Source organism: Streptomyces sp. NRRL S-31, assembly GCF_000718775.1.
Lineage (GTDB): Bacteria > Actinomycetota > Actinomycetes > Streptomycetales > Streptomycetaceae > Streptomyces.
The window spans coordinates 1-56,410 of sequence record NZ_JOCB01000009.1; the positions used below are offsets into that span (position 1 = coordinate 1).

Annotated in this window: 48 protein-coding genes and 6 pseudogenes (1 of these 54 cut by a window edge); 22 read left to right on the plus strand and 32 right to left on the minus strand. The window is 71.7% G+C overall.

Annotation, left to right across the window (positions count from 1 at the left end; translation table 11 throughout):
• Positions 1–100: 100 nt before the first annotated feature.
• The 8 genes and pseudogenes from IF37_RS0105555 to IF37_RS39045 all read right to left on the minus strand — a co-directional run bounded on the left by IF37_RS0105555 (position 101) and on the right by IF37_RS39045 (position 8,230).
• The gene (locus IF37_RS0105555) at positions 101–619 is read right to left on the minus strand and encodes a cupin domain-containing protein (RefSeq protein ID WP_030737022.1); all 519 of its coding nucleotides are present in this window, start codon (positions 617–619) and stop codon (positions 101–103) included.
• Between the two features lie 7 nt (positions 620–626).
• Positions 627–1,841 carry a cytochrome P450 gene (locus IF37_RS0105560; protein ID WP_030737025.1) on the minus strand — a complete coding sequence of 405 codons (1,215 nt, stop codon included), beginning with the start codon at positions 1,839–1,841 and terminating at the stop codon, positions 627–629.
• Positions 1,838–2,902: a type III polyketide synthase gene (locus IF37_RS0105565; protein WP_030737028.1), complete on the minus strand. Its 1,065-nt coding sequence runs from the start codon at positions 2,900–2,902 to the stop codon at positions 1,838–1,840. The genes IF37_RS0105560 and IF37_RS0105565 overlap by 4 nt, the downstream gene beginning before the upstream one ends.
• Before the next feature lie 562 nt (positions 2,903–3,464).
• Positions 3,465–3,698, minus strand: a complete 234-nt coding sequence (locus tag IF37_RS0105570; RefSeq protein ID WP_030737031.1) for a DUF6213 family protein — start codon at positions 3,696–3,698, stop codon at positions 3,465–3,467.
• A gap of 26 nt (positions 3,699–3,724) precedes the next feature.
• Positions 3,725–5,110: an NADP-dependent succinic semialdehyde dehydrogenase gene (locus IF37_RS0105575; RefSeq protein ID WP_030737034.1), complete on the minus strand. Its 1,386-nt coding sequence runs from the start codon at positions 5,108–5,110 to the stop codon at positions 3,725–3,727.
• 76 nt (positions 5,111–5,186) lie between these two features.
• Positions 5,187–5,660 (minus strand): NUDIX domain-containing protein, encoded by a 474-nt coding sequence (locus IF37_RS0105580; RefSeq protein WP_030737037.1) that lies wholly within the window; start codon positions 5,658–5,660, stop codon positions 5,187–5,189.
• Positions 5,657–7,195 (minus strand): ATP-dependent DNA ligase, encoded by a 1,539-nt coding sequence (locus IF37_RS0105585; protein ID WP_030737049.1) that lies wholly within the window; start codon positions 7,193–7,195, stop codon positions 5,657–5,659. Before IF37_RS0105585 ends, IF37_RS0105580 begins: the two co-directional genes overlap by 4 nt.
• Before the next feature lie 76 nt (positions 7,196–7,271).
• Positions 7,272–8,230 (minus strand): annotated as a pseudogene (locus IF37_RS39045) (NAD(P)/FAD-dependent oxidoreductase).
• 65 nt (positions 8,231–8,295) lie between these two features.
• Here IF37_RS39045 and IF37_RS0105595 point away from each other — a divergent pair.
• From IF37_RS0105595 to IF37_RS0105615, 5 genes are all read left to right on the plus strand, one after another.
• On the plus strand, positions 8,296–8,871 hold the full coding sequence (locus IF37_RS0105595) for a helix-turn-helix domain-containing protein (RefSeq protein ID WP_030737052.1): 576 nt from the start codon (positions 8,296–8,298) through the stop codon (positions 8,869–8,871).
• Between the two features lie 87 nt (positions 8,872–8,958).
• The gene (locus IF37_RS0105600) at positions 8,959–9,930 is read left to right on the plus strand and encodes an NADPH:quinone oxidoreductase family protein (RefSeq protein WP_030737057.1); all 972 of its coding nucleotides are present in this window, start codon (positions 8,959–8,961) and stop codon (positions 9,928–9,930) included.
• Positions 9,927–11,108 carry an acyl-CoA dehydrogenase family protein gene (locus tag IF37_RS0105605; RefSeq protein WP_030737060.1) on the plus strand — a complete coding sequence of 394 codons (1,182 nt, stop codon included), beginning with the start codon at positions 9,927–9,929 and terminating at the stop codon, positions 11,106–11,108. Before IF37_RS0105600 ends, IF37_RS0105605 begins: the two co-directional genes overlap by 4 nt.
• The gene (locus IF37_RS0105610; protein ID WP_030737063.1) at positions 11,105–12,178 is read left to right on the plus strand and encodes an acyl-CoA dehydrogenase family protein; all 1,074 of its coding nucleotides are present in this window, start codon (positions 11,105–11,107) and stop codon (positions 12,176–12,178) included. Before IF37_RS0105605 ends, IF37_RS0105610 begins: the two co-directional genes overlap by 4 nt.
• A gap of 237 nt (positions 12,179–12,415) precedes the next feature.
• Entirely contained in the window at positions 12,416–12,610 is a 195-nt protein-coding gene (locus IF37_RS0105615) for a hypothetical protein (protein WP_030737066.1), read from the plus strand.
• A gap of 47 nt (positions 12,611–12,657) precedes the next feature.
• Here IF37_RS0105615 and IF37_RS0105620 read toward each other — a convergent pair whose 3' ends face one another.
• Together IF37_RS0105620 and IF37_RS0105625 are read right to left on the minus strand one after the other, a co-directional pair.
• Positions 12,658–13,896 (minus strand): phosphodiester glycosidase family protein, encoded by a 1,239-nt coding sequence (locus tag IF37_RS0105620; RefSeq protein ID WP_173456737.1) that lies wholly within the window; start codon positions 13,894–13,896, stop codon positions 12,658–12,660.
• A gap of 75 nt (positions 13,897–13,971) precedes the next feature.
• Positions 13,972–14,331: a DUF779 domain-containing protein gene (locus IF37_RS0105625; protein ID WP_030737072.1), complete on the minus strand. Its 360-nt coding sequence runs from the start codon at positions 14,329–14,331 to the stop codon at positions 13,972–13,974.
• 217 nt (positions 14,332–14,548) lie between these two features.
• On the opposite strand from IF37_RS0105625, the gene IF37_RS44810 reads away from it, so the two are divergent.
• A complete protein-coding gene (locus IF37_RS44810; RefSeq protein WP_052844987.1) occupies positions 14,549–15,142 on the plus strand; it encodes a hypothetical protein in 594 nt (197 codons plus the stop codon).
• 44 nt (positions 15,143–15,186) lie between these two features.
• Here IF37_RS44810 and IF37_RS0105635 read toward each other — a convergent pair whose 3' ends face one another.
• Positions 15,187–15,573, minus strand: coding sequence for a hypothetical protein (locus tag IF37_RS0105635; RefSeq protein WP_052844988.1), 387 nt, complete (start codon positions 15,571–15,573; stop codon positions 15,187–15,189).
• A 76-nt stretch (positions 15,574–15,649) separates the two neighbouring features.
• Positions 15,650–16,249 carry an AAA family ATPase gene (locus IF37_RS0105640; protein ID WP_301540311.1) on the minus strand — a complete coding sequence of 200 codons (600 nt, stop codon included), beginning with the start codon at positions 16,247–16,249 and terminating at the stop codon, positions 15,650–15,652.
• 190 nt (positions 16,250–16,439) lie between these two features.
• On the opposite strand from IF37_RS0105640, the gene IF37_RS0105645 reads away from it, so the two are divergent.
• The 3 genes from IF37_RS0105645 to IF37_RS0105655 all read left to right on the plus strand — a co-directional run bounded on the left by IF37_RS0105645 (position 16,440) and on the right by IF37_RS0105655 (position 18,843).
• Positions 16,440–17,222 (plus strand): hypothetical protein, encoded by a 783-nt coding sequence (locus IF37_RS0105645; RefSeq protein ID WP_030737084.1) that lies wholly within the window; start codon positions 16,440–16,442, stop codon positions 17,220–17,222.
• Between the two features lie 166 nt (positions 17,223–17,388).
• The gene (locus IF37_RS0105650; protein ID WP_030737087.1) at positions 17,389–18,123 is read left to right on the plus strand and encodes a D-Ala-D-Ala carboxypeptidase family metallohydrolase; all 735 of its coding nucleotides are present in this window, start codon (positions 17,389–17,391) and stop codon (positions 18,121–18,123) included.
• Positions 18,124–18,324: 201 nt separating this feature from the next.
• A complete protein-coding gene (locus IF37_RS0105655; protein ID WP_030737090.1) occupies positions 18,325–18,843 on the plus strand; it encodes a DUF2231 domain-containing protein in 519 nt (172 codons plus the stop codon).
• Between the two features lie 385 nt (positions 18,844–19,228).
• Here the strand turns inward: IF37_RS0105655 and IF37_RS41610 are convergent.
• Positions 19,229–19,498 (minus strand): annotated as a pseudogene (locus IF37_RS41610) (alpha-galactosidase); the annotation flags it as partial.
• A 584-nt stretch (positions 19,499–20,082) separates the two neighbouring features.
• Between IF37_RS41610 and IF37_RS0105665 the strand changes: the two are divergent.
• From IF37_RS0105665 to IF37_RS44820, 5 genes and pseudogenes are all read left to right on the plus strand, one after another.
• Positions 20,083–21,048, plus strand: a complete 966-nt coding sequence (locus tag IF37_RS0105665; protein WP_030737096.1) for a glycoside hydrolase family 6 protein — start codon at positions 20,083–20,085, stop codon at positions 21,046–21,048.
• A gap of 214 nt (positions 21,049–21,262) precedes the next feature.
• Positions 21,263–22,690: an endo-1,4-beta-xylanase gene (locus IF37_RS0105670; RefSeq protein WP_030737099.1), complete on the plus strand. Its 1,428-nt coding sequence runs from the start codon at positions 21,263–21,265 to the stop codon at positions 22,688–22,690.
• 440 nt (positions 22,691–23,130) lie between these two features.
• Positions 23,131–24,483, plus strand: a complete 1,353-nt coding sequence (locus IF37_RS0105675) for a DEAD/DEAH box helicase (protein WP_253915652.1) — start codon at positions 23,131–23,133, stop codon at positions 24,481–24,483.
• Positions 24,484–24,599: 116 nt separating this feature from the next.
• Positions 24,600–24,770: pseudogene (locus IF37_RS46565) on the plus strand (phosphotransferase); the annotation flags it as partial.
• A gap of 240 nt (positions 24,771–25,010) precedes the next feature.
• Positions 25,011–25,520 carry a GNAT family N-acetyltransferase gene (locus tag IF37_RS44820; RefSeq protein ID WP_173456739.1) on the plus strand — a complete coding sequence of 170 codons (510 nt, stop codon included), beginning with the start codon at positions 25,011–25,013 and terminating at the stop codon, positions 25,518–25,520.
• Between the two features lie 236 nt (positions 25,521–25,756).
• Here IF37_RS44820 and IF37_RS0105685 read toward each other — a convergent pair whose 3' ends face one another.
• From IF37_RS0105685 to xylB, 8 genes are all read right to left on the minus strand, one after another.
• A complete protein-coding gene (locus tag IF37_RS0105685) occupies positions 25,757–27,442 on the minus strand; it encodes a ribonuclease J (RefSeq protein ID WP_030737107.1) in 1,686 nt (561 codons plus the stop codon).
• A 432-nt stretch (positions 27,443–27,874) separates the two neighbouring features.
• On the minus strand, positions 27,875–29,398 hold the full coding sequence (locus IF37_RS0105690) for an aldehyde dehydrogenase family protein (protein ID WP_030737110.1): 1,524 nt from the start codon (positions 29,396–29,398) through the stop codon (positions 27,875–27,877).
• Between the two features lie 54 nt (positions 29,399–29,452).
• Positions 29,453–30,757, minus strand: coding sequence for a GAF domain-containing protein (locus IF37_RS0105695; protein ID WP_030737113.1), 1,305 nt, complete (start codon positions 30,755–30,757; stop codon positions 29,453–29,455).
• Between the two features lie 252 nt (positions 30,758–31,009).
• A complete protein-coding gene (locus IF37_RS0105700; protein ID WP_030737116.1) occupies positions 31,010–31,609 on the minus strand; it encodes an N-acetylmuramoyl-L-alanine amidase in 600 nt (199 codons plus the stop codon).
• Between the two features lie 305 nt (positions 31,610–31,914).
• Positions 31,915–32,928 (minus strand): acetamidase/formamidase family protein, encoded by a 1,014-nt coding sequence (locus IF37_RS0105705; RefSeq protein ID WP_030737119.1) that lies wholly within the window; start codon positions 32,926–32,928, stop codon positions 31,915–31,917.
• A gap of 88 nt (positions 32,929–33,016) precedes the next feature.
• Positions 33,017–34,501: an APC family permease gene (locus IF37_RS0105710; protein WP_030737122.1), complete on the minus strand. Its 1,485-nt coding sequence runs from the start codon at positions 34,499–34,501 to the stop codon at positions 33,017–33,019.
• A 530-nt stretch (positions 34,502–35,031) separates the two neighbouring features.
• Positions 35,032–36,237 (minus strand): ROK family transcriptional regulator, encoded by a 1,206-nt coding sequence (locus tag IF37_RS0105715; RefSeq protein ID WP_030737125.1) that lies wholly within the window; start codon positions 36,235–36,237, stop codon positions 35,032–35,034.
• Between the two features lie 52 nt (positions 36,238–36,289).
• A complete protein-coding gene (gene xylB / locus IF37_RS0105720) occupies positions 36,290–37,735 on the minus strand; it encodes a xylulokinase (RefSeq protein WP_030737127.1) in 1,446 nt (481 codons plus the stop codon).
• 158 nt (positions 37,736–37,893) lie between these two features.
• Between xylB and xylA the strand changes: the two genes are divergently transcribed.
• Complete coding sequence (gene xylA, locus IF37_RS0105725; RefSeq protein WP_030737130.1) at positions 37,894–39,060, plus strand: xylose isomerase; 1,167 nt, start codon at positions 37,894–37,896, stop codon at positions 39,058–39,060.
• Positions 39,061–40,079: 1,019 nt separating this feature from the next.
• On the plus strand, positions 40,080–40,262 hold the full coding sequence (locus IF37_RS0105730; RefSeq protein WP_030737132.1) for a hypothetical protein: 183 nt from the start codon (positions 40,080–40,082) through the stop codon (positions 40,260–40,262).
• A 157-nt stretch (positions 40,263–40,419) separates the two neighbouring features.
• On the opposite strand, the gene IF37_RS0105735 is transcribed toward IF37_RS0105730, so the two are convergent.
• Both IF37_RS0105735 and IF37_RS0105740 read right to left on the minus strand, forming a co-directional pair.
• Entirely contained in the window at positions 40,420–41,271 is an 852-nt protein-coding gene (locus IF37_RS0105735) for a hypothetical protein (RefSeq protein ID WP_030737136.1), read from the minus strand.
• A 143-nt stretch (positions 41,272–41,414) separates the two neighbouring features.
• Complete coding sequence (locus IF37_RS0105740; RefSeq protein WP_030737139.1) at positions 41,415–41,711, minus strand: hypothetical protein; 297 nt, start codon at positions 41,709–41,711, stop codon at positions 41,415–41,417.
• A gap of 97 nt (positions 41,712–41,808) precedes the next feature.
• On the opposite strand from IF37_RS0105740, the gene IF37_RS0105745 reads away from it, so the two are divergent.
• Positions 41,809–42,714: an oxygenase MpaB family protein gene (locus IF37_RS0105745; RefSeq protein WP_030737143.1), complete on the plus strand. Its 906-nt coding sequence runs from the start codon at positions 41,809–41,811 to the stop codon at positions 42,712–42,714.
• Here the strand turns inward: IF37_RS0105745 and IF37_RS0105750 are convergent.
• Positions 42,691–42,903 (minus strand): annotated as a pseudogene (locus IF37_RS0105750) (PadR family transcriptional regulator); the annotation flags it as partial. The gene IF37_RS0105745 and the pseudogene IF37_RS0105750 overlap by 24 nt on opposite strands.
• A gap of 19 nt (positions 42,904–42,922) precedes the next feature.
• Here IF37_RS0105750 and IF37_RS39050 point away from each other — a divergent pair.
• Positions 42,923–43,554, plus strand: a pseudogene (locus tag IF37_RS39050) (alpha/beta hydrolase).
• 13 nt (positions 43,555–43,567) lie between these two features.
• Here IF37_RS39050 and IF37_RS0105760 read toward each other — a convergent pair.
• Together IF37_RS0105760 and IF37_RS0105765 are read right to left on the minus strand one after the other, a co-directional pair.
• Positions 43,568–44,167 carry a class I SAM-dependent methyltransferase gene (locus tag IF37_RS0105760; RefSeq protein ID WP_030737150.1) on the minus strand — a complete coding sequence of 200 codons (600 nt, stop codon included), beginning with the start codon at positions 44,165–44,167 and terminating at the stop codon, positions 43,568–43,570.
• 161 nt (positions 44,168–44,328) lie between these two features.
• Entirely contained in the window at positions 44,329–44,757 is a 429-nt protein-coding gene (locus IF37_RS0105765) for a PPOX class F420-dependent oxidoreductase (RefSeq protein ID WP_030737152.1), read from the minus strand.
• A gap of 91 nt (positions 44,758–44,848) precedes the next feature.
• On the opposite strand from IF37_RS0105765, the gene IF37_RS0105770 reads away from it, so the two are divergent.
• A complete protein-coding gene (locus IF37_RS0105770) occupies positions 44,849–45,262 on the plus strand; it encodes a roadblock/LC7 domain-containing protein (protein WP_030737155.1) in 414 nt (137 codons plus the stop codon).
• Between the two features lie 126 nt (positions 45,263–45,388).
• Positions 45,389–46,435, plus strand: a complete 1,047-nt coding sequence (locus tag IF37_RS39055) for a DUF6397 family protein (protein WP_253915653.1) — start codon at positions 45,389–45,391, stop codon at positions 46,433–46,435.
• 106 nt (positions 46,436–46,541) lie between these two features.
• On the opposite strand, the gene IF37_RS0105780 is transcribed toward IF37_RS39055, so the two are convergent.
• Positions 46,542–47,408, minus strand: a complete 867-nt coding sequence (locus IF37_RS0105780) for an acyl-CoA thioesterase II (protein WP_030737161.1) — start codon at positions 47,406–47,408, stop codon at positions 46,542–46,544.
• A gap of 40 nt (positions 47,409–47,448) precedes the next feature.
• A complete protein-coding gene (locus IF37_RS0105785) occupies positions 47,449–49,962 on the minus strand; it encodes an RNA helicase (protein WP_030737163.1) in 2,514 nt (837 codons plus the stop codon).
• A 145-nt stretch (positions 49,963–50,107) separates the two neighbouring features.
• Here IF37_RS0105785 and IF37_RS0105790 point away from each other — a divergent pair, with 145 nt between their 5' ends.
• Positions 50,108–50,902: a metal-dependent hydrolase gene (locus IF37_RS0105790; RefSeq protein ID WP_030737166.1), complete on the plus strand. Its 795-nt coding sequence runs from the start codon at positions 50,108–50,110 to the stop codon at positions 50,900–50,902.
• A 14-nt stretch (positions 50,903–50,916) separates the two neighbouring features.
• Here the strand turns inward: IF37_RS0105790 and IF37_RS0105795 are convergent, their stop codons facing one another.
• The 4 genes and pseudogenes from IF37_RS0105795 to IF37_RS46335 all read right to left on the minus strand — a co-directional run.
• On the minus strand, positions 50,917–51,180 hold the full coding sequence (locus tag IF37_RS0105795) for a type B 50S ribosomal protein L31 (protein WP_030737169.1): 264 nt from the start codon (positions 51,178–51,180) through the stop codon (positions 50,917–50,919).
• A 51-nt stretch (positions 51,181–51,231) separates the two neighbouring features.
• On the minus strand, positions 51,232–51,702 hold the full coding sequence (locus tag IF37_RS0105800; protein ID WP_030737171.1) for a DUF5709 domain-containing protein: 471 nt from the start codon (positions 51,700–51,702) through the stop codon (positions 51,232–51,234).
• A gap of 384 nt (positions 51,703–52,086) precedes the next feature.
• On the minus strand, positions 52,087–53,904 hold the full coding sequence (locus tag IF37_RS0105805; protein WP_030737174.1) for an ABC transporter ATP-binding protein: 1,818 nt from the start codon (positions 53,902–53,904) through the stop codon (positions 52,087–52,089).
• A pseudogene (locus tag IF37_RS46335) lies at positions 53,901–54,800 on the minus strand (ATP-binding cassette domain-containing protein); the annotation flags it as partial. The pseudogene IF37_RS46335 and the gene IF37_RS0105805, both read right to left, overlap by 4 nt.
• 97 nt (positions 54,801–54,897) lie before the next feature.
• Between IF37_RS46335 and IF37_RS41620 the strand changes: the two are divergent.
• Positions 54,898–56,410 carry the 5' portion of a recombinase family protein gene (locus IF37_RS41620; RefSeq protein ID WP_301540312.1) on the plus strand. The gene runs 38 nt beyond the window's last position, so only the first 1,513 of its 1,551 coding nucleotides appear in the window; the start codon lies at positions 54,898–54,900; its stop codon lies beyond the right edge, outside the window.

Here is a 56,410-nt window from a genome sequence, read left to right on the forward strand (position 1 = left end):
CGTCCGCGTGCGCCGCGCGGGCCTGGGCCGGCACCGTCGTCGCGGTGTCCCGCCGCCGGCCGGCCGGGTGCCGGCCCGGCGGATGCCGCGGCCCGTGCGCTCACCTGTGCCGGAGCGGGGTCAGCTGCTCGATGTCGTACTTGGCCCGCAGCGCCTCGATGGCCTCCTGGTCCGGAGGACCCCCCTCGCGCAGGATCTCCAGCAGCTCCTCGAAGTAGAGTTCGTGGTCCGGCGGCGGGCTCGCCTGGAAGAACATCCTGGCCGGCGTCTCGGTGGGATTGGCGAAGGCGTGCGGACAGCCCGGCGGTACGACGATCACCGTGCCGGGTGTCGCCCGGACCACCCGGCTGCCCGAACTCGACTCCCAGCGCTGCCAGTTGTCGGGCGTGCGGATGCGCGGCTCGAAGGCCAGCACGTCCAGCTCGCCGTCGAGGACGTAGAACAGCTCCTCGCTGCGCGTGTGCACATGGGCGCCCACGTCGAAACCCGGCGGCACCTCCACCTCGAAGGTGGAGGCCATCCGCGAGTGGGTGCCGGTCACCTTGAACGTCACCCGCTGGGCGGGCGTCTCGACCACGCGCCCGTGTCCCGGCGGTACGAGCAGTCCCTCGGTCGTCATCGGCCGCTCACCACGTCACCGGCAGCGCCTGCGGACCCCGGATCAGGGCCCCCTTGCGGAACGGGACCTGATCCGGCGGTACGGCCAGCCTCAGGCCCGGTACCCGGTCCAGCAGGGTGTCCGTCAGGAGTTCCTCCTCCAGCCGGGCCAGCATCCCGCCGGGGCAGTAGTGCGGGCCGAAGCCGAACGCCGCGTGCGGGTTCGGGCTGCGGGAGAAGTCGATCGTCTCCGGGGCGGGGAAGACGTCCGGGTCGCGGTTGGCGGCCAGGTAGGAGACGTAGACCGGGTCGCCCGCGCGGACCCGGACCCCCCGGATCTCCACGTCCTCCAGGGCGATGCGGGACAGACCGACCGCGTTGCGGTGCGGGATGTAGCGCAGCAGCTCGTCGATCGCCCGGGGGCGGATGCCCGGCTCCGCGCGCAGCCGCTCCGCCAGACCGGGGCGGGTCAGCAGCAGGTAGAACATCTGCCCGCTGTTGGCGGTGACCGCCTCGCCGCCGATCTGGAGGAGGACGGCGAGGCCGACGGCCTCCTCCAGCGTGATCTCGCCCCGGCCGACCGCGGCCCCCAGCAGCGAGGTGACGTCCTCGCCGGTGCTGTTCCGGCGCGCGCCGACCAGGTCGGAGAAGTACGCCGCCATCTCCCGTTTGGCCCGCTCGCTCGGCTCCTTGCCGTGCGAGGAGGACAGGATCAGCTCGGTCCAGGCGTGCAGGGCGTGCCGGTCGCCGGCCGGGACGCCCATCAGCTCGCAGATCACCGCGATCGGGAACGGCCCGAGGACCGCCGCCGTGAGATCCGCGGGCGGGCCGCCCCGCAGCAGGTCGTCGACCAGCTCGTCCAGCAGCGTGCGGGCCTTGTCCCGCACCCGTTCCACGCCCTTCGCGGTGAACGCGGCGGCCACCGCGCGGCGCAGCCGGGTGTGGTCGGGCGGATCGAGGAAGCCGACCGCCCCCGGTGCCGGGATGAAGTGCGGGGCCAGCCGGGTGACCTGCCGGTCCATCACCGCCTCCCGGCTGAAGCGGGGGTCGTTGGCCACCCTGCGCACGTCCTCGTACCGGGTGACCAACCAGGCCCAGCCCTCCCCGTTGGGCAGCTGGACCCGGGTGACCGGGCCCTCCGCCATCAGGTCGGCCAGCACCGGGTCGAAGTCCGTCCCGGGGAGGTCGAGCGCCGGCCAGTGCCGGACCGGCGGCAGGGTCTCGGCGAGCGCCTCGGCGGTCACCGGCCGGCTCCGTCCCCGTTGACCCAGCGGCCCACCGTCATCTCGGCGGTGATGCCGGGACCGAACCCGGCGAGCAGCCCGCGCGCCCGCTCCTCGGCGCCGCCCTCGTCGAACAGCCGGCGCAGCGCGTCCAGGACGACGGCGCTGGCGATGTTGCCGTACTCGGTGAGCGTGGCCCGGCTGAACCGGAACGCGTGCGGGTCGACCTCGAGGAACTTGCTGAGGTCGTCGAGAATGCGGGGGCCGCCCGCGTGGATGATGTAGAAGTCCAGGTCGGACGCGTCCCAGCCGTGGGTGCCGGCCAGGTCCTTCAGCGCCGGGGCGAGCGGTTCCATGGTCGCGGGGACCCGCTTGTCCAGCAGGAAGTGGAATCCGGTCGCCCGGACGTCGTACGCGATCCAGTCCTCGGTCTTCGGGATCAGGTAGGAGCCGTTGCGCTCCAGTCGGACGCCCGTGCCGCCGTTCCCGCGCACCACGGCCGCGGCGACGCCGTCACCGAACAGGCCGTTGGAGAGCAGCGAGCCGACGCCGAGGTCGGTGGGCTGGTAGCACAGCGAGCAGAACTCGCAGGCCACGATGAGGGCGTTGGCGTTCGGGTACGCCGAGCAGAAGTCGTGCGCCCGGTTGATCGCCGCGCCGCCGGCCGCGCAGCCGAGCTGGGCGATCGGGAGCTGACGGGTGGTGCTGTCGAAGTCCATCTCGTTGATCAGCCAGGCCGTGAGCGAGGGCATCATGAAGCCCGTGCACGACACGTAGATGATCACGTCGATGTCCCTGGTGAGCAGTTCCGCGTCGTCCAGCGCGCGCTGGATCACCGCGGGGACCCGGGCCTTGGCCTCGGCCTCGTAGAGCTTGTTGCGCTCCTCGAAGCCCGGGTGCTTGAGGGTCTCCTCGATGGGCTGGACGATGTGTCGCGTCTTGACGCCAGTGTTCTCGATCAGTCTCAGGGCCAGCGGCAGTTGTGGGTGGTCCGCGTGGCGGGAGCGCGCCAGGTCCAGCGTCTCCTCCATGGTGATCACATACTCCGGGACCGACACCGTGGGCCTGCACAAAGTCGCCATGAACCGTCCCTGCTTTCCGCGTTCCGGAAGGCCTTCGCCCACCGGTCAGAAGGTGGGTCGCCTCTGTGGGCGCTCCACCCACCGTCACCCGGGAGGGCGACGATCTCGCGTTGGATTACTCCGAACCGGGGACCCGGGGGTCGGGCACGGAGGGCGTTTCGTCCCGCCGGACGAGGGAAAACCCGATCCCCTCGGTTAGGCCCGCACGGGCGGAGGGGACGGCGGCCGGCGACCGGGTGGCGGCGCGGGCGGCGGGGCCGGCCGGCCGGGGCCGGCTGGATCCGGCCGGGTGACGTCTGGTTGCTTTCGCAAGCACCGGCAGACGCGGGGGACGGCCGAAGGCGCGAGGGGCGGCGGGCGGGCGACGGCGGTCGAGGGAGCTTTCGGCGGCGGGGAAGGCCCCCACCGCCCGCGCGGCCTCCGATCCGCCCTCAGCGCCTCGTCCCCCCGCCCCGCCACCCGTCCGGCGTCCCGGCCGCTCCGGCCGTTCGGCACCGCCGCCGGACGGCCGCCGCCGGCCCTTGCCCGCGCTCGGTCCGGAGCCACACGGGGCGCCGGACGTCTACGGCGCCCCGCTGCTGTGCGCGATGCACGCGACGTCGATCCGGTCCGCCAGCTTGGCCAGCTCGATGGTCAGCGCGGCCACGGTGTCCTCGTCGAGCTCCTGCTCGCCCGCCTCGACAAGGTGCAGCCACCGCGCGCCCACGGTCCGCAACAACTTACTCACGTCGGCCGCGGCCACCTGCAAGGCACCGCGGTCGTCGACGATCAGAGGCAGGGTCACTTCGCGGTTCACAAAAGGGGATGGTAGCCGCGCGGGCGTCACGCACCCTGCCAAACCGTGGTGATGTTGCAGAACTCCCGGATTCCGTGCCCGGACAGCTCACGCCCGTACCCCGACCGCTTCACCCCGCCGAACGGGAACGCCGGATGGGAGGCGGTCATCCCGTTCACGTACACCGAACCGGCCTCCAGGTCCCGGGCGAACCGCTCCACCTCGGCATCGTCCCGTGTCCACACGTTGGAACTCAGCCCGAAAGGCGTGTCGTTGGCGATGAGCACGGCCTCGTCCAGGTCGTCCGCCCGGTACAGCGTGGCGACCGGTCCGAACGCCTCCTCGCGGTGGACGCGCATCTCCCGGGTGATGCCGGCGAGGACGGTCGGCGGGTAGTACCAGCCGGGCCCGTCCGGCCGCCGGCCGCCGCACAGCACCTCGGCCCCGGCCCGCCGGGCGTCGTCGACCAGCTCCTCCAGGTCGGCCCGCCCCCGCTCGCTGGCGAGCGGCCCGACGTCCGTCTCCTCGTCCGTCGGGTCGCCCGTCCGCAGCGCCCTCATGCCCGCCACGAACTTCTCCGCGAAGGCGTCGTAGACGTCTGAGTGCACGATGAACCGCTTGGCGGCGATGCAGGACTGCCCGGTGTTCTGCGTCCGCGCGGTCACCGCGACCTCGGCCGCCCGGTCGAGGTCCGCGGACGGCATGACGACGTAGGGGTCGCTGCCGCCCAGCTCCAGCACCGTCTTCTTGATCATTTCGCCGGCGGTGGCGGCGACCGCCCGCCCGGCCGGCTCGCTGCCGGTCAGCGTCGCCGCCTTCACCCGCTCGTCGCGCAGCACGTCGTCCACCGCGGCGGAACCGATCAGCAGCGTCTGGAAACAGCCCTCCGGGAAGCCCGCGCGGTGGAACAGGTCCTCCAGGTACAGGGCGGTCTGGGGCACGTTGGAGGCGTGTTTGAGCAGACCGACGTTGCCGGCCATCAGGGCGGGCGCGGCGAACCGGATCACCTGCCACAGGGGGAAGTTCCAGGGCATCACCGCGAGGACCGGGCCCAGCGGGCGGTACCGCACCCGTACCCGGGAGGCCCCGGAGTCGCGCACGTCCGGCTCGGCGGGCTCCTCGTCGGCCAGCAGCCCCTCCGCGCGCTCCGCGTACCAGCGCATCGCCTTGGCGCACTTCGCCGCCTCCGCACGGGCCTGCCTGATCGGCTTGCCCATCTCGGTGGTCATGACGCGGGCGATCTCCCGCTGGTCCTCGTCCAGCAGATCGGCGGCCTTGTTCATCAGCCGGGCACGGTCGCCGAACGAGCTGGTCCGGTAGGTCCGGAAGGTGGCCTCGGCGAGCTGGAGCCGGCGTTCCAGCTCCTCCTCGCCCATGGGCTCGTACGTCTTGAGCGTCTCGCCGTTCGCCGGGTTCACCGTCGCGATGGGCATGGCTGACCTCCCTGGGAGCGGGCTTGTCTCGACCTTCGCGCGCGGCCGGGTCCGGCGCAACGCGGAAGTCCCCTGCTCAGCCCGAGTGCTCCGCCAGCCGGTCGAGAAACGCGGCCTGCGCCGTGATGATCAGCGCACGGGCCCGGCGCAGACCGAACCACGCCACCCGGTCCAGCTCCGGGAACTCCCGTGTCCGGCCGGAGCGCGGCGGCCACTCCATGGTGAACGTGCCCGGCACGATCGTCTCCGGGTCGAGATCCGCCTCCACCGCCCACGCCGTGACGATCTTGCCGCCTGTCTGCGCGACCTCGCCCAGCGGTACGGCCGCCCCGTCCGGCGGCGCCAGCCCCAGCTCCTCTTGGAACTCCCGCCGGGCCGCCTCCCAGGCCGGCTCCGAGGGGTCGTACTCGCCCTTGGGCACGGTCCACGCGCCCGCGTCCTTCTTGGCGAAGAAGGGTCCGCCCATATGGCCGAGCAATACCTCCAACCCCTCATCCGTGTGCCGGAACAACAGCAGTCCCGCACTGCGTCGCGTCGTCCGCACCGTCACGGCCTGACCTCCGGGTGGGCTGCCAGCAGGGCCTCCACCGTATCGGCCTCCTCCGGCCGCTTGTCCTCGCGGTAGCGGACCACGCGGGCGAAGCGGAGGGTGACCCCGGCCGGGTAGCGGGAGGAGCGCTGGAGGCCGTCGTAGGCGATCTCGACGACCAGTTCGGGCCGCACCCTGATGCCCCAGCCCCGCTCCTCGACCGCCAGCCGCCCCAGCCGTTCGGTCTGCCAGGAGAGCATCGCGTCCGTCATGCCCTTGAAGGTCTTGCCGAGCATGGTGAAGGAGCCGTCCGGGCCGCGGGCACCGAGATGGAGGTTGGACAGCTTCCCCGTGCGCCGTCCATGGCCCCACTCGGCGGCCAGCACCACCAGGTCGAGGGTGTGCACGGGCTTCACCTTCAGCCAGGACGCGCCGCGCCGCCCGGCGCTGTAGGACGCGTCGAGGGCCTTGACCACCACCCCCTCGTGACCGCGGGCCAGGGTGTCGGCGAGGAACCGCTCCGCCTCCGGGATGTCCCCGGAGCCCGAGATCACGGTGCGCCGCACCCGCGCCGGCTCGGGCACCAGCCGGGCCAGCTCCGCGTGCCGCTCGGTGAACGGCAGGTCGAGCAGGTCACGGCCGTCGACCGAGAGGGCGTCGAAGAAGACGGGGGAGACCGGAGTCTCCTCGGCGGCCCTCGCCACGTCGGTGCGCGAGCCGACCCGGCCCGCCGTCTCCTGGAAGGACCGGGGCCGGCCCGTGCCGTCGAAGGAGATCACCTCGCCGTCCAGGATGAACCGCTCGCCCGCCAACCCCAGTGCGGCGGCGGTCACTTCGGGCAGTCGGTCGGTGATGTCGTCCAGTGTGCGGGTGTGCACCCGGACCACGTCGCCGTCCCGGTGGACCTGGACCCGGATGCCGTCCAGCTTCTCCTCCACCGCGCAGGCGCCCAGCTTCTCCACCGCCTCGGCGACCGAGGACGCGCTGTGCGCCAGCATCGGCAGCACCGGGCGGCCCACGGTGAGCCGGAACCGCTCCAGCGCCGCGGGGCCCTCGCCGAGCAGCGCCCGGGCCACCGTCTGGAGCGACCCCGCGAGCATCACGGCCCGCCGCACGTCCGCCGGGTCCGCGCCGGTCGCCCGGGCCAGGCCCTCCACCGCGACCGCGTCCAGCGCGCCCTGGCGCACCTCGCCGGTGAGCAGGCCGAGCAGGAAGCGCTGTTCCTCCTCGGTGGCCGCGCCCATCAGCTCGCCGACGAGCCGGGTCCGCTCCGCCTGCGAGCCGGGCCCGGACACCTTGCCCAGCTCGGTGAGCCGGGCGTCGACCTCCCGCACCGTGAGCCGGGGCTCGGCGGCCGGCTCCACCGGGCGGCCCAGCACCTTCCAGCCGACGCCCAGCCGGCCCTGCGGCAGCCGCCCGGCCAGGTAGGGGATGACGATCGGCACGTCGTCCGGCCCGGCGTCCCGGAACAGCTCGGCGAGCAGCGCGGTCTTGCGGGACCGGGCCGCCGTCGCGGCCACCTCCCGGGACACCTGGGCCAACCGGGTCAGCAGCATGCCATCAGGGTGCACCCGGGAAGCGGGGTTCACACACCCGCGCGGCCCGGTCCGGGCCGGAGCGGGGAGCGGTGCCCTACAGCCCCGCGGCCGCGTCCAGGTCGGCCATCAGCAGCTCCCCGTTGATCGCCGCGCCCGCCCGGTAGCCGCGGCTGGCCGCGTTCACCACCTGCTCGGCGAAGCCGCTCGCGTTGCCCGCCGCCCACAGCCCGGGCACGCTCGTCAGGCCCCGTTCGTCGATCACCGGGCAGTCGCCGAGCGGCGTCCGCCGCAGCTCCGCGCCCAGCGCGACGAGCAGGTCGTTGTCCGGGACGGCACGCGGGGCGGCGTACAGCACCTCGAGTCCGCGGACCGTCCCTCCGCCGGAGGGGGCGCCCCCGGCGAGCCGGACACCGGTGAGCCGGTCGTCGGCGATCACGAGTTCCGCGACCGCGCCGGGCACGACGGCGACCCCGGCGGCGGCCGGCCGGCGCAGGTCCTGGTCCGTCAGCTCCGACTCGCCCACCTCGTGCAGGAAGAGCCGCACGTCCTTCGTCCACCGGGTGACCATCAGCGCCTGGTGCACGCTGAGCGCCGACGTGGCGAGGACACCGGTCGGCAGATCGCGCACCTCCCAGCCGTGGCAGTACGGGCAGTGGACCACGTCCCGGCCGAACCGCTCCGCGAGCCCCGGGACCGGCGGCAGCTCGTCCCGCAGACCGGTGGCGACCACCGGTTGCCGGGCCCGTACGGTACGGCCGCCGGCCAGGGGCACGGTGAAGCCGGCGTCCGCGTCCCGGCTCGCGTCCACCACCCGGTCCCGGACCAGCTCCACCCCGTACCGGGCGATCTCCTCGCGCCCGACGGCCAGGAACGCGGCCGGGGACATGCCGTCCCGGGAGAGATAACCCCGCATGTGCGCGGAGGGCGCGTTGCGCGGCTCGCCCGCGTCGACGACCAGGGTGCGGCGCCGGGCCCGGCCCAGGACCGAAGCGGCGGACAGGCCGGCGGCTCCGCCCCGACGACGACTGCTTCATACCCGCTGTTCTCGGTCATGACGCGACCGTCGTCCGGCGGTCGCGCGATTGACAAACGGATTTGCCGTTCCTGCAATGGTCACCATGACCACCGAAGACGTACTGGCGGGCGTGGGGCCGAGGCTGCGCCGCCTCCGCAAGGAGCGGGAGGTGACCCTGGCCGCGCTGTCCGAGGCCACCGGCATCTCCGTGAGCACGCTCTCCCGGCTGGAGTCCGGCCTGCGCAAGCCCAGCCTGGAACTGCTGCTGCCGATCGCCCAGGCCCACCAGGTGCCGCTGGACCGGCTGGTCGGGGCGGAGCCGGTGGGGGACCCGCGGGTGCGGGCCGAGCCGATCGTCCGGGGCGGACGCACGCACTGGCCGCTGACCCGCCAGCCCGGCGGCCTCCAGGCATTCAAGGTCCTCGAGCCGCAGCGCAGACAGGAGCCGGACCCGCGCACCCACGAGGGGTACGAGTGGCTCTACGTCCTCTCCGGCCGGCTGCGGCTGGTCCTCGGCGAGCACGACGTCGTGCTGTCGGCGGGCGAGGCGGCCGAGTTCGACACGCGCGTGCCGCACTGGTTCGGCTCGACGGGGGAGGGGCCGGTGGAGTTCCTGAGCCTCTTCGGGCCGCAGGGGGAGCGGATGCACGTGCGGGCCCGGCCGACCTCGCGGAGCTGAGACCGGCGGGCTGTTCCCTGATCGGCAAGCGACCGCTTAGTATGCGGTCGGACCCGGTCGGACGAGGCAGTCGCGTGGAGGCCCCGCATGCAGGCATGGCAAGTGCACGAGAACGGCGAGCCGGGCGAGGTGATGCGCCTGACGGAGGTGGAGCGCCCCACGCCCGGTCACGGACAGGTGCTGCTGCGGGTGCGCGCCGCCAACGTCAACTTCCCGGACGCGCTGCTGTGCCGGGGCCAGTACCAGGTGCGCCCGCCGCTGCCTTTCACGCCCGGCGTGGAGATCTGCGGCGAGACCGAGGACGGCCGCCGGGTCATCGCCAACCCGGCGCTGCCGCACGGCGGATTCGCCGAGTACGCCGTCGCCGACGCCCGCGCCCTGCTGCCCGCGCCCGGGTCGCTGGACGACGCCGAGGCCGCCGCGCTGCACATCGGCTACCAGACCGGCTGGTTCGGCCTGCACCGCCGTGCCCGTCTCCAGGCGGGGGAGACCCTGCTCGTGCACGCCGCCGCCGGTGGCGTGGGCAGCGCCGCCGTACAGCTCGGCAAGGCGGCCGGCGCCACCGTGATCGGTGTCGTCGGCGGCCCGGACAAGGCCGCCGTCGCCCGGAAGCTGGGCTGTGACGTGGTGGTCGACCGGCGTGCCGAGGACGTCGTCGCCGCCGTGAAGGAGGCCACCGGCGGCCGGGGCGCCGACGTGATCTACGACCCGGTCGGCGGCGAGGCCTACGCGCAGTCCGCCAAGCTGGTCGCCTTCGAGGGCCGGATCGTCGTCGTCGGCTTCGCCGGCGGCACCGTCCCGAGCCCCGCCCTCAACCACGCCCTGGTGAAGAACTACTCGATCCTCGGCCTGCACTGGGGCCTGTACAACACCAAGAACCCGGAGCTGGTCCGGCACTGCCACGAGCAGCTCACCGAGCTGGCCGACCGGGGCGCGATCAGGCCCCTGGTGAGCGAGCGGGTGCCGTTCGCCGCGGCGGCCGACGCCGTGCAGCGGGTCGCCGACGGGGTGACCACGGGCCGGCTGGCCGTCGTACCGGAGAACGGAGCCACCGCATGACCGACGCCGCGGAACTGCGCAGCCGCACCGCGGAGCTGCTGGCCGCCCACCCGCCCGCCACGACCGACCGCCTGGAGTTCCTCCGGGCCCGGTTCGACGCCGGCCTCGCCTGGGTGCACTACCCGCCGGGCCTCGGCGGACTCGGTGCCCCGCGCTCCCTCCAGGGCGTCGTGGACGCCGCACTGGAGGCCGCCGGCGCCCCCGACAACGACCCCCGGCGCATCGGCATCGGCCTCGGCATGGCCGCGCCGACCATCCTCAAGTACGGCACCGAGGAGCAGAAGCGGCGCTTCCTGCGGCCCCTGTGGACCGGCGAGGAGGTCTGGTGCCAGCTCTTCAGCGAGCCCGGCGCCGGCTCCGACCTGGCCGCGCTCGGCACCCGGGCGGTACGCGAGGACGACCACTGGGTCGTCGACGGCCAGAAGGTGTGGACCTCCAGCGCCCACCTCGCCCGCTGGGCCATCCTCATCGCCCGCACCGACCCGGACGTGCCCAAGCACCAGGGCATCACCTACTTCGTCTGCGACATGACCGACCCGGGCGTCGAGGTCCGGCCGCTGCGCCAGGTCACCGGCGAGGCCGAGTTCAACGAGGTCTTCCTCACCGGCGTCCGCATCCCCGACGACCACCGCCTCGGCGAGGTCGGCGACGGCTGGCGGGTCGCGCAGACCACGCTCAACAACGAACGCGTCGCCATCGGCGGCATGGCCCTGCCCCGCGAGGGCGGCATGATCGGCCCGGTCGCGAAGACCTGGCGCGAACGTCCCGCACTGCGCACCCACGAGCTGCGTCAGCGGCTGCTGAAGCTGTGGGTCGAGGCCGAGGTGGCCCGGTTCACCGGCGAACGCCTGCGCCAGCAGCTCGTCGCCGGCCAGCCCGGACCCGAGGGCGCCGGCATGAAGCTCGCCTTCGCCCGCCTCAACCAGGAGATCAGCGGCCTGGAGGTGGAACTCCGCGGCGAGGAGGGTCTGTTGTACGACGACTGGACCATGCGCCGGCCCGAACTCGTCGACTTCACCGGCCGGGACGCCGGATACCGCTATCTGCGCGCCAAGGGCAACAGCATCGAGGGCGGTACCAGCGAGGTGCTGCTGAACATCGTCGCCGAGCGCGTCCTTGGCCTGCCCGCCGAGCCGCGCACCGACAAGGACGTCGCCTGGAAGGACCTCGCCCGATGACCGATCTGCTGTACTCCGAGGAGGAGGAGGCGCTGCGGGCCGCCGTCCGCGACCTGCTCACGGACCACTGCGCGGCGGCCGACGTCATCACCCGCACCGAGTCGGACGCACCGCACGACCGCGCCCTGTGGAAGTCCCTCACCGAGGGCATGGGCCTGGCCGGCCTCCTGGTGCCCGAGGAGCGGGGCGGCCAGGGCGCCTCCCACCGGGAGACGGCCGTGGTGCTGGAGGAGCTGGGGCGGGCCGTCGCACCCGTGCCGTACCTCACCAGCGCGGTCGTGGCCACCGAGGCGCTGCTCGCCTGCGGCGACGACGAACTGCTGGGACAGCTCGCCTCCGGGCGGACCATCGGCGCCCTGGCGGTCGGCCTGCACAAGGGCCCGGGCGCGGACCTCGGGACCGTACGCGTCGAGAACGGCACCCTGCACGGCGAGCTGACCGGCGTCGCGGACGCGGCCGTGGCCGACGTGCTGCTCGTCCCGGCCGCCGACGGAGGGCTGTACGCCGTCACCGCCGACGCCGCGACGGTCACCCCGCAGACCTCGCTGGACCTGACCCGCCCCGTGGCGACCGTACGGCTGGACGGCGCTCCCGGCCGCCGCCTGGGCGACGCGGAGCCCGCCGTACGACGTGCCCTGCGCGCCGCCGCCGGACTGCTCGCCTCCGAGCAACTCGGCGTAGCCGACTGGGCGTTGACCGAGACGGTGCGCTATCTGAAGGAGCGCAGGCAGTTCGACCGGCCGGTCGGCGGCTTCCAGGCGCTCAAGCACCGGCTCGCCCAGCTGTGGCTGGAGGTGGTGAACCTGCGGGCCGCCGCCCGCGCCGCCGCCGACGCGCTCGCCACGGGTGAGGACACCGACATCACGGTGGCGGTCGCCCAGGCCTACGCCGCCCCCGTCGCCGTGCACGCCACCGAGGAGGCGCTGCAACTGCACGGCGGGACCGGCATGACCTGGGAGCACCCGGTCCACCTGTACCTGAAGCGGGCCAAGGCCGACTCGATCGCCTACGGCATGGCCGGGGCGCACCGCGAGGCGCTGGCCCAACTGGTCGACCTCCAGGCACCCTGAGCACCCCGCGGCACCGCCCCCACCAGCCGTCGCGGAACCCGGGGGAGACGGCTGCCCGCCGCCGGGGCCGACCACCTCGGCACCGACGACCTCGCGGACCTGGGGACCTTCCTCGACGCCCGCCCTCGCGCGGAAGACCACACGTTCGGAGGACGTGTCAGCTACCCGGACGAACCCTCCGCTACGCCACACTTGCGGCCGAACGCCGCACACGGGGCGTGGCGGAGGAGGTTCCCGATGGCCATTTCCATCTCTGTGGTGCTGCTGCTTCTGATCCTTGCGGTGATCTTCATTCGCAACTGCTCGCTGAAGGTCTCCCATGCCCTGGTCTGCATGATGCTGGGCTTCTACCTCTCCCACACGAGCATGGCGCCCACCATCCACAGCGGGCTCACCGCGACCACCGACCTGGTGAGCAGCCTGCGGCCCTGACGCGACCGGAGCCCGGGGGCGGCCGGCGCGTCAGGCGTGCCGGCCGCTCACCCGGTGGTGAAGACGCCGATGCCGTTGGCCACGGGGCGTTCGGCGCCCCCGCTGGGGTGGTTGCGCACGGTCACGGCGGCGGCGCCGGTGTCGCGGGACACCATCTCCGTCGAGCCGCCGCCGTCGAGGTTGAACGCGTCCGAGGCGCCCAGCGACCGCATGGTGTCCGCCTCCTCCGCGACGGTCAGGCCGGTGCGGTACCGCGCGGCCCCGTCCAGCGCCAGGAGCAGCAACTGCCGTCCGCCGCCCTTGACGCCCACGACCGTGCGCACCGCCGACGTACCGTCGTCCAGGCCGGACAGCGGAGCGCCGCCGCGCAGGACCGGGAAGCCGCCGATCGCGAACGCGTACGGCACCCCGGAGGAGGCCGCCGCCAACGTGTACGTGACGTCCACCCGGTCGCCGGCCGACAGCGCGCGCAGCGCCCGCGCCCCCTCCTCCCGGCCCACCAGGACCGTGGTGTCCGCGGGGATCGCGCCGCTGCCCGGGGCGCCCGCGACGGAGACCACCCGGCCGCCGCGCACCTTCACCTCGTAGGTGTCGTCGCTGCACGGCGCCGACCTCCGGGTGTCGGTGCCGCAGACGGCGCGCATCCGGGAGGCGCTGCCCCAGCGCGCGGTGAAGGCACCGACCGAGTTCACCGGCAGCGCGTACTGGTTGAGGCCCTTGAGGGGGAGCTTCCCCGTCGGCGTGCCGACCGAGCCCGTGAGGGTGAGGCGGTCCAGGCGGGCCCGCTTGTCGGTGCCCACGCCGAACACCTCCCGGGTGTCGGTGCCCGGGGGCAGCGCCGGCCCGAACCGCTGACCCTTGGGCACCGCCGCCTTCAGCACCCGCCCGTCCGCCACGGCCGGTCCGACGGCCGCGCCCGTGGCCTCCACGCCCGGGTGCTGGGTCTCGGTGATGTGGAAGAAGTCACCGTTCACCCCGGCGACCGCCCCGGCCGAGTCGGCCAGCCGGGAGACGGTCGCCCGGGCCGCCACCGCACCCGGGTACAGCAGGCCGACGCGGACGTGCGGGTCGGCCAGATCCACCGTGAGCAGGTGGGCGTGGGCCGTCCCGGCCGCCGCTCGCACGTCGAACTGCCGGTAGGTGACGCCCGGCGCGATCCGCCGGCCCGCCGGCGCGGCGCCGGCCGGTGAAGCGCCCGCCAGGGCCGCACCGGCCAGCACACCGAACGCCGTGACGACCGTGAGAACCGTTCTGCCCGCTGCCGAACGCCGGCGACGACCTGCCATCGTGCCCCCTGATGTCTCGTCAACTGCCCTTGTGTGCGTGGGCAGTGCAGCAGACTCGGACGGCCGGCGGGCCGACTAGGCGTCGACGACGCGAGAACGGGTGAGAAAACGCACCCCCTCGGGTGCCTCCAGCGAGAAACCGCTGCCCCGCCCCGGGACGACGTCCACGATCAGCCGGGTGTGGCTCCACGCCTGGTACTGGCTGCGGGACATCCAGAACGTGACGGCCTCCGGTACGCCCTCCACCGCCAGCTCGGCCAGCAGCACGTCCGAGCCGCCGGTGCGGAACTCGCCGTCGGGGTAGCACATGGGGGCACTGCCGTCGCAGCAGCCGCCGGACTGGTGGAACATCAGCGGACCGTGCTCGCCGCGCAGCCGGCGCACCAGTTCAGCGGCGCGCGGGGTGAGTTCGACGCGGGGGATCTCCTCTTCCATGTCACCGTCCCGGACCGTGGGCCTCGTGTCCCCGCCAGTCTCACGGATGCTCAGGGAAGCGTCCAGAAGGCGTCGTTCCCCGTTTCCGGCGCCTCGGTGGCCGGGTACGCCGGCGCGCCGGCACGGCCCTCGGCCTCCCGGACGCACGCCGTGCCGGCGGACCTCGGCCCGATGCCCCGGCCCGGGGCCGTCCACGTCCGGGTGCGAAGATGCGCTCATGCATCCGTGGTTCGACCAGCCCGAGCCGCGCTCCGTCGCGGCGGGCGAACATCCCTGGTGGGACGAGGCGCTGGCACTGGTCAACCGTGACCTGGCCGCGACCCTGCCCGAACAGCGTCCGCTGCGCCTGATCGCCTGGCCGGCCGGCGCCGAGGACGAGGACGAAGCGGAACGGGTCTACGTCGCGCTCGACAACGGCGACGCGCACGGCGACTCCCTGGGCCCGGCCCCCTCCTCGCCGACCGCGGCCCTGCGGGCGGTCGCCGAGGCCGCCCAGGACACCGTGATGGAGTGCCTGTGGCAGGCGTGGCCGGTGTGCACCCTGCACAACCTCGGGATGCACCTGGGCGAGGGCGAGGGCGAGGGCGAGGGCGAGGGCGAGGGCGAGGGCGAGGGCGAGGGCGAGGGCGAGGGCGAGGGCGCCGGAGGTGTGGTGTGGTGGTGCGCCGGCTCCGGGCGTCCGGACGACCCGGAACACCCGCGCGCCGCCGTCGGTGAGCTGGACACCGTGCACCGCCCCCGCCGCCCGAACCGCAAGCGCCGCGAGCCCCGCGAGAGCCGCGAGCGTCGTGAGGAGCGCAGGCCGCGCTGACCTCCTCGGGCGGGAGTGCCGAGAGGGGCCTCGGGAGAGCGGGCTCAGCCGGTGGCGAAGAGGTGCCGCGTCGGTACCGCGTACACCCCGGAGGCCACCACCAGCCCGGCCCGCAGGGTGAGGTCGACACCGCCGAGGGCGGCGGCCACCGGGCCGGTGTACACGGAGCCGACGCACAGCGCGGAGGCCGTCACACCCGCGTCCGGCGCCGGTGCGCCGGACCGGTTGACGCCGCCGGTGCAGCAGAACGGCCCGCCGGGCCTCTCGTCGGCGAGGGCGGGGCCGTCGTGGCGGTTGCGGCGCGGCACGATGTCCGTGGCGTAGACGGCCGTACCGGGGCCGAGCGGCAGCATGGTCAGCTGGAGCACGTCGCCGACGGCCGCCGGGAAGTCGGAGACGAGCAGCGCGTACAGGGTGAGCGAGACGGACACGGCGCCGTCCGGGTGTCCCCGGTCAGGAGGAGGCACGGCGACCGGACGACGGACCGGTCACCACTTGGCCGGGTCCCTATCGGTCCCCAGCCGCCGGGCGTCGGTCCCGCCGCTCCGCCGGTGAGCCGGCCCGGTCCGCGATGCGAGCCGTGGTGAGACCGGCGAGGACGCTGTCCACGGTCTGGGCAGGTGTCTGGTGCGTCGTGTCCAGCCACAGCCCACGGCGCGCGGTGGCACCGCGCAGGGTGTCGTCGAGGAGGTCGACCGTCCAGGGACCGCCGTAGCCGTCCTTGCGACGACCGGCCTCGCGCCGTGCCACCTCTTCCCGCGCGGGGGCGAGAACCACCAGGTACAGCGGTCTGGTCGTCATGGAGTCGAGGTAGGCGTCGAGGTGCTCGCCGAGGATGACGTCCTGGACCACCACGGTCCACCCCGCCCGTGCGTACAGGTCCGCGACCGCGGCCGAAGCCCGGTGGCGCAGACGCAGTTGCGCACGCGCCTCGGCGGTCGGCTCAGGCGTGAACTCCTCGCGACCGGACACGATCATCCGCCGGAAGGCGTCACCACGCAGGTGCATGGCGCGAGGGAGTCTTTCGGCCAGCCGTTGGGCGACGGTGGACTTCCCGGACGCCATGACGCCGGTGACGACCACCACCGCCGAATCGAGCTCCCGCACTGGCGGCTCCCGTCCTGGTCCGGGCTTCGCCTCGCTCGCCCACCGATCACCCATCGTGCCACGCCGGACCCTCTGCGGGGCCGGTCGAGCCGGGGCACCTGTGAGGGGGATCACGCGCAGTCCGTGACATCCCTTTGGCTGGTTCTCGAGTCAGATCAGCGAACGGATTTGCTTAAGGAGTAGTAAAAAGATGACCAATCGCACTCTTCTGGCCACGGCAGCCTTGTGCGTGACGGCCGTGGTGACGCTCACCGCGTGCGGGGACGACAAGAAGGCCGACAGCAAGGACGCGGGTGACTCCGCCTCGTCGTCGCACACGAAGGCGGCGGACCCGTTCGAGGGACTGACCCCGGCCCAGATCTCCGAGAAGGCCCGGGTCTCCATGACGAAGCTGGAGTCGTTCAAGGTCAAGGGCAACATGACCTCCGACGGTGAGCACATCACCTTCGACTTCGCCGTCGCCCGGAAGGGGTACTGCCAGGGAACCCTCACCACCGGGGGCGCGTCCGCCGACATCCGCCAGGTCAACGGCGCCGTCTACATGAAGGGTGACGAGAAGTTCTGGCAGAAGACCGGCAGTGACGAGGGCTCGTCGGCCGAGGAGACGGATGCCCTCATCGAACTCCTCAAGGGGCGCTGGTTCAAGATGCCGTCGGCGCAGGCCGACGCCGACAGCAAGTTCCCCTTCTGCGACATCGGCAAGATGTTCGAGAAGGACGAGAAGGAAGGCCCGCTCACCAGGGGTGCGGACACCGAGGTCAACGGCACGCCCGCCGTGACCCTCAAGGGCAAGGACGGCGCCCAGAAGCAGACCCTCTTCGTGTCCGCCAAGGACGAGCCCTACGCGCTCCGGATGACCGCCGAGGGCGGCAAGGAGCCCGGCTCGTTCGAGTTCTCGGCCTTCAACGAGCCCGTGACCGTCACGCCCCCGCCGCCTGGCGAGGTCATGGACCCCGAGAAGCTCAAGGGCTGACACCCCGGCAGGCGGCACAGCCGGAGCCGGAGGAGGGCGCTTGACCGGCCGGGCATCCGCCCGGTGAGGCGCCCTCTCCGGCACCTGCGGGATGAGCCGGTCGTGCTTGACGGTCCGGACACGTTCCGGCACCGTCGAATGCCCCATCCCCTCCCTGGGAGGCGCCATGCTCAGACGTGCGCTCCGCACCCTCCTCTCGCTTGTCATGCTCACTTCGTTCGCTGGTCTCGGTGTCACGCTCACCACCGGCACCGCCCACGCGGACGACTGCTACACCTTCCCGCGCACGCTGAGTCAGGGCAGCAGCGGCGAGGACGTGCGGCAGTTGCAGATCCGGGTGGCCGGCTACCCCGGGTACGGGGCCGTCCTGGCGATCGACGGACAGTTCGGGCCCGGCACCAAGGACGCCGTCACCAGATTCCAGCGTGCGTACGGGCTCGCAGCGGACGGCATCGCGGGTCCGGCGACCTTCAGCAAGATCTACGCCTTGCAGGACGGTGACTGCACGCCGGCCCACTTCACCTACGCGGAGATGAACCGCTGCAACTCCGACTGGTCCGGCGGGGCCGTCTCCGCCGCGACGGCCCGCGCCAACGCGCTACAGCAGATGTGGAAGCTGGAGGCGCTGCGGCACGCGCTCGGCGACCGGCCCCTGACCACCAGCAGCGGTTTCCGTTCCTACTCCTGCAACAACGCCGTCGGCGGGGCCGCCACCAGCAACCACCTGTACGGGCGCGGCATCGACCTGGTGGGCTCGCCGACCTACTGCGAGATCGTCACACAAGCCCGCAACCACGGCTTCAACGAGATCCTCGGCCCGGGTTACCCGGGCCACAGCACCCATGCCCACCTGGGCAGCCAGAGCTCCCGCTTCTGGTCCGCCTCCTCCTGCGGCATCTGAGCCGCTCCGGGCGGGGGCGCCGGGGCCGAGTCGGACAGCGGCCGCACCTGATGTGGGCGGGAGGGGCCGGCCCGGCCGGGCCGTGCCGGTCCCTCACGTCGCGCGGCTGAGGTGGGCGCTCAGAGGAAGCTGAGAACTTCCTGTGCCAGGCTGGCGCGCCTTCGACACACCGTGCGTGACCAACCTGCTGGAGGAACTCCCATGGGCCTGATCAACGGCCTGCCCGCACACATTCTGCTCGTGCATTTCGTCGTCGTGCTCGTTCCCCTGACCGCGCTGGCACTCGCGGTCTGCTCGGTCAGGCCGAGCGCGGCGCAGCGCATGGGCGTGGTGCTGCCGCTGCTGGCTTTGATCACGCTCGTGAGCGTTCCGCTGGCCACGGGGGCCGGGGAGTGGCTTGAGGAGCACGTCGACAGCGACGCGCTGGTGCGCCGGCACGCCGCCCTCGGTGACGGCCTGCTGCCCTGGGCCGGGGGCCTGTTCGTCCTGGCGCTCTTCGTGTGGTGGGCAGCCCGCCGCACCGCCTCGTCCGGGTCCGGTACCCCGCGCGGCACACGCCGGTCCGCGGTTGCGCTGCGTGTCACGGTTGCGGTTCTGTCGCTCGTCGTTGCCGTGGGAGCTGCCGTGGACGTCTACCGCATAGGCGATTCGGGTGCGAAGGCCGCGTGGCACGACGGCTTCTCCAAGACAGCCGTGAACGGTGACGGGGACGCCGGCTGAGCCACGTTGGGCGGTGCCGGCCGGCAGTGGACGCATGCCGGTACCCACTGCCGCAGCGCATCGAGCGCCTCCTCGCGGGTGGCCGGGCGGTACCGGCCCGCCCCTGGCCCCCGCCCAGCGGTCGCCGGTTTGCGCGGTGTCGCGGTCGGTGCGGTTGAGGCAGTGCTGGATCAGGCAGTCCACGGCGGCCGGCCGCCGTGCTTGGCCCCGCTGTTGTTCCGTCTCGCGTCGTCCCTCGTCGGCGATCCACCGGTCGATGAGGGCCGACTGCCGCACGGTCTGCTCTGCGACGACGCGCCGGGCGAAGCGCAGCGCGTCCGGACGCGAGATGTCCGTTGAGGAGGCAGGGGCCGGCGCGTGAGGCCCGCAGTTCGCCCGTCGTCGTGTCCCGCTGAGGGTCAACCAGCAGTCGTCGACGACGACATACCGGTAGCCGGCGTCCCGCATGCCGGAGGACACCATCGCGTCGGCGGCCTGGCGCACCTGGGTCTCGGTGATCCCGCACCCGAAGCTGTTCCAGCTGTTCCAGCCCAGCGGCGGGGTGAGCGCCGGACTGCCCGGTGCGGCCGAGGCGGTGGACTGGGTTGAGACCGTCGCGGAGGCGACCACTGGCCGTGAGGAGGCGGAGCAGCCGTCCGCCTGATCGTCTGGGCAGCAGAGACTCCTTCGGCACGCAAGGACGTGGAGGGGAAGTTCGAAATTTCGAGGACCATTCGGAAACTCTGTGCCCGACGGATCCTAGAGGTGCGACTGAACATGTCAACACTCTGCGGAGTCGACTCCGCCGCGCGCGGCGATGCCGCGAAGACGGCTCGAGTCCTCGAATGTTTCGAGAAGCCAAGCGAATCCTGCGACAGGGGTTGACGGTGCGCGTGGGCCTCCTATCATCCAAATTGCTCGACAGGCTGCCCTGTATTCGAGACATCTCGAACGTGCGAGCCGTTCCACACTCCGCAAAGTCGAGGAGCCCCCCACGTGGAATTGTCATGTCTTCATCAATAACGCTGCTCGCCGGGCACACCCGTCCCGCGGTCGTACGACCTGGTGGACTGGAAGAAGGCCGGCCTCTCGTACCCGTGCTCGGTTCCGGTGCCAAGCGCGACCTGAACGGCGCCCGTGGCCAGCGCTCCGGTGAAAGTACTTCCAGGAGCGGCTGTCCCACCGCACTTCCCTCAGCGCGTCACATGCTCGGGACGAGAGCGTGCGACGCATCCCTCACCAGGAGAACGAGGTTCAGCCATGCGCCGCAGACTCCGTGCCCTGGCCGCAGCGCTCTTCGCCCTGCCGCTGGCGTTCGCCGCCGCACCGTCCGCCCACGCCGCCGACCCGACCACCATGACCAATGGGTTCTACGTGGACCCCGACTCCAGCGCGAAGAGGTGGGTGGCCGCCAACCCCGGTGACGGCCGGGCCGCCGCGATCAACGCCTCGATCGCCAACACGCCGATGGCCCGCTGGTTCGGCTCCTGGAGCGGCACCATCGGCACCGCCACGGGTGCCTACGTCGGGGCGGCGGACTACCAGGACAAACTGCCCGTCCTCGTCGCCTACAACATCTACAACCGCGACTACTGCGGCGGCCACTCCGCCGGCGGAGCCGCTTCGCCATCCGCTTACGCCAACTGGATCGCCCAGTTCGCCGGCGGGATCGCAGGCCGCCCGGCCGTCGTCATCCTCGAGCCGGACTCCCTGGGGGACTACGGCTGCATGACCCAGGCGCAGATCGACGAACGCGAGGCCATGCTCACCGGCGCCCTCGCCGAGTTCAACCGCCAGGCCCCCAACACCTGGGTCTACTTGGACGCCGGCAACCCGCGCTGGGCCGACGCGGCGACCATGGCCCGGCGCCTCCACGAGGCCGGCCTCCGTCAGGCCCACGGCTTCTCGCTCAACGTCTCCAACTACTTCACCACCGCCGAGAACACCGCCTACGGCAACGCCGTCAACAGCGAACTCAGCGCCCGCTACGGCTACACCAAGCCGTTCGTCGTGGATACCAGCCGCAACGGCAACGGCTCCAATGGACAGTGGTGCAACCCCTCGGGCCGCCGCATCGGCACGCCCACCCGGACGGGCGGAGGTGCCGAGATGCTGTTGTGGATCAAGACCCCGGGCGAGTCGGACGGCAACTGCGGCGTGGGAGCCGGCTCCACGGCCGGACAGTTCCTTCCCGAGGTCGCCTACAAAATGGTCTACGGCTACTGAGCCAGGACTCCCGCCGCCCGCCAGGCAGCCCGCGGCACCGCGCGGCCGCCGTCGTCGGTGAACCTCTGTGAACCTCTCCCACTCCAGCCGGGTGATCGCCTGCTGCCCGGGTTCCGGCCCGCACCGTCCGTCGGCCGAATGGGAGCGGACGACTCGTTTCCCCGCGCTCCAATCCTTCCGTGATTTCCGTGATGTCTACCCTGGAGGCACAGTCATGGGCTTGTATGCCCTTCCCGGACCCGTGGTCCGGAAGATCCGCGGCCTGCTGCTGGCGCTGGTCGTCGGCGTCCTCGGTGCGGCCGCCGCACTGGTCGCCCCGCCGGCCGCACACGCCGCCGAGAGCACGCTCGGCGCCGCGGCGGCGCAGAGCGGCCGCTACTTCGGCACCGCCATCGCCTCGGGCAGGCTGGGCGACTCGGCGTACACGACGATCGCGGGCCGTGAGTTCAACATGGTGACGGCCGAGAACGAGATGAAGATCGACGCCACCGAACCGCAGCGGGGCCAGTTCACCTTCTCCGCCGCCGACCGCGTCTACAACTGGGCGGTCCAGAACGGCAAGCAGGTGCGCGGTCACACCCTGGCCTGGCACTCCCAGCAGCCCGGCTGGATGCAGAGCCTCAGCGGCAGCGCACTGCGCCAGGCGATGATCGACCACATCAACGGCGTGATGGGCCACTACAAGGGCAAGATCGCCCAGTGGGACGTCGTGAACGAGGCATTCGCCGACGGCAGCTCGGGAGCCCGGCGGGACTCCAACCTGCAACGCACCGGCAACGACTGGATCGAGGTCGCCTTCCGGACCGCACGCGCCGCCGACCCGGCGGCCAAGCTCTGCTACAACGACTACAACGTCGAGGACTGGACCTGGGCCAAGACCCAGGCGATGTACGCCATGGTCCGGGACTTCAAGCAGCGCGGTGTGCCGATCGACTGCGTCGGCTTCCAGTCGCACTTCAACAGCGGCAGCCCCTACAACAGCAACTTCCGCACCACCCTTCAGAACTTCGCCGCCCTCGGCGTCGACGTGGCCATCACCGAACTCGACATCCAGGGCGCCTCGGCCACGACCTACGCCAACGTGGTCAACGACTGCCTGGCCGTCTCGCGCTGCCTGGGCATCACCGTCTGGGGGGTGCGCGACACCGACTCCTGGCGATCGGGGGACACGCCGCTGCTGTTCAACGGCGACGGCAGCAAGAAGCCTGCCTACACCTCGGTCCTCAACGCACTCAACGGCGGTACCTCCACGCCCCCTTCGGGTGGCGGGCAGATCAAGGGCGTCGGTTCGGGCCGTTGCCTGGACGTGTCGGGCGCCGGTACCGCCGACGGCACCCAGCTCCAGCTGTGGGACTGCCACAGCGGCACCAACCAGCAGTGGACGTACACCGCCGCCGGTGAACTCCAGGTCTACGGCAACAAGTGCCTCGACGCCGCCGGCACCGGCAACGGCGCCGCGGTCCAGATTTACAGCTGCTGGGGCGGCGACAACCAGAAATGGCGCATCAACTCCGACGGTTCCATCGTCGGCGTCCAGTCCGGCCTCTGCCTCGACGCCGTCGGAGGCGGCACCGACAACGGCACCCTGATCCAGCTCTACTCCTGCTCGAACGGCAGCAACCAGCGCTGGACCCGCACCTGACAAGACCTGCCACGAAGTGAAGGGGCGCTTCACTGACGGCCTGCGATACGGCCTGCCTCGCCCCCTCAGGAAGACATCGCTGGTAGTCCCGGGTCGCCGCTGTGATGGCGGCGACCCTCGCGATCGGCACGCTCGCCGCGGCGCAGCTCCTGCCGGATACCCGGTGCGACGGGCCGCGTCCAACACAGGAAGGTCCGGCTGTCGTTCCTCGGCCGAGCGGTGGGCACGGGAGGCCCGGACGGCGTGTCCCGTGCTAACGTTGCGCTTTTGCCATGTCGCTGTGTCGGTGCTCCGCTGGATGTCTCTGCTCGGCGGCCACGTCCCTGCCGCGCCTTCCTCGGTACGGTCCCTTCGGAGGAAGGCTCTCTGTGAGCGAATCAACACGTGCCGATGCCCGGCCGCAGGACGCTGTGTCCGAGGCGTCGGGCGCCCCTTCGGCAATGCCCACGGCGGCGTCCTTCGCCCAGCTGGGGTTGCCGGCCGAGGTTCTGCGGGCGCTCGACGAGCAGGGGGTGACTGTGCCCTTTCCCATCCAGGCGGCGGCGCTGCCGAACACGCTCGCGGGACGGGACGTCCTGGGCCGGGGCCGCACAGGATCCGGCAAGACGCTCGCCTTCGGCCTGGGGATGCTCGCCCGGACGGCCGGACAGCGCGCGCAGCCGAAAGAGCCGCTGGCGCTCGTACTGGTGCCCACCAGGGAGCTGGCACAGCAGATCGGTGAGGCGCTCACCCCGTACGTCGAGGCGCTGCGGCTGCGGCTCGCGACCGTGGTGGGCGGCGTATCCATCGGACGGCAGGCCGCCGTGCTGCGGGATGGCGCCGAAATCGTCGTCGCCACGCCCGGTCGGCTGCACGACCTCGTCGAGCGCAAGGACTGCCGACTGGGACGGGTGCGCATCGCGGTCCTGGACGAGGCCGACCAGATGTGTGACATGGGGTTCCTGCCGCAGGTCACCGGGATCCTGGACCAGGTGCGCCCCGACGGGCAGAGGATGCTGTTCTCCGCCACCCTCGACGGCGACGTCGACCAGCTGGTGCAGCGCTACCTGCGCGACCCGGTCGTCCACTCGGTGGACCCTTCGTCCAGCGCCGTCTCCGCGATCGAGCACCACGTCTTCGTCGTGCACGGCCCGGACCGGTACGTCGTGACCACGGAGATCGCCGCTCGGGACGGCCGCGTCCTGCTGTTCCTGGACACCAAGCACGGTGTCGACCAGCTCACGCGGCATCTGCGGGCCAGCGGCGTGGCCGCCGCCGCCCTGCACAGCGGGAAGTCCCAGCCGCAGCGCACCCGGACCCTGGCCCAGTTCAAGAACGGGCAGATCACCGCACTGGTGGCGACGAACGTCGCCGCACGCGGCCTGCACGTCGACGACCTCGATCTCGTGGTCAACGTCGACCCGGCCACCGATCCGAAGGACTATCTGCACCGCGCGGGCCGCACGGCCCGGGCCGGCCGCTCCGGCACCGTCGTGACACTCGTCCTGTCGGGACAGCGCCGCGAGACGAGCCAGGTCATGGCGGACGCCGACGTCGCTCCCAAGGTCACCAAAGTGCGGTCCGGCGAGGCGGAGCTGAGCCGGATCACCGGCGCCAAGGCCCCCTCCGGAAATCCTCTCGACGGCGGGCCGGCCGTACCGCGCCCCAAGAACCACAACGTCCCGTTCGGCGGCCTGGGCAGCACCAAGGACGCGAAGAGCGGTTCCGGTGGCAGGTCGTCGTCCCGCAAGAGCAATGAGGCCCGCAAGCTCGCGGAGGCCCGCAAGGCGGCCCGGGTGCGACGCGGCGGCTGAGACCGGCTTCCCGGACGGCCGGGCGGTGTCTTCGCCCACGCTGCCGGGCCGTCGCGGTCAAAGTGGCCCGCTCCGAACCGGCGGCCGACCCGCACCTCCGTGAACGGTTCCGCCCCATGAAGGCAGAGCAACTGAGGTCTCCCGGGGCAGCGCCGGCCGAGGCGCTCCACACCGTCCACGCCTGCGGGCTCGTACACCGGGATCTGAAGCCGGGCAACATCATCACGGCCGACGACGGCCCACGCGTCCTCGATTTCGGCATCGCGCGCCGGACGGACTCGGACCCGAACAGCACACTCGCTCTCGCCACCCCCGACCGGCCGCGCGTCGCACCGCCGATCCCGAATCGGGCCTCCCGCCGATCCCGGCCGCGTCGACGAACCTCTCCGGCACACCCCGACCGGACCCTCGTAGTGACGTGGCGGATTGGGGCCTGGGCGAGCGATTCCCGGGAGCCGTGCGGGAGCGCCTGCCCGAGCGGCCGACCCGTCGTACGAAGGCATTCCCCGGTGCGAAATACTCTCCCGATGAGTTCACGCCCTTTTCCGAGCAGTCAGCCGATCACCATACGGAGGGCCGTCGAGCGGGATGCCAGACGGCTCACGCGGCTCGTGCGTGGCTCAGGTGCCTACGAGGGTAAGTACGCAGCCGCAGTCGCGGGCTACCGGGTCGGTCCTGATTACATCGAGGCCCACCGCGTCTTTGTGGCCGTCGACGCCGACGAGCATGGAGGCCGGGTCCTCGGGTTCTACTCGCTCGTCCTCGCTCCACCGGAGCTCGACCTGTTGTTCGTCGCCGACGAAGCGCAGGGACGGGGTATCGGACGGCTGCTCGTGGCACACATGCAGTCCGAGGCCCGTGCCGCCGGGCTCGACCGTCTCAAGGTCGTGTCGCATCTTCCCGCCGAGGGCTTCTACCACCGCGTTGGTGCGGTGCGGACCGGGACCGCGTTCGCGAACCCGCCCGCCGTGCCGTGGGACCGTCCCGAATTCGAGTTTCGCATTCCTTCCTCGGCTCCGGCACTCCCGGAGGGTTGAGCTCGTCCACCAGCCTCTTCCGCTCAGGTGGCCGAAAACCCGCAACATGCGCATCGCGACCGAGGAAACCTCGGCCCGGTGGTCACAGTCACCACGTTCTCCTCGGAGAACGAGGCCGTCGAGATGTGGAGTGCGTTGCCACCCCGGCCCGCATGGGGTGGCTGCTTACTCCCGTGCCCGGCGTCGATGCCGGCCAGGCCCCGGCCGGAACCGGGACCGTGCTGCCGGGCTGTGGTTCAGGCGTCGATGATGACGGGGATGATGAGGGGCTTGCGGCGGTGGGTGCGGAACGCCCAGTTCGCGACGGCGCGGGCGACGAGTTGTTCGAGTTGGCGCGCGTCCCCGACACCTTCCTCGGCCGCGGTGGCCAGGGTCTTCTCGATGACGGGGATGACCGGCTCGAAGGTGGTGTCGTCATGGACGAAGCCCCGGGCCAGGAAGTCGGGGGCCTCGGTGAGGGCGCCGGTGTCCGCGTCGACGATCGCCACCACCGTGACCACGCCTTCGGCGGCGAGGGTGAGGCGGTCCTTGAGGGACGCCTCGGTGGCGCCGCCGACTTCCATGCCGTCCACGTAGACGTTGCCGGCGGGGACCTTGCCGGTGATGGACGCGCGCCCGTCGACCAGGTCGACGACGACGCCGTCCTCGGCGATGACGACCTGGTCGGGGTCGACACCGGTACGGATGGCGAGGTCGCCGTTGGCCCGCAGGTGGCGCCATTCGCCGTGCACGGGCATGACGTTGCGGGGCTTGACGATGTTGTAGCAGTAGACGAGTTCGCCCGCGCTGGCGTGCCCGGAGACGTGCACCTTGGCGTTGCCCTTGTGGACCACGTGGGCGCCCCATCGGGTGAGTCCGTTGATCACCCGGTAGATGGCGTTCTCGTTGCCGGGGATGAGGGAGCTGGCGAGCAGGACGGTGTCGCCCTTGCCGATACGGATCATGTGGTCGCGGTTGGCCATCCGTGACAACGCGGCCATGGGTTCGCCCTGGGAGCCGGTGCACACCAGAGTGATCTTGTGGTCCGGGAGCTTCTCCAGCTCCTTCGTGCTCACGACCAGACCGGAGGGGACCTTCAGATAGCCCAGGTCCCGGGCGATGCCCATGTTGCGGACCATCGACCGGCCGACGAAGGCGACCTTGCGGCCGTGCTGGTGGGCGGCGTCCAGGACCTGCTGGATGCGGTGCACGTGGCTGGCGAAGCTGGAGACGATGACCCGGCGCGGCGCGGTGCGCATCACCTGCTCGATCGCCGGGTTCAGCTCACGCTCGGACGTGGTGAAGCCGGGTACTTCGGCGTTGGTGGAGTCGGTGAGGAACAGGTCCACGCCCTCCTCGCCGAGGCGGGCGAAGGCGCGCAGATCGGTGATGCGGTCGTCGAGAGGGAACTGGTCCATCTTGAAGTCGCCGGTGTGCAGCACCATCCCGGCCCGGGTGCGGATCGCGACCGCGAGACTGTCGGGGATGGAGTGGTTGACCGCCACGAACTCGCAGTCGAAGGGCCCGAAGCTCCGCCGGTCGCCCTCGCGTACCCGCACCGTGCGCGGCCGGATGCCGTGTTCCTTGAGCTTGGCCTCCAGGAAGGCCAGCGTCAGCTTGGAACCGACGACGGGAATGTCGGACCGCTCGCGCAGCAGGTACGGCACGCCGCCGATGTGGTCCTCGTGGCCGTGGGTGAGGACCACGGCCACGATGTCGTCCAGGCGGTTCCGGATCGAGGTGAAGTCCGGCAGGATCACGTCCACGCCGGGCTGGGTCTCCTCGGGGAACAGCACGCCGCAGTCGACGATGAGCAGCTTGCCCGCGTGCTCGAAGACGGTCATGTTGCGGCCGACCTCACCCAGGCCGCCCAGGGCGATGACCCGCAGCCCTCCTTCGGGAAGGGGCGGGGCGGCTTTCAGCTCGGGGTGTGGATGACTCATACCCTGACGGTACCCGGAGAGCGGGTCGGAGTGATCCATTGCCTGTGCGATCTCCCTTTCCCGACGGAGCGGGATACCCGCGGCGGGTACCTCGGCGCGATCGGATCACGCCGGCGGCCGGCACCGGCAGGGTGAAAGCCGTACCACCTCCCCTGGCCGAACCGTTCGCCCGGTGCCGGAGAGGATCTCGTGCACCCTGTCGTGTTTTCCGGCGTGCGCCACCTCCCGGTGGGCCTCGGCACTGGACCACTCGAAGTGGTCGAGACGCGGGTGCCGTCGGCGCTCAGAAGCAAGTGGGCCGAGAGCGCCCCGAGGCAGCTTCCCACGCCACCCGGACGTCGTGCGGGTGGCGTGGGACTGCGGCGCAACCGCAGCGATACGCGAAGCCCCCGCCCGTGATCACACACCAGGTCAGGCGCCCTTCGCAGCTGTCTAGAAGAAGCCCAGCTTCTTCGGCGAGTACGACACCAGCAGGTTCTTCGTCTGCTGATAGTGATCCAGCATCATCCTGTGCGTCTCGCGCCCGATACCGGACTGCTTGTAGCCGCCGAACGCGGCGTGCGCGGGGTAGGCGTGGTAGCAGTTGGTCCACACCCGGCCCGCCTGGATCGCGCGGCCGGCGCGGTACGCGGTGTTCATGTCCCGGGTCCACACGCCGGCGCCCAGACCGTACAGCGTGTCGTTGGCGATCTTGATCGCGTCGTCGAAGTCGTCGAAGGAGGCCACCGAGACGACCGGACCGAAGATCTCCTCCTGGAAGATCCGCATGCGGTTGTCGCCCTCGAAGATGGTCGGCTGGACGTAGTAACCGCCCTTCAGCTCGCCCGCGTACTCGACGCGCTCGCCGCCCGTGAGGACCTTCGCGCCTTCCTGGCGGCCGATGTCCAGGTAGGAGAGGATCTTCTCCAGCTGGTCGTTGGAGGCCTGCGCGCCGATCATGGTGTCGGTGTCCAGCGGGTGGCCCGGCTTGATGAGCCGGGTGCGTTCGACCGCCGCCTCCAGGAACTCCGCGTAATGGCCGCGCTGGATCAGTGCCCGGGACGGGCACGTGCAGACCTCGCCCTGGTTGAGCGCGAACATGGTGAAGCCTTCGAGCGCCTTGTCGCGGAAGTCGTCGTCGTGCGCCCACACGTCGTCGAAGAAGATGTTCGGCGACTTCCCGCCCAGCTCCAGGGTGACCGGCTTGATGTTCTCCGAGGCGTACTGCATGATCAGCCGCCCGGTCGTGGTCTCCCCGGTGAACGCGACCTTCGCCACCCGTGGGCTCGACGCGAGCGGCTTGCCCGCCTCCACACCGAAGCCGTTGACGATGTTCAGCACGCCCGGCGGCAGCAGGTCCGCGATCAGGCTCAGCCAGTAGTGGATGGAGGCCGGGGTCTGCTCGGCCGGCTTGAGCACGACAGCGTTCCCCGCGGCCAGCGCAGGCGCGAGCTTCCAGGCCGCCATGAGGATCGGGAAGTTCCACGGGATGATCTGCGCGACTACACCGAGCGGCTCGTGGAAGTGGTACGCCACCGTGTCGTCGTCGATCTCGCCCAGCGAACCCTCCTGCGCCCGGATCGCCCCCGCGAAGTACCGGAAGTGGTCGATCGCCAGTGGGATGTCCGCCGCCAGCGTCTCCCGCACCGGCTTGCCGTTCTCCCAGCTCTCGGCCACCGCCAGCGGCTCCAGATGCGCCTCCATCCGTTCGGCGATCTTCAGCAGGATTCCGGAGCGCTCCGTCACCGATGTGCGGGCCCACCCGGGCGCCGCCTCGTGCGCGGCGTCCAGCGCCCGCTCTACGTCCTCCGAGGTACCGCGCGCGACCTCGGTGAACGGCTGCCCGTTGACCGGCGACGGGTTCTCGAAGTACCGCCCACGCGCCGGCGGCACATAGGCGCCACCGATGAAGTGGTCGTATCGCGCCTGGTAGGAGACGATCGAGCCCTCGGCGCCCGGCGCCGCGTAACGAGTCATCTGGTCTGCCTCCCGTGCAGCGCTGCCCGCCGTTGGACAGCTCTTCGAACGAGACTAGGCAAGCGGACGTTGCGAGTACGTTGCGCCGTGAACCCGTGCCGCTGCCCGGTGGGCCGGTGCCGCCAGTTCCGTCTCCAGCGCGGCGAGCCTGGCGCGTACGGGTGCCGTGGGGCGTACCGCGGAGAGCGCCCGCCACACCTCCAGATCGTCCTCGCCCCACGGCGCGTGCGCCCAGTCCGCCAGCAGGTCCGGGTCGCCGTGCGTGATCAGCGCGGTGCGCAGCCCGCCGGCGAGCCGCTCCCTCAGCCGGACGATCGCCGGGGCCTGAGAGCCGGGCAGCAGGGGCCCGGTGTACCCTTCCGTCGCCGCGGTGAGCGCACCCGTCTCCAGCCGTCGCTCGACGACGGTGGCGTCCGACTCCACCACGGTCGTCAGCCGGTACGGCCGTGAGGCCAGCAACCCCGGCCCCAACAGCCTGCGCAGTCGAGCGAGTTCCGCGCGTAGCGTCACCGGAGTGACCGACTCTTCCGCGTAGAGCGCGCAGAGCAGTTCGTCACCGCTCAGCCCCTCGGGATGCCGGGACAGCAGCACCAGGATCTCGCTGTGCCGACGGCTCAGTCTGATCCGCCGACCGTCCAGGGAGAGTTCGGCCTCGTCCCGGCCGAGAGCGTTCAGCGAGGGCACCTCTTCGGGGCGGGGCGGGGGAAGCAGGGCGAGCTGTGCCTCGGCAGCACGTGCCACCGCCCGCACGAATCCCAGGCTGTGCGGATGCGCGAGCCCGTCCCCGCCGGTGATGTCCACCGCTCCCAGGATGCGCCCGGTGCGTGGATCGTGCACGGGGGCGGCGGCACAGGTCCACGGCTGCACCTGCCGTATGAAATGCTCGGCGGCGAACACCTGCACGGGCCGGTCCACGGCGACGGCGGTGCCCGGTGCGTTGGTGCCGACCGCACTCTCCGACCAGCGTGCCCCGGGCACGAAGTTCATCCGGTCGGCGCGACGCCGGGTCGCCGCGTGTCCCTCCACCCACAGCAGCCTGCCGTGCGCGTCGCACACTGCCAGCAGATGCTCGCCGTCGGCCGCGAACGTGCCCAGGAGCTCCCGGAACAACGGCATCACCCGGGCCAGTGGATGCTCCGCGCGGTAGGCACCGAGGTCACCGTCGGTGAGTTCCACGCTGGCGGTGCCGTCCGGCCCCACCCCCGCCCGCGCACTGCGCCGCCACGAGTCCGCCACCACCGACCGCACCGGGCGTGGCACCGTGCCCGCCACGGTGAACGTCTCGTGCGCCCGGCGCAGCACCCGGACGTGCTCGGCGGGGTCCGCCCCTGGTTTGAGGGCAACCCATGGATCGGTCAACTCGGCCTCCCCGGACGGTGAATCGGCGGTGGTGCGATGCGGTGCCGTGCGGTGCGAAGACAGTGGTGCGGTGCGGAAGCGGTGGTGCGGGGCGATAGGGCGGCGGTGGTCGGAGGAAGTACCGAAGGCGGTGATGCGGGTGGGGCGGAGCGGGTGGTGATGCGGTCGGCCCGGCAGTGCCGTGTCGGCTGGGGTCATCGTCGTCCCGGGGACGCGCGCGGGCAACCGCTGTGGTGCCGCTCCGCCCGGCGGTCAGTAGAAGTTGACCAATCTGAGGTAGCGCACCCAGTCCCAGCCCGGCCCCGGGTCGGTGTGGTCGGTGCCCGGCACCTGGGAATGGCCGATGATGTGCTCCCTGTCCCGGGGAATGCCGTACTTGGCGCAGACTGCCGCCGTCAGCCTCGCCGACTGCTCGTAGAGGGCGTTGGTGAAGTATTCGGGCCGGTCCACCCAGCCCTCGTGCTCGATGCCGATACTGCGTGTGTTGTAGCTCCAGTTGCCCGCGTGCCAGGCGATGTCGGTTTCGTGCACGCACTGGGCGACGTGCCCGTCCGCCGAGCGGACCAGATAGTGCGCGGAGACCTTCTTCTGCGGATTGCTGAAGATCGCCAGCGTGTCGCTGTACGTCTCCTGCGTGACGTGGATGATCACCCGGTCGACGGTGTAGTCGCCGGGACGGTCGGCCGCCGTGTAGTTCGAGGTGCTCGCCGGCTGCCACTCGGCGGGCGGGTAGTCGACGGCCAGGGGCTGCGCGCCGGCACGGGCGTCCGGAAGCAGCGCGAACGGGACGACGGCGAGTGCCGCGCCCTTCAGCAGCCGTCGCCGGCTGAACGGGTGCTCGACTCGCTCCATGTCGATGTCCATGGCGGAATGCCTTTCAGGGGGCAGGGATTTCGGGGAGTTCGGAATGCTTGGTGATGCTGGGGAATGCCTGGGAACGGCCCGTTCGCTTCGGGGGTGGTGACGTGAGCGCTGCGGTCGGTGAGTGCGGGACGCGGGAAGGTGCTCCGAAAGCCCCGGGGACGGAGGAGAAGCGGGCGGCAGCTCGGAGTACGCGAATGGCTCTTCGGTGCCCGGCGGTCCGGGTTCGGGGCTCTGGGGGCGCAAAGATTCCGAGCTGAGGGGATGAGGGGCTGAAGGGCTGAAGGACAGCGGCGTCAGTGGCGCAGGGCCCGGGAGGTCTCGCTCAGCCGTGCGTGCACGCCGTGGTACGTCTCGCGCGCGGGCAGCCATTCCTTGCGGAGTTTGGCCACGCACGTGTAGTTGGTGTCGCACACGTTCGCCAGTGGCGCTTCGACCGTCTGGGTCGCGAACTGGTACGCGTCCAGCTCGCTGAATCCGTAGTCGCGCACCAGCCACCGCACCATGTCGAGCTGCGATATCCGGAACGCGTCCTCCAGCGGGCGGGCCGAGCCGGTCGAGATGATGTGGGTGTCCGACTCCAGCCGGGGCCACGGCGTGACGACACCCTTGAGGAGGTCCACGACCACCACCGTGTTCATGGCGCATTCCACGGCCACACCGCAGGTCTCGCCCTCGCCTTGCCGCGCGTGCCCGTCACCGAGGCTCAGCAGGGCACCCTCCACATTGACGCCCAGGTAGCAGGTGACGCCGGCGCGCATCTCGGGGGTGTCCATGTTCCCGCCGTGTGCGTCGGGCACCAGGGCCGAGCGGACCTCCAGGTTGGCGGGTGCCACGCCGACCGTCCCGTGCATCGGGTCCATCGGCAATTCCGCCCGGATGTCGCTGTCCCGTGCCTGGAAGAGGGCGGTCCGCCGCGCCCGGTCGAGCTGCCAGATCCAGACCCGCTCCGGCAGCGGTGGTTGCAGTGTGGCGGTGGTGTGCGTGGAGGTGAGCGCGCCGAAGAGCGGGACCGCGGTGGATGCCGCCCAGTCGCGGGCCGGTTCGATCGACACGAAGTGCACGGCCACGGTGTCACCGGGCTCCGCGCCCTCGATGTGGAAGGGTCCGGTCTGCGGATTGAGGAAAGGGAACTCGCAGACCTCGGACACGAGGTCCTTCTCGGAGCGGACCCGGCCGGCGAAACAGTCCTCCGTGTACAGGTCGAGAACCGTGCCGGGTGCGATGCGCGCCAGGGGCGCCGCCCCGCCGAACGTCCAGGCGTACTGATCCGGTTCCGGACGCACCGTGAGGATACGGGGGTCGGTCATGGTCGTGTGGCTCCCTTCTGAGGGCGATCGTCACGTCAGGGGGATCGGGCAGGCGAGGCACTTCGGGCCTCTGGCGTGACGGGGCTGGTCAGGGGACCACGGACCCGTCCCGCGAGCCGGTGCCGGGGTCGTAGGCGTCGAGGTGCACCCGTGCGGTCTCGGCTATCCGGTCGGGGTGTCGGCGCATCAGTACGAGCAGCACCACCACACCCACCGCCAGCCAGGCGCCGACGACCGGTCCGGCGTAGGACACCGGAGGCGTCAACCCCGTCACGAAGTCGAAAACCGGCAGGCCGGCAGCGGTCAGCAGGGCCGGGATGAACGCGGCGCTGCCGAGCACCGGGAACAGCAGGTGCCGTACCGGCTTCAGGGACGCGCGACCGGACCGCAGGAAGTACCCGGCGCAGGAGAGGTTCACGATGATGTACACACCGACGGCGACCGTGACGATCACCGTGGCGAGCAGCAGGTAAGCGGTCACCGGGTCGTAGGCGAGGCCGAGGCCCAGCACCGCGCCGATCGCCACGGCGGTCTGCGCGGCGATGCCCGCCACGGGGGAGCGGTGCCGCGGGTGGAGCGTGGCGAGCACGCCGGGCAGGACCCGGACGCGGGCCAGGGCGAAGGCGGTGCGGGTGGAGACGTTCGCGCAGGCATTGGCGTTCGCGATCGCGGAGTTCACCACCGCGAGGAACACCAGTACCCAGAAGAGGCCGAACGAGGCCCGAGCGACGCCTTCCCAGGACGCCTCACCCGAAGCGCCGAACCTCGCGAAGCGGTCGGGGCCGAAGTAGACGGTGATCGCATACGTCGTGAGCACGTAGAACAGGCCGATGCCCAGGGCGGCTCCGAGGACCGCGCGGTGCATCGTCCGCCGGGGGTCTCGGGTCTCCTCGGCGAGCGGCGCCGCCGCCTCGAACCCGGCGAACGCCAGCACCGTGTACACGGACCCGGCGAACACCCCCGCCGTCCCCGCGTACCCGTCGGCGGTGTGGGAGGTGCCGAACACCGACAGGGTGTTCGCACGGCCGGCTCCGCCGATGAGCAGGACCGCGAACACCAGCAGAACGAGAACCTCGAAGATGCCGAGGACGGTGCCGAAGCGGGCCGAGGCGCGGACGCCCCGGTAACCGGCGACCGCGATCACCACGGCTCCCGCCAGCGCCCACGGCCACCACAGGCCCGCCGGATACGCGGACCACTCCGCGTGCAGCGTGCCCGCCACGGTGAAGCCCAGTTGGAGCAGGAGCAGCGGTGGCACCAGCATCTCCACGAAGACGTAGGCCCAGCCGACGAGGAAGCCGACGGCCGGGTGCAGACCGCGCGCCGTGTAGGTCGCCACCGAGCCCGCCGCGGGCAGTTCCCGGGCCAGCTCGGCCACGCAGCAGGCGGTGAACAGGCAGGCGACCAGGGCGATCAGCACCGACAGCGGCAGGCTGCCGCCCGCGAAGGCGGCACCGGACGGGATCGACGCGGCCACCGCGGCGGCCGGCGCCATCGCCGTGATGCTCTGGAACAGGACCTCGCGCAATCCGATCGCGTCACGCCGCAGCGCCCCGGCCGTCTCTCCGTGCATGTGTCCCTCCCCGGTGCTGTCGGTCCCTCGCCGTCCGCGCCTCGGCATGCCGCCCGTTCCGCGGTGCCGACCGGAGGTGACGGTCCGTCGGCTTCGGCTCGCGTGAATCACGGTACGGCGCTGGCTGGTTGGGCAGAAGGGTGCGCCACGGTTCCGTGGACAACCCGTGGCCTGTGGACAACTCGGCCACTCGATCGGGGGATGTCGGGCTGCCCGGAAGGCGGAATCCACCGCTCATCACGGGGGCGCGGTCATGGCTGAACGTTTCACCGGCCATCGCGCCGAGGTACCGCGATCGGTGTGCGGCCCTGCGCCGTAGGCACTCTGGTGCGCCGGTGTGCCATCGGGAGCCGGCATGCCCTCAGTCCTTCACCGGCCCCGGTCGCTCACCCGGCCGTGCGGGCTCGCAGCCAGTGCGGTCGGCCACGGCAGGTGGCACGTCGGCGGTCGGCCAAGGCAGGCGGCACGTCGGTGGTGGGCGCAGCAATTCGCCGGCCGGTCCCGTGTCCGTCCCCGAGGGACGCGTGGTGTCAGACCCGGTCCGACACCACCGCCGGATCGTCCAGCACCGCGCGGACGACCGAGTGCGCGGCACCCAGCAACGGGCCTTGGGGACCGAGCGAGGACACCGTCACCGGGCAGGCCGGGCCCGTCGTACGGCCCGTCAGTTCCGCCTCCAGCGTCGGCAGCAACCAGGGCGAGAGACCGGCCAGCGCCCCGCCCAGGACCACTGTCTCGGGGTCGAGCAGGTTCACCGCACCGGTCAGGGCGATGCCCAGCGCCGTACCGGCGTCCCGCAGAGCGGCCCGGACCCCCTCGTCGCCCGTCTGGGCGCGCTCCGCGAGCAGGCCCACCAGGTCCTCCCGCGGCTCCAGCCCGGCCGCGCGGAGGACGGCCTCCTCGCCCGCGTACTGCTCCAGGCAGCCACGGCTGCCGCAGGGACAGGGAGGGCCGTCGGGCCACACCGGCACATGGCCCAGTTCACCGGCGAAACCCCGGTTGCCGCGCAGCAGCCGGCCGTCCACGACGACCGCGGCGCCGATGCCGATCTCGGCCGACACGTGGAGGAAGTCCCCGGGTGTGCCCGCACCGAGCCACAGCTCGGCCAGAGCGCCGAAGTTGGCCTCGTTGTCGACGGTCAGCGGCCAGTCGGGCAGCAGAGCGCCGAGGTCGGTGTCGTGCCAGTCGAGGTTCGGGGCCCGGACGACCGTTCGTCCGTCCCTGGCCACCAGTCCGGGCACGGCGACCGCGAGCCCGGCGGGCCACAGCTCTGCCCGCTCCGCCTCCGCGACGACCTGGCGGATCAGCCGCGTCAGCTCCGCGATGACGGGCCGGGCCGCCCGGCCCCGGTTGGCACCGTGCCGTACGGCCCGCGCACGGACCTCGCCGCGCAGGTCGACCGCGCACACCGCGAGGTGGTCGACGCCGATCTCCGCGCCGATCCCGGCCGGGCCCCGGCCGCTCACCGCGAGCGCCGATCCGGGCCGGCCCACCCGGCCGGGCCGCTCGGGTCCCAGTTCCTCCAGCAGTCTCCACCGGATCAGCTCGTCCACCAGCGTGGACACCGCTGCCCTGGTCAGTCCGATCCGCGAGGCGACCGCCGCCCGTGACAGCGAACCCTCCGCGCTGACGGCGTGCATCACCCGGGCGAGATTGCGCCGGCGCATGCCCTGCTGGGTGTCCGGCAGGGAACGCCCGGTGCCCGATGAGCGCGCCTCGTGCGGCGGTGCGGTCATGGCTGCGTCAATCCTCGGTGTCTGCCGCCCGGCTCGGGGGCGGGCGGCCTGGTCACTGGCTCACGGCCTCCCGCTCCAGCAGCGGGGCCGCGTCGGAGAGTACCCCGGTGATCCGGTCCAGCGTCGACCCGTCCCGTTCCACGGCCTCCAGCACCGGGCCCGCGGCCGTGTTCCAGCGACGGGCCACCGCTGCGGGATCCTCGCCGGTCAGCAGCCCGGCGGCCTGTGCCGCCGCGCCCAGGGCGACAAGCTCCCCGGCCTCCGGGACCTGGACGGGCCGCCCGGAGAGCCGGCGCACGGTCTCCTGCCAGGCCGTTCCCCGGGCCCCGCCGCCGATCAGGAGCAGCGGGGTGCTGCGGTCCGCGTCCGCGTCGAGGACCAGGTCGAGGGCGCCCAGCAGCGCGTGCACGGCGCCGTCGTACGCGGCCTGGAGCAGCTGGCCCGCGGTGGTGTCGTGGCGCAGCCCGTGCAGAATTCCGGAAGCGTGCGGCAGGTTCGGGGTGCGCTCGCCGTCCAGATACGGCAGCAGGGTCACCGAGCCGCCCGATTCCACCGCCTCGCGGTCCAGCCCCAGCAGGGCCGCGACCCGGTCCACCGCCAGGGTGCAGTTCAGGGTGCAGGCCAGCGGCAGCCAGTCCCCGCGCGCGTCGGCGAAGCCCGCCACCGTGCCGGTGGGGTCGGCGGGACGGCGCTCGGAGACGGCGTAGACCGTGCCGGAGGTGCCGAGGCTCAGCACCGGAGTGCCGGGCCGCAGGCCGAGGCCCAGTGCCGCCGCCGCGTTGTCGCCGGTTCCGGCAGCCACCAGAGTGCCCCGGGAGAAGGGGAGGCCGTGGCCGTCGCGCACGGTGCCGACCACCTCGCCGGGGCGTGCCACCCGGGGCAGCAGCGCCGGGTCGAGGCCGAGGTGCGCGAGGGTCTCCTCGTCGTACACCTCGGTGGCGGACGCCCACCAGCCGGTGCCGGAGGCGTCGCCGCGGTCGGTCGTGCCCTGCCCGGTCAGGCGCTCGGTGAGGTAGTCGTGGGGGAGGCGGACCGCCCTGGTCGCGCGGACCGCCTCCGGCTCGTGCTCGGCGAGCCACGCCCACTTGGCGGCCGTGAAGGACGCGCCGGGGACGCTGCCGGTGCGTTCCGCCCAGGCCTTCGGCCCGCCCAGTTCCTCCACGAGACGGCCGGCCTGCGGCGCGGAGCGGACGTCGTTCCACAGCAGTGCCGGGCGTACCGGCTCGCCGTGCTCGTCCAGCGTGACCAGGCCGTGCTGCTGGCCGCCGATCGACACGGCCGCCGCCTCGTGCGCCGCCTCACCGCACTGGTCCAGCGCCGTGCACAGCGCCTCCCACCACTGGCGCGGGTCGCTTTCCCGGCCCGCTCCGGTGGTGACGGTGTGCGGCGCCTGGCCGCTGGCCACTACTTGGCCGGTCGCCGCGTCGACGACCAGTGCCTTCGTGGACTGGGTGGACGTGTCCACCCCGACGACGAGCGGACCCTCGGCTGCTGACATCGGGCTCTCCCTCTTCCGCGGCTCCGCGGGATGTCCGGTGGGTTGTTCGAAGACACACCGTGTGGTGGAAGACATCTTGTCTCTTCCCAGCGGTGCTTCGGCATACTAATTTGTAAACCGCCATGACGAAATAGTCGTACGCAGCAAGGAGCCGCGGCATGAACTACCAGCCCACCCCCGAGGACAGGTTCACCTTCGGCCTGTGGACCGTCGGCTGGCAGGGGAGGGACCCGTTCGGCGACGCCACCCGCCGCGCCCTCGACCCGGTCGAGACGGTGCGGCGCCTGGCGGAACTCGGCGCCCACGGAGTGACCTTCCACGACGACGACCTGATCCCCTTCGGCTCCTCGGATGCCGAGCGGGAGTCGCACATCAAGCGGTTCCGCCAGGCCCTGGACGCCACCGGCATGACCGTCCCGATGGCCACCACGAACCTCTTCACCCACCCCGTCTTCAAGGACGGCGCGTTCACCGCCAACGACCGCGACGTGCGCCGTTACGCCCTGCGCAAGACGATCCGCAACATCGACCTGGCGGCCGAACTGGGCGCGAAGACGTACGTCGCCTGGGGCGGTCGCGAGGGCTCCGAGTCCGGAGCCGCCAAGGACGTGCGCGCCGCCCTGGACCGCATGAAGGAGGCGTTCGACCTCCTCGGCGAGTACGTCACCTCCCAGGGCTACGACCTCCGCTTCGCGATCGAGCCCAAGCCGAACGAGCCCCGCGGCGACATCCTGCTGCCCACCGTCGGCCACGCGCTGGCCTTCATCGAGCGCCTGGAGCGGCCCGAGCTGTACGGCGTCAACCCGGAGGTCGGCCACGAGCAGATGGCCGGCCTGAACTTCCCGCACGGCATCGCGCAGGCGCTGTGGGCGGGCAAGCTCTTCCACATCGACCTCAACGGCCAGTCCGGCATCAAGTACGACCAGGACCTGAGGTTCGGCGCCGGTGACCTGCGGGCCGCCTTCTGGCTCGTCGACCTCCTGGAGAGCGCCGGTTACGAAGGGCCGCGCCACTTCGACTTCAAGCCGCCGCGGACCGAGGACCTCGACGGCGTGTGGGAGTCGGCCGCGGGCTGCATGCGCAACTACCTCATCCTGAAGGAGCGTGCCGCCGCCTTCCGCGCCGACCCGGAGGTGCGTGAGGCGCTGCGCGCCTCACGGCTGGACCAGCTGGCCCAGCCGACGGCGGCCGACGGCCTCCAGGACTTGCTCGCCGACCGTACGGCGTTCGAGGAGTTCGACGTGGAGGCGGCCGCCGCGCGCGGCATGGCCTTCGAGCGGCTCGACCAGCTGGCGATGGACCACCTGCTGGGGGCGCGCAGCTGACCGCCACGCGCGCGTAGCGGCGATCGCCTCCTCCTGGAGGAGCGGTCGTGGGATGTCACGGGCCGCCCGCGTCCTCGCGGGCGGCCCGTTCCCGCGCCCTCCCATGCCCTCCCGCGCCCTCCCTCGGCAGACCGGGGGCGCAGCGGCTCGGGCGCCGCGAACGCCGGGCCGCCGGTCGCCGGCGGGGCGGCGGGGGAACGTGGGAGCACGTCGGCGACTGCGTCGAGGAAGTGTCGCGCAGCAGCCGTCCGGGGCGGCCAGCAGCAGCGGCCCGTCCGTCGCGAGCGGCACGGCGTGCGCCTTCGGTGGCATCGAGGCGGCCACTTCCCGCAGCGGCTCCGCGTCACCCGTGGACAATGGCCTTACCCGCCAGGTGTCGTGATCGCCGGGGGGACAGCCCAGGCAGGAGCAGGCCGCGCGCCAGGAAGCCCGACGCCAGTTCGTACGCGGTACGCCAGAAGGCGGCGGCCCGGTGTTCCTCCGGCAGCCCGCGCGCGTGCGAGCAGCGGAGGGGCGCTGCCGACCGGCAGCAGGAGGACGGGCGTCGATGCGCTCGACACCGCCGTCCGCAGAGGGTAGCGCCGGCTCCAGATCCGCCAGGGAGCCCTTCGCGAGCAAGGGCGGAGCCTCGCCGTCCGGTTGCCGGAACCCGATCCGGCCTGCCCGTGCAGGATCGGGACGGCAGGGACACGACGCAGCAGTGGGCCAGTTCGCGTGGGTCGGAGGGTGGTGCTGTGGGGATGGTCTGCACAGCTTCGCCTTCGCCTCACTCCTCAAGTTTGACTACCCGGCGGAGTCGCCGAAGGTACAGCAGGGTGAGGCGATACCCGGCATGCTGATTCCGGCGGGATGCCGCGCCGAGGGTCGTTGCCGCCTGGGTGCCAGGCGAGCCGTCCGCACCGGGCAGGCCCTAAGGGGTACGCCTCAGGGATGTCTCGGGGGCAGGGCACGGAACCGCCGGGAGTGGGGAGCCGTTCTCAGATCAGAGAGCGGCAGCGGCCGCGAAGGAGGCGACGCCCATGTCCAAGAACGCGAAGATCGCCGCAGGAGGCGCGGCGGTCGGGCTGATCCTGCTGATATGGCTGCCCTGGTGGGTGGCGTTCCTGATCGTGGTGGGAGTGCCGGTGGCCGCGTATCTAGCCCTGGACCCCTCCCAGCGGCGCAGACTGCGCCGGGTCACGCGCAAGGAGTTGGGCCGCTGAGGCGACGGCGCGCGGCAGGCGGTCCGCGGAAGCCGGCCGCGGGCCGAGGGGGACCGGGCCGCTCCGGCCGGCCGGAGCGGCCGGAGGCCGTACCGGCGCACGAGGTGCGGCTCCCCGGGAGGGCGCAGGCCAGCAGACGCCGTCCCGGCACCCCGTCTCACAGCGGCCGTACGGCCATCTTGTCGAGCGCCTCCAGCAGCCCCGGCAGTTCGGGGCCCCGGCCCACCGGCAGGATCTCGCCGGGCTCTTCGTCCAGCAGCACGAACGCGATGTCGTCGGTGCGGGCCACGATCGACCAGCCGGGGCCGTCGGCACGCAGCGTACGGGCCTGTCCGGGGGCGAACGACGAGCGCACCCGGCCGAGCGGCGGCGGAACGGCGACATAGGCACGCGCCTCCGCGAGCACCCGGCGGACACCGGCGTGACCGCCGCCGGTGGCGGGCTCCGCGCCGGCCTCGCCGACGTTCGCGGACTCCGCTGCCTCCGCCCGCTCGCCGGGCGCGGGGAATTCGGCGTCGTTGATCTGTCCCCGCCAGGCGGCCCACTGGAGCGCGATCTCGTCGGCCCCGAGACGGCGCTGGGCCGGTCCCCAGGAAGCGGTGTCCGGCGGCGTCAGCGCCGGCCGTCCCGCCGTCTCGGCAGGCGGGTCGTGCGGCGCGGGCACGCCGGGGGCGGCGACGGCGACGGCCAGAGGCCACCCGGGCAGGGCGGTCACGACCGCGCGTTCGTCCGGCGACAGGTCGTACTCCATGCCGCAGTCCCAGGACGCGATCGCCACGGCGACCAGTGAGACGTCGTCGATGACGACCGTCCAGCGGGCGCCGTCCCCGTCCTGGCCCAGCACCAGGCCGTACCCGTCGGGGAGTGGCGGGAGATCCAGCGCCGCGCACGCCTCCGGGTAGTCGTCGCCCAGCACGCTCGGGAACTGCGCCGGCGTCAGCAGTACCGCCGTCAGCACATACAGCGCATCGTCCGTGGCGGCGACGGCCGCATCATTCGTCCCGGCCATCCCTGCCTCCCAGTGGTTCGTCCATCGGCGCGCACCCTAGTGCGAGCGGAAGCCGCTTGTCACGAGTCCGTGCTTCACGCGCGGTTGCCGGTATCCGCCTGGACAGGGGCGAAACGGCCGCCCGTGGAGAAGGAGGTTTCCGTTCAGGACGTGGAGAGTCCGAGAAGGTCGCGGGTCACCGCGTCAGGCGACTCGTCACGCTCCCGGGCCAGCGCGACGACCGCCCGGCAGGCCAGCTCGCTCACCCCGAAGGACAGCGCCTCCGGAGACACCCAGGCCGCCGCCTCCTCGATCCGGTCCTGGTCGTCCTCCGCGCGGGCCGCCACGTAGACCGCGGCCGCTTCGAACAGGTTGTGCGCGCGCTTCACCCGGGCTCCCGTCGGCGGCGCGGGCGCGGAGGTGCGGAGCCTGCCGGCGTACCTGCGGATCTTGTCGAACACGCGGACCATCCCTTCCTGGACGGGGTTGGTGTCGATCGCCCATCTGCTGCTTGACAACGTAGAGTTGGAGCCCCGGTGGCAGAAGGGGGACGACACGGTGAAGCGGTTCGACAACCTCGCGCGGATCCGTCGGCTTGACCCGGTGGCGGACGCACCGGAGATCTACCGGATCAGTGCGTCCCTGGAGTTCCCCTGGGACTACACGCGCGCCTTGGAACTGGCCCTGTACCGCACCTACGCGGTGCCGAGCATCGGGAGGCTGCTCGCGCGGACGGCGGAGCTGACCGAGCACACGCAGAAGCGGTACGACGACACGGTGCTGCTCCTCGACGCCATCGTGGAACATGGCTTCGCCGAGGAGCGGGGGCGCACGGCGATCCGACGCATCAACCGGATGCACCGCAGCTACGACATCAGCGACGACGACATGCGGTACGTGCTCAGTACCTTCGTGGTGGTGCCCACGCGCTGGATCGACGCCTACGGCTGGCGGCGGCTGTCCCGGCACGAGATCGTGGCCGCCACCGAGTACTACCGCACCCTCGGCCGACACATGGGCATCCCGGAGATCCCCCGCACCTATGAGGAGTTCGAGGCCCTCCTCGACGCCTACGAAGAGGCGCACTTCGGCTGGGACGAGGGTGCCCGGCGTGTCTCCGACGCCACGCTCGATCTGATGGCGTCCTGGTATCCCCGGCCCATGGCTCCCTTGCTGCGCTCGGCGACACTCGCCCTCCTGGACGAGCCCCTGTTGCGCGCGTTCCGCTACCCGAAGCCCAAAGCGGCCACCAAGGCGCTGGTGCGCCGCGCCGTACGAGCGCGCGGCCGGCTGGTCCGGCTCCTGCCGCCCCGTCGCAGCCCGCACTTCGCGCGCCAGAACCGGGAGGTCAAGGGCTACCCGGGCGGTTACCGCGTGGCCGACCTGGGGACCCATCCGGTTCCGGGGCTGCGCGGCTGCCCGGTGCGGCACCTGGACGTCTCAGCGGCCGACCCCGTCGAGTGACGCCAGGGTCTCCCGCAGCCAGGACAGTTCCGCCCGGCTCATGGCGCGCGCGATGCCGAGGGCACCCCGCCGGAACGGGTCGTCCAGTTCCTCGGCGCTCAGCGGTCGGTCGCCGTCGTAGAAGAAGCTAGTCGGCTCCTCCAGGAAGGCCAGCCGGCGCCGCAGCACGGCCGCCTGCGCGGCGGGGTCGGCCAAGTCCCACGCGCACATCGCGGCCCGCCCGGAGCTCGCGGGTCGGCGGAGCCCGTTCGTGGACCTGCCCGGGCACGGAACGAGCGACCGGCCGCAGGGATTCGGATACACGTTGGACGACCGTGCCGACGCGCTCGCGGTCGCGTTGGACGCTGCCGGAGCCGCGGGCGCCGAACTGATCGCGCACAGCACGGGTGGTGCCGTGGCCATTGTCCTCGCTCACCGGCGGCCCGATCTCGTCTCCCGGCTGGTGCTGACGGAGGCCCGCCTGGACGCCTTCCCACCGACGACCACAGCCGGCAGCGCAATCACCGCGCATGGGGAGGGCGAGTTCGTCGAGAAGCAGTACGCGCGCGTGCTGGACGCCGTTGGACCACTATGGGCGGCCACCATGCGGCGGCCGACCCGCGCGCCCTGCATCGCAGTGCCGTCGGCCTCCGCCGGGGGTCGAGCCCGGTGATGCGTACGCTCCTGGAGGGACTGCCTGTGGACCGTGTCTTCCTCCAGGGCGAGCACAGCGGTGAACTCGCGGGCCGACGGCGCCTGGTAGCCGCCAGGGTGCGCGTGCTGACGGTGCCCGGCGCCGAGCACGACGTCATGTACGACAACCCCGACGCCTTCGCGGCAGCAGCCGCCGGAGCCGACTGATCCACGGCGTTCGTCAGTTCTCGCGCACCGCCAGAGCGAGGAAACGCGCGTCCTCGTCCACGTACGACGTCATGCGCCAGCCCGAACGGGTCAAGAGCGGCCGGAGGTTGGCCTCGGCCCGCAGGTCGTCGGGCGTGATCCGACGGCCCTGACGCGCGGCCAGGGCCGCACGCCCGATCGGATGGAAGAGGGCGAGTACGCCGCCCAGCCGCACGACGCGGGCCAGTTCTCGCAGGTTGTCCTCCGGACGCGGCAGGTGGGCGATGAGACCGGCCGCGAACACGGCGTCCAGACAGCCCGGGCGCAGCGGCAGCGCGACGACGTCCGCGAGGAGCAGCCGTCCGTCGCGGTGCCGGCCGGCCCGCACGGCCTCCTGGAGCATCGCCGGGGTCAGGTCCGCGCCCAGTACCACCCCTGACGGGCCCACGGCGGCCCGCAGCGGCGGCAGGGCCCGCCCCGTGCCGCAGCCCGCGTCCAGTACACGGTCCCCCTCGCGCAGCCCGAGGCGGGTCACGGCATCCGCGTACGCCGGGCCGTCGTCAGGGAACCGGCTGTCCCAGTCGGCGGCCCGGGCGGTGAAGAACTCCTGGACGTGCGTGTGATCGTCGCTCATGCACCGCATGATTCCCCACGCGAGGAGGGATGTGTACGCGCGCGAGTTCGAACGGGAGCGCGATCATTCCGTCGCGGACCTGGCACCAGCACGACATCCCGGCGGAACGCCGGGCGGACGCACCCGCCCGGCTCACGGACGCGCTGGGCCGAGCGCGGCACTCAGGCCGCGAGGTCCCGCACGGCCACCACCTTGTCGATCCGCACGCGCACGAGGAGTTCACCCGGTACGCCGTTGCGCGCGCCGTATTCCTCGGCCCGCTCCTCTCCCATGTAGCGGGCTGCGATCCGGGTCGCCCACAGACGCACCTCGGCCAGGTCCTCCGACACCTGGGCGCGGCCGTTCAGCACCACGAAGTGGTAGGGCGGACGGTCGTCGTCCACGCACAGGGCGACTCGGCCGTCACGCGCCAGATTGCGCCCCTTCACGGTGTCCTTGCCGGTGTTGAACACCAACTCGTCCCCGTCCAGGAGGAACCAGATCGGCGCCACGTGCGGGCTGCCGTCGGCACGAACCGTGGACAGCTTGCCGGTGCGAGTGCCGTCCGAGACGAACGCCCGCCATTCCTCATCGGTCATCTTCTCTGCCATGCCCCCATCCTGCTTGCCCGCACGCCGGTCGTGGGGAAGGCTGGCGGGGAGTTCCTCCAGCCAGGGGGAGACGTCGCACGGGGAGAGGGACATGGCGCAGAACCAGGGCCTCGGCTGGCTCTTGGACGATTTGACCGAACGAGTGGACCACGTCCGCCACGCGCTGGTCCTGTCGAACGACGGGTTGGTCACGGCTGCCAGTACGGGACTGCGCCGCGAGGACGCCGAGCACCTGGCCGCCGTGGCGTCCGGGCTGCACAGCCTGGCCAAGGGATCCGGACGTCACTTCGGCGCGGGCCGGGTCCGCCAGACGATGATCGAGTACGACGACGCCGTGCTGTTCGTGATGGCGGCCGGTACCGGCAGTTGTCTGTGCCTGCTGAGTGGCGCGGAGGCCGACATCGGTCAGATCGCCTATGAGATGACCCTGCTCGTCAACCGGGTCGGCGAACACCTCGGTGTCGACGTCAGGCAACCCGAACGAAGCCGGGAAGCGGACGCCTGACCTGCGTCTTTGCCTACCCCGGTTGAGTTATCCACAGGCCCGCCATGACATGTGACGAACCGGCTACGGTGGGTGCACGGCGAACGCACAGGGCGTGAGCCAAGAGCTCCACGGGGGAGTACGACCATGTCGGCCAACACCTTTGACCCACCCCGCCGCGACACCTGCGCGCCGAGCCGTGCCGCTCGTGAGCTGGGGCTCAAACGGGCTGAGCTGGACCTCGCCGTCCAACTCGGCCGCATCCGGACCGTGCCCGACGAGGGAGGCGGAGGGGGCCGTCGAGTGGAACACCTGGAGATCGACCGTCTCCGCGCACAGGACGGCTTCCCCGAGTCGCTCAAGGAGAGGGTGTGGGCCGTGGGCACGGCGGAGGGCGCCGCCCTCCTGGACATCCCGGTCGGCAGGTTCACCCGGCTCGCCCGTCTGGGCCTGCTCGTGCCCGTCGCCTTCTATCTCAACCGCTACCGCACGGTGGTCTGGCTCTATCTGGCAGAGGAACTGCGCCAGTTCGTCTCGGTCCCGGAGAACGCGCGACTGCTGAAGGGGCGCACCCCCGAGACGCTGCGGGGGCAACTGGCGGCCGGAGTGGACCTGCGGGCGCGCAACTGGCGCGGACGGCACATGGGATTCCTGCTGCGGCAGGCCGAGGACCCGTGGGCCCGCGCCGGAGCCGTGGCGGCTTTCCTGGCGCCCGTCGAGATCGCCGACGTCGTCAAGGACCCGTACGAACGCGCACACCTGAACCGGTTCCGGCCCGCGCCACCGGGGCACGGAGTCCCCGGTTCAGCCTCCGCACAGTTCGCCGAGCGGCTCATGACGGCGCGGGACGCGGACGAGATCGGCTGGCTGCGCAGCGACCTGGCGCGCTTGATCGAAGAGGCCCGCAGCACCGCACCCGCCCCTCGCCCTGGCGTCCGGCGCGTCGAGCCGCCGTTCCGCATGGTCGCACAGCCCATTCCCCCGATGGCCCGAACGGTCACCGGCCCCCGGGAAGAGCCGACAAGCCTCCCGGAACGGGCAGCGCGGGCCTCGGAGTCGGCGGTGCGGCCGACGACGTCACCGGTCGTCCGGAGCCACGGTCCGGCACGGCGCGCCCCCTCGCGGTCGGCGCGCGGTCTGCGGGCCTGGTTGCGGCGGAGAGGCCCGCGGCCCGCGGAGCCCGCGCGCGTGTGAGCGCTCGGTCGGGTTCGCGGCGGCAGACCCCTGGCGTCAGGCCCTCGGCGTCTGGCTGGTGAGGCCGGACCCTCGATTGCCGGGTGGCGAGGCGTCCGACCGGGGACTACAGGGCCCGGAACAGGCCCTCCTGGACGACCGAGACGAGTAGCCGTCCGTGCAGGTCGTAGATGCGCCCACGGGCCAGCCCACGCCCACCGGTGATGATCGGGGACTCCTGGTCGTACAGAAACCACTCGTCCGCGCGAAAGGGCCGGTGGAACCACATGGCGTGGTCCAGCGAGGCCATGTCGAAGTTGCGCGGACCCCACAGGGGCTCCACCGGGATGCGGACCGCGTCCAGGAGGGTCATGTCACTGGCGTAGGTCAGCGCGCACGTGTGCACCAGGGGGTCGTCCCCGAGCGGTCCGACCGCGCGCATCCACACGGCACTGCGCGGCTCGGCACCCTCGATCTCCTCGGCGGTCCAGCGCAATCGGTCGACGTAACGGATGTCGAAGGGCTGGCGGCGTGCCATCCGTTCCAACTGCTCCGGCACCGAACCCAGTTGCTTGCGGATCTCCTCGGAGACCGTCGGCAGTGAATCCGGGTCCGCCACCTCGCGGGCCGGCGGCAGCTGGTGCTCGAAAGGTCCTTCCTCAGGCTTGTGAAAGGAGGCGGTCAGATTGAAGATCGTGCGGCCCTGCTGCACGGCCGTGACCCGGCGCGTCGTGAAGGAGCGCCCGTCACGGACCCGTTCCACCTGGTACACGATCGGCACGCCCGGCCGGCCCGGCCGCAGGAAGTACGCGTGCAGCGAGTGCACGGGGCGCTCGCCGTCCGTGGTGCGGCCCGCGGCGACCAGCGCCTGTCCCGCCACCTGGCCACCGAAGACCCGCTGGAGGGACTCCTGCGGGCTGCGGCCACGGAAGATGTTGACCTCGATCTGTTCCAGGTCGAGCAGGTCGACCAGCCTCTCGGCCGGGTTCGTCATCGGCGGGATTCTCCTTGGCTCGCCACTGGTCGTGAACGGCTCACAGCTGTCCGACGTCGGTGACGCGGACGACCGCACGGCCCTCGGTGTCGGAGGCCGCCAGGTCGACCTCCGCGCTGATGCCCCAGTCGTGGTCGCCGTTCGGGTCGTCGAAGATCTGGCGGACGCGCCAGAGGCCGTTCTCCGGCTCCTCCTTGATGACCAGCAGCTTGGGGCCGCGGGCGTCGGGGCCGGTGCCGAGGTCCTCGTACTCGTCCCAGTACCTGTCCATCGCCTCGCCCCACGCGTCGGCGTCCCAGCCGGACTCGGCGTCCAGCTCGCCCAGTTCCTCGACCTGGTCCAGGGCGGCCAGCTCCACGCGGCGGAACATGGCGTTGCGCACGAGGACACGGAAGGCTCGGGCGTTGGTCGTGACCGGCTTCACCTCGTCCGCCTTCTCCTGGGCCTGCTCGGCGGTCATCTCCTCCGGGTTGGCGAGCTGCTCCCACTCGTCCAGCAGACTGGAGTCCACCTGGCGCACCATCTCGCCCAGCCACTCGATCAGGTCCTGGAGGTCCTCGGACTTCAGGTCGTCCGGGATGGTGTGGTCCAGGGTCTTGTAGGCGCTGGCGAGGTAGCGCAGCACGATGCCCTCGGTGCGGGCCAGCTCGTAGAAGGACACCAGCTCTGTGAAGGACAGCGCCCGCTCGTACATGTCCCGGACCACCGACTTCGGCGACAGCGGGTGGTCGCCGACCCACGGGTGGCTCTTGCGGTAGGTGTCGTAGGCGTGGAAGAGCAGCTCTTCCAGGGGCTTCGGGTACGTGATGTCCTGGAGGCGCTCCATGCGCTCCTCGTACTCGACCCCGTCCGCCTTCATCGCGGCCACGGCCTCGCCGCGCGCCTTGTTCTGCTGGGCGACGAGGATCTGCCGCGGGTCGTCCAGGGTGGACTCGACGACGGAGACCATGTCGAGGGCGTAGGACGGCGACTCCGGATCGAGGAGTTCGAACGAGGCCAGGGCGAACGTGGACAGCGGCTGGTTCAGGGCGAAGTCCTGCTGGAGGTCGACTGTGAGCCGGACGATACGGCCCTCGGCGTCCGGCTTGTCGAGTTTCTCCACGATCCCGCCGTCCAGCAGCGAACGGTAGATCGCGATGGCCCGGCGGATGTGCCTCAGCTGCTGCTTGCGCGGCTCGTGGTTGTCCTCCAGGAGGTGGCGCATCGCCTCGAACGCGTTGCCGGGGCGGGCGATCACCGACAGCAGCATCGTGTGCGTCACCCGGAAACGCGACGTCAGCGGCTCCGGCTCCGACTCGATCAGCTTCTGGAAGGTGTTCTCCGTCCAGCCGACGAAGCCCTCCGGCGCCTTCTTGCGCACCACCTTGCGACGCTTCTTGGGATCGTCGCCCGCCTTCGCCAGTGCCTTCTCGTTCTCGATGACGTGCTCCGGCGCCTGCGCGACCACGAGCCCCGCGGTGTCGAAACCGGCCCGTCCGGCCCGCCCCGCGATCTGGTGGAACTCACGGGCCCGCAGCGTACGCACCCGGCTGCCGTCGTACTTGGTGAGCGCCGTGAACATCACCGTGCGGATGGGCACGTTGACGCCCACGCCGAGCGTGTCCGTGCCGCAGATGACCTTCAGCAGCCCGGCCTGCGCCAGCTTCTCCACCAGGCGCCGGTACTTGGGCAGCATGCCGGCGTGGTGCACGCCGATGCCGTGCCGTACGTAACGGGAGAGGTTACGGCCGAACTTGGTGGTGAAGCGGAAGTTGCCGATCAGCTCGGCGATCCGGTCCTTCTCCTCGCGCGAACTCATGTTGATGCTCATCAGCGCCTGCGCCCGCTCCACGGCCTGCGCCTGCGTGAAGTGCACGATGTACACGGGGGCCTGCTTGGTCTCCAGCAGGTCGGTGAGCGTCTCGGTGAGCGGGGTCAGCTTGTACTCGTAGGACAGCGGCACCGGGCGGGTCGCCGAGCGGACCACCGAGGTCGGGCGGCCGGTGCGGCGAGTGAGATCCTTCTCGAAGAAGGACACATCGCCCAGAGTGGCCGACATCAGGATGAACTGCGCCTGGGGGAGCTCCAGCAGCGGGATCTGCCAGGCCCAGCCCCGGTCGCCCTCGGCATAGAAATGGAACTCGTCCATGACGACCTGTCCGACGTCCGCGTCTTTGCCGTCCCGCAGCGCGATCGACGCCAGCACCTCGGCGGTGCAGCAGATGACGGGCGCGTCGGCGTTCACGGAAGCGTCACCGGTGAGCATGCCGACGTTCTCGGTGCCGAAGAGCTTGCACAGCTCGAAGAACTTCTCCGACACCAGGGCCTTGATCGGAGCCGTGTAGAAGGTGACCTCGTCCCGGGCCAGCGCGGCGAAGTGCGCGCCTGCCGCGATCATGCTCTTGCCGGAACCGGTGGGCGTCGAGACGATCACGTTCGCGCCGGAGACCACCTCGATCAGCGCCTCCTCCTGGTGGGGATAGAGGGTGAGACCGCGCTCCTGCGCCCAGGACTCGAAGGCTTCGTAGAGGGCGTCGGGGTCGGCGGTCGGCGGCAGCTGATCGATGAGGGTCACGCCCCCATCTTGCCTGGCCCGCCGCCCGAGCGGGGAATCGGCTGCGGATACGAAGATCATGACGGCTACGCTGTGTCGCCGGCGCGACGTCGGCGCACCAGGTCAACTGGACAGCGGCACACGAGGAATGGGGCGGGAAGCGGCCATGATGGGACCAGCACACTCACTGTCGGGGGCCGCGGCCTGGCTGGGCGTCGGAGCGGCCGCGGCGGCAGCGGGGCATCCGATGCCCTGGCCGGTCCTCCTCTGCGGCGCCCTGATCTGCGCCGGCGCCGCACTCGCCCCGGACCTCGACCACAAGGCCGCCACCATCTCGCGGGCCTTCGGGCCGATCTCCCGCTGGATCTGCGAGATCGTGGACAAACTGTCGTACGCCGTCTACAAGGCGACCCGGAAGCAGGGCGACCCACGTCGCTCCGGCGGGCACCGCACGCTGACGCACACCTGGGTGTGGGCGGTCCTGATCGGCGCGGGTTGTTCCGCCGCCGCGATCACCGGGGGCCGCTGGGCGGTGCTGGGGATCCTCTTCGTGCACATGGTGCTCGCGATCGAAGGTCTGCTGTGGCGGGCGGCACGCGGTTCCAGCAGCGACGTCCTGGTCTGGCTGCTGGCGGCGACCAGCGCGTGGATCATCGCGGGAGTGCTGGACAAGCCGGGCCATGGGTCGGACTGGCTGTTCAGCGCGCCCGGGCAGGAGTATCTGTGGCTGGGGCTGCCGATCGTGCTGGGCGCGCTGGTGCACGACATCGGCGACGCGCTGACCGTGTCCGGTTGCCCGATCCTGTGGCCGATCCCGGTGGGCCGCAAGCGCTGGTACCCGCTGGGGCCGCCGAAGGCGATGCGGTTCCGGGCGGGCAGCTGGGTCGAGCTGAAGGTGCTGATGCCGGTGTTCATGCTGCTCGGCGGGGTGGGCTGCGCCGCGGCCCTCAACGTGATCTGACGGAGCCCTCCGGATCAGCCCGGCTCGCCGGCGTCCGCCCCGCCGTACCGGCGCTCGAAGCGGGCGATGCGGCCCTCGGTGTCGACCGTGCGGGCCTTGCCCGTGTAGAAGGGGTGGCTCTCCGAGGAGATCTCCACATCGATCACCGGGTAGGTCTGGCCGTCGTCCCACTCGATGGTCTGCTCGCTCCGCGCGGTGGACCTGGTCAGGAAGGCGTACCCGGCGGCACGGTCGCGGAAGACCACGGGGTGGTAGTCGGGGTGCTTGTCCTGCTGCATGGCGGCTCCTCGGGCCGGGGGATCGGAACAGCGGCATCCGGATGGCCCGGCTCAGCCGGGCAGGGAATCCTCGTCGACGACGTGCATCGCGGCCTCCTCGGCGGAGGCGGCGGCCCCGTCGATACCGACGTCGGTGGCGACGAGAGCGGCCTCCTCGTCCTCGTGCGCCCCCTCGTCGGGGGCCACCAGCCGGCCGGAGCGGAAGTTGCCGACCTCGTTGTCCAGAAGCTCGCCGTCCGTGCTGTCGCAGTCGCCGATACCGTCGCCGTCGGGCGGGGAGAGATCGGGCTGCTCCTCGGCGAGCCGCTGGTCGAGAGTCTCGCCCGCCTGCCGTTCGGCCGCCGTCACGCCGATGTGTTCCACCGCCCACGGTCGCTCCGGAGGGGACCAGCCGCGATCGAGCGGTTCGGCGACGCCGTCGAAGTCCAGTGTGTCCTCGACGTCGAGCACCCCCGTGTCCTCCGGGATCTCCGAGGGATCGGGCTGGTAGACGTCGTCCCCCCAGCCGTCGGCGCTGTCCACGACTACCTCCAGGTGGTGAGGGCGGCCGGGTGCCGCCCCAGCGGGCGGCGGGCCGTCGGCACGCGCACACGAGTCGCGCACCGTGAACCACCTGGTCCCCGGACGCGCCCCGAGCCGCTGCCGCTTTCCAGCCTTCCACCCTCGATCGGCACCGCGCAACGCCACGGGCCCGGGCGCGGGCGCGGAATGCCGCGACGAGCCCCGTCGGAACGCGCCGGGCACCGGCCGGTGGCAGACGGGCGGCCCCGCGCCTCGTTTCCCCGGGGCCCGGCGGCGGGTGCGCCTGCCGGACCGGTACCGGAACCCGCAGCCGGACGCGTGGGCGCCCGCGACCGGACGGTGCCGGCCACCGCGGGCGCGGCCACCGGCGCCCCCGGCCGACGGTCACCCGTGCCAGGACCGCCACAGTGCCGCGTAGGCCCCCTGTGCCGCGACCAGCTCGTCGTGGCTGCCCAGCTCGCTGATCCGGCCGTTCTCCACGACGGCGATCACGTCGGCGTCATGGGCGGTGTGCAGCCGGTGGGCGATGGCCACCACGGTGCGGCCGTCGAGCACACGTGCCAGGGAGCGCTCCAGATGGCGGGCCGCGCGCGGGTCGAGCAGCGAGGTCGCCTCGTCCAGCACCAGCGTGTGGGGATCGGCCAGCACCAGCCGGGCCAGCGCGATCTGCTGCGCCTGCGCCGGCGTCAGCGCGAGGCCGCCGGAGCCCACCTCGGTGTCCAGGCCGTCGTCCAGCGCCCGCGCCCACCCGTCCGCGTCGACCGCGCCCAGGGCCGCCCACAGCTCGGCGTCGTGACTGCCGACGGTGCTCTCCCCGTCCGGGTGCGACCGAGGACGGGGGAGGGCCAGCAGCAGGTTGTCGCGCAGCGAGCCCACGAAGACGTGGTGCTCCTGGTTGACGAGGGCGACGTGCGAGCGGACGCGTTCGGCGGGCATCCGGGACAGCTCCGCGCCGCCCAGCGTGATCCGGCCGTCCCGGGGCGCGTAGATTCCGGCGAGCAGCCGCCCCAGCGTGGACTTGCCCGCTCCGGAGGGGCCGACCAGGGCGAGCCGGGTGCCCGGAGCGACCTCCAGGGACACCCTGCGCAGCACGTCGACACCCTCGCGGTAGCCGAAGTGCACCCGGTCGGCGTGCACGACCCGGCCGTCGGGCGCCAGCGCCGCGTCCCCGGCGTCCGGCTCGATGTCCCGCACACCGACCAGGCGGGCCAGCGACACCTGGGCGACCTGTACCTCGTCGTACCAGCGCAGGATGAGGTTCACCGGATCGACGAGCATCTGGGCGATGAGCGCCCCGGTGGTCAGCTGACCCACCCCGATCCAGCCCCGCAGCACCAACACCCCGCCGACCATCAGGACCGAGCCGAGCACGAGGAGGTGGACGGTGTTGATGACCGGGAAGAGCACCGAGCGCAGCCACAATGTGTAGCGTTCCCATGCCGTCCATTCCGCGATCCGCCGCTCCGACAGGGCCACACGGCGCTCACCGAGGCGGTGCGCCTCGATGGTGTGGCCGGCGTCCACGGTCTCGGCGAGCGCTGCGGCGACGGCGGCGTACCCGGCGGCCTCCGAGCGGTAGCCGGACGGTGCCCGCTTGAAGTACCAGCGACAGCCGATCACCAGCACGGGCGAGGCGAGCAGTACGGCGGCGGCCAGCGGCGGGGCCGTCACGACCAGCCCGCCGAGCAGCAGCAGCGCCCACACGGCACCGATGGCCAGCTGCGGCACCGCCTCGCGCATGGCGTTGGCCAGCCGGTCGATGTCCGTGGTGATGCGGGAGAGCAGGTCGCCGGTGCCCGCTCGTTCCAGCACGCCCGGCGGCAGCCCGACGGATCGCACGAGGAAGTCCTCGCGCAGGTCGGCCAGCATCCGCTCACCGAGCACCGCGCCCCGCAGCCGCACCTGTCGTACGAACACGGCCTGCACGGTGAGCGCGAGGACGAACAGCCCGGCGGTCAGGCCCACGTGCAGCTCCGCCGCCCGGTCCGTCACCCGCTCGACCAGGCCGCCGAGCAGGTACGGACCCGCCATGGAGGCGACCACGGCCACCGTGTTGACGGTGATGAGCAGCAGGAAGGCCCGGCGGTGCCGGCGGAACAGCTCGGTGACGTAGGCACGCACGGTCGAGGCGGCGCCGACGGGCAGGGTGGTGGCGGTCGTCGGGGCCGCCGGGTCGTATGCCGGCGGCGCAACGCCGATCATGCGTTCTCCTCGATCTCGTCCAGCTCCTGGAGCGCGTCCAGCAGGATGCCTTCACCGGCGGCGGTCAGTTCCTCGTCGGTCTCACGGGTCACCACGGCCCGGTACCGCGGCTCGCGCTCGACCAGCTCGCGGTGCGTGCCGACGGCGACGACATCGCCCTCGTGCACCAGGGCGACCCGGTCCGCCCGGTCGAGGAGCAGCGGCGAGGAGGTGAACACCACCGTGGTCCGTCCCGACCGCAGCCGGCGCAGCCCGTCCGCGATGCGGGCCTCGGTGTGTGAGTCCACCGCGGAGGTCGGTTCGTCCAGCACCAGCACCTCCGGATCGGTGATCAGCGACCTGGCGAGCGCGAGCCGCTGGCGCTGGCCGCCGGACAGGGAGCGTCCCCGCTCGGTGATGCGGGCGTCCATCGGGTCGGCTGCGCCCAGCGAACCCTGCACCAGCGCGTCCAGCACGTCCGCGCACTGCGCCGCCGCCAACGCGTCCGCGGCCGGCACCGTGCCGGACGAGGGCACGTCGAGCAGCTCGCGCAGCGTGCCGGAGAGCAGCACCGGGTCCTTGTCCTGGACGAGGACGGCGGTCCGGGCGCTGTCGAGGGGCAGCTCGTCCAGCGGTACTCCGCCCAGCAGTACCGACCGGTCCGGCTCCGATGGGTGGCCGCCCAGCCGCTCGGCGAGCCGGCCCGCGGCGTCCGGGTCACCGCACACCACGGCGGTGAACCGGCCGGCGGGAGCGAGCAGACCGGTCACGGGGTCGTACAGGTCACCGCCCGGAACCTCGGCCCCGCGACCGCCGTCGGTGGCCGTGGACCGCTCCAGCGAGAGCACGCGCGCGGCGCGCTTGGCCGAGGGACGGGAGAAGGAGTAGGCCATGGCGATCTCCTCGAAGTGCCCGAGGGAAAGTAGTAGTCTGGTCAGGTGCTTCTGACTAGGGAGGGACGTTGAAGCGCGACGACTACGAAACCCTCAAGGCTCTTGGCCACCAGAACGGCTCATTGAAGCCTATCTAAGGCGCAGCAAGAAGCGGGAAGACCTTGCCACCATGCGCCAGCACCTTCGGGACATCGTCCGGCATCGCTGGCCGGAAGGCTGGCAGATTCGGCATGTCTGGTTCGAACAGTTGTCCGCATCCAAGTCGTACATCCGGCGCATTGAGTTCGAGAAAGCGACGGAAGCCGTTCTAACTGACGGACTGTCAAAAACGCTGGCATTCTGGAAGACGGACAGGTTTGACCGGCGCGGCATGGGCGCGGTTGGTCGGATGCTGGATGAGTTCGACCGGCGGAAGGCTGGCCTGGTCTCTACCACTGAGGGGCTTGACAGTCGCCAGCCGGGCGCACGCATAGTCTTCGCCATCCTGAGCGAGCGCGCCCGGGAAGAAGCCAAGGATATTGCCCTTCGGGTCAACACGGGCCACGAAGCTCATCGGCTTGAGGGCAGGAGGGGAACCGGGCTACCGCCGTATGGCCTCATGAGCCCCCGACTGGCAGATGGCAAGCCAAGTGGACTGGTGGCCCCTAACCCGCTGGAGTACCCGGGAGCGCGTCGGCTGGTTGATCTTATGGTCGGCAAGTACGAGACCGAAGACGGAAAGCCGGGAGAGAAGTTGAGTGGTACTGCGGCGGGAATAAAACTCAACCAAGAAGGATTCCGCACGCGTACGGGAGCCGAGTTCACCCCTGAGACCGTCAGCCGAATCGTGCAAAGTCCCCTCTTCGCCGGCATGGTCCCACGCACGGAACGGGTTCTAGACGAGTACGGCCAGCCCACGGGTAAATGGGTGAATACCCAGGAACCCCTATTGGATGAGAACAGTGACCCAGTTCGCTGTGGTGAGGGTGTAGCCACCGTATCTGAGTGGTACGAGATCAAGGCCGGATACGCTGAGCGTCGTTCTGCTGATGGCACCAGGGGTAGGCGTGACGCTGAATACCTTGGAACGGGCTTCGTGCACTGCCACATGTGCAGAGGGTGGATGCGCCACCACAGGGGCTATTACCGGTGCGTGAACCGTTCGAGCAAGGGCACATGCAAGGGCATCAGCACCAGGGCGCCACGGCTGGAACACGCCCTCAAGGAAGCATTCATCAGCCACGTTACAGCCCTCGACCCTACCGATCGCGTATTGCACGTCATCGCACGGCGCTGGCTGTCTCTCTCAGACCCGGAGCGCAAGGCACAGCGGGAACATGCCGAAGCATCACTCAAAGCCGCTCAGGCGCGCGTCAAGAAGCTGGAAGACGACTATTACGTGTACGGAAAGATGAGCGAAGAGCGATACGAGGAACTGAGTAACGCGCAGCGCCTGACCATCAAAACCATGACCACTAAGCTGGAAGAACTAGGGGAAGAAGAAGGGGACTTGACTGTCCTTATGGACCATGCAGCACTTAGGGAAGCATGGGACGATGCCACTATTGGCACAAGGCGCATGCTGCTGAAGAGTGCACTAAACGCGGTGTACGTCCTTCCAGCGAAGGGCAGGGGAGATCACACCCCGATTGAGG

Bases quoted from the DNA above. Each gene is read 5' to 3' on its own strand.
- IF37_RS0105565 (WP_030737028.1), bottom strand. From the start codon at position 2,902: ATGGCGACTTTGTGCAGGCCCACGGTGTCGGTCCCGGAGTATGTGATC.
- IF37_RS0105620 (WP_173456737.1), bottom strand. From the start codon at position 13,896: ATGGCAGGTCGTCGCCGGCGTTCGGCAGCGGGCAGAACGGTTCTCACG.
- IF37_RS0105645 (WP_030737084.1), top strand. From the start codon at position 16,440: ATGACCAATCGCACTCTTCTGGCCACGGCAGCCTTGTGCGTGACGGCC.
- IF37_RS0105670 (WP_030737099.1), top strand. From the start codon at position 21,263: ATGGGCTTGTATGCCCTTCCCGGACCCGTGGTCCGGAAGATCCGCGGC.
- IF37_RS0105575 (WP_030737034.1), bottom strand. From the start codon at position 5,110: ATGCCCATCGCGACGGTGAACCCGGCGAACGGCGAGACGCTCAAGACG.
- IF37_RS39055 (WP_253915653.1), top strand. From the start codon at position 45,389: ATGTCGGCCAACACCTTTGACCCACCCCGCCGCGACACCTGCGCGCCG.
- IF37_RS0105595 (WP_030737052.1), top strand. From the start codon at position 8,296: ATGACCACCGAAGACGTACTGGCGGGCGTGGGGCCGAGGCTGCGCCGC.
- IF37_RS0105625 (WP_030737072.1), bottom strand. From the start codon at position 14,331: ATGGAAGAGGAGATCCCCCGCGTCGAACTCACCCCGCGCGCCGCTGAA.
- IF37_RS0105760 (WP_030737150.1), bottom strand. From the start codon at position 44,167: ATGAGCGACGATCACACGCACGTCCAGGAGTTCTTCACCGCCCGGGCC.
- IF37_RS0105805 (WP_030737174.1), bottom strand. From the start codon at position 53,904: ATGATCGGCGTTGCGCCGCCGGCATACGACCCGGCGGCCCCGACGACC.
- IF37_RS0105795 (WP_030737169.1), bottom strand. From the start codon at position 51,180: ATGCAGCAGGACAAGCACCCCGACTACCACCCCGTGGTCTTCCGCGAC.
- IF37_RS0105655 (WP_030737090.1), top strand. From the start codon at position 18,325: ATGGGCCTGATCAACGGCCTGCCCGCACACATTCTGCTCGTGCATTTC.
- IF37_RS0105675 (WP_253915652.1), top strand. From the start codon at position 23,131: ATGCCCACGGCGGCGTCCTTCGCCCAGCTGGGGTTGCCGGCCGAGGTT.
- IF37_RS0105790 (WP_030737166.1), top strand. From the start codon at position 50,108: ATGATGGGACCAGCACACTCACTGTCGGGGGCCGCGGCCTGGCTGGGC.
- IF37_RS0105700 (WP_030737116.1), bottom strand. From the start codon at position 31,609: ATGGAGCGAGTCGAGCACCCGTTCAGCCGGCGACGGCTGCTGAAGGGC.
- IF37_RS0105650 (WP_030737087.1), top strand. From the start codon at position 17,389: ATGCTCAGACGTGCGCTCCGCACCCTCCTCTCGCTTGTCATGCTCACT.
- IF37_RS0105685 (WP_030737107.1), bottom strand. From the start codon at position 27,442: ATGAGTCATCCACACCCCGAGCTGAAAGCCGCCCCGCCCCTTCCCGAA.
- IF37_RS0105730 (WP_030737132.1), top strand. From the start codon at position 40,080: ATGTCCAAGAACGCGAAGATCGCCGCAGGAGGCGCGGCGGTCGGGCTG.
- IF37_RS0105585 (WP_030737049.1), bottom strand. From the start codon at position 7,195: ATGCTGCTGACCCGGTTGGCCCAGGTGTCCCGGGAGGTGGCCGCGACG.
- IF37_RS0105780 (WP_030737161.1), bottom strand. From the start codon at position 47,408: ATGACGAACCCGGCCGAGAGGCTGGTCGACCTGCTCGACCTGGAACAG.
- IF37_RS0105705 (WP_030737119.1), bottom strand. From the start codon at position 32,928: ATGACCGACCCCCGTATCCTCACGGTGCGTCCGGAACCGGATCAGTAC.
- IF37_RS0105600 (WP_030737057.1), top strand. From the start codon at position 8,959: ATGCAGGCATGGCAAGTGCACGAGAACGGCGAGCCGGGCGAGGTGATG.
- xylB (WP_030737127.1), bottom strand. From the start codon at position 37,735: ATGTCAGCAGCCGAGGGTCCGCTCGTCGTCGGGGTGGACACGTCCACC.
- IF37_RS0105610 (WP_030737063.1), top strand. From the start codon at position 11,105: ATGACCGATCTGCTGTACTCCGAGGAGGAGGAGGCGCTGCGGGCCGCC.
- IF37_RS0105605 (WP_030737060.1), top strand. From the start codon at position 9,927: ATGACCGACGCCGCGGAACTGCGCAGCCGCACCGCGGAGCTGCTGGCC.
- IF37_RS0105615 (WP_030737066.1), top strand. From the start codon at position 12,416: ATGGCCATTTCCATCTCTGTGGTGCTGCTGCTTCTGATCCTTGCGGTG.
- IF37_RS0105555 (WP_030737022.1), bottom strand. From the start codon at position 619: ATGACGACCGAGGGACTGCTCGTACCGCCGGGACACGGGCGCGTGGTC.
- IF37_RS0105710 (WP_030737122.1), bottom strand. From the start codon at position 34,501: ATGCACGGAGAGACGGCCGGGGCGCTGCGGCGTGACGCGATCGGATTG.
- IF37_RS0105765 (WP_030737152.1), bottom strand. From the start codon at position 44,757: ATGGCAGAGAAGATGACCGATGAGGAATGGCGGGCGTTCGTCTCGGAC.
- xylA (WP_030737130.1), top strand. From the start codon at position 37,894: ATGAACTACCAGCCCACCCCCGAGGACAGGTTCACCTTCGGCCTGTGG.
- IF37_RS0105770 (WP_030737155.1), top strand. From the start codon at position 44,849: ATGGCGCAGAACCAGGGCCTCGGCTGGCTCTTGGACGATTTGACCGAA.
- IF37_RS44820 (WP_173456739.1), top strand. From the start codon at position 25,011: ATGAGTTCACGCCCTTTTCCGAGCAGTCAGCCGATCACCATACGGAGG.
- IF37_RS0105665 (WP_030737096.1), top strand. From the start codon at position 20,083: ATGCGCCGCAGACTCCGTGCCCTGGCCGCAGCGCTCTTCGCCCTGCCG.
- IF37_RS0105690 (WP_030737110.1), bottom strand. From the start codon at position 29,398: ATGACTCGTTACGCGGCGCCGGGCGCCGAGGGCTCGATCGTCTCCTAC.
- IF37_RS0105715 (WP_030737125.1), bottom strand. From the start codon at position 36,237: ATGACCGCACCGCCGCACGAGGCGCGCTCATCGGGCACCGGGCGTTCC.
- IF37_RS0105735 (WP_030737136.1), bottom strand. From the start codon at position 41,271: ATGGCCGGGACGAATGATGCGGCCGTCGCCGCCACGGACGATGCGCTG.
- IF37_RS44810 (WP_052844987.1), top strand. From the start codon at position 14,549: ATGCATCCGTGGTTCGACCAGCCCGAGCCGCGCTCCGTCGCGGCGGGC.